This window comes from Streptomyces sp. NRRL F-525, from assembly GCF_000716605.1.
GTDB lineage: Bacteria > Actinomycetota > Actinomycetes > Streptomycetales > Streptomycetaceae > Streptomyces.
The window spans coordinates 1-57671 of sequence record NZ_JNXE01000011.1 but is presented as its reverse complement, the minus strand read 5'-3'; the positions used below and the strand labels follow the sequence as shown (position 1 = coordinate 57671).

Here is a 57671-nt window from a genome sequence, read left to right as displayed (position 1 = left end):
TTGGCGGGGGCGGCGCCTGGACCTGTCGTACCGCCGTCGGCTCGACGGGACTCCGGGTGGCCGTCCGGGTCATCGGGTCAGCCCCGGGCCAGGATGCCGTCGATCTTTCCGGAGGCGTCCTTGAGGAGTTGGTCGATGTTCGCGTCCTTCTTGGTGAGGACGGCGGAGACGGCTCCGTCGAGGACGGAGTAGATCTGCTGGGCGTCCGGCGGCTCGATCTTCATCTGGAGCGACTGGTTGCCGTCGAGGAAGGCCTGGTAATTCGCCACCGGGACATTGGAGTTGGCCTTCTTGACCTGCTGGTCCTTGGCGTCGGCGGCGCCGCTGAACAGGCGCGGTTCGGGCAGTCCGACGGGTGCGTTGGCCTTCTTGGCGCGGGCGTAGTCGCCGAGGAAGCCGCTGCCCGGGGTGAGGAACATGCTGTCGAGCCACTTGAGGCCGGCGCGGATCTGGGCGGGCGTGTCGTGCTTGTTGAACATGTAGCCGTCGCCGCCGATGAGCGTGCCCTGGCCGCCGGGCATCGGGCCGAGGGCGAGGTCGTCGTAGTTGCCGCCCTTCTCCTTGACCAGGATCGGGATGTTGTCCGGCGCGGAGAGGTACATGCCGAGCTTGCCCGAACCCATCAGCTGCTGCACGTCGTTGATGACCAGGAGCTGCTTGCTGCCCATCGAGTTGTCGGTCCAGCGCATGTCGTGCAGGTTCTGCAGCACGGCGTGGCCCTGGGGCGTGTCGATGGTCGCCTTCTTGCCGTCGGCGCTGACTACGTCGCCGCCCTGCGAGTACATCTCGGCGGTGAAGTGCCAACCCCCTTGGTTCTGGGCGCTGTAGTCGGCGTAGCCGACGGTGCCGTTGCCGAGCGCGGCTATCTTCTTGGCGTCGGCCCGGACCTCGGCCCAGGTCGTCGGCGCCTTGTCGGGGTCGAGGCCGGCCTGCTGGAAGAGCTTGCGGTTGTAGATCAGGCCCATCGAGTAGCCGGTGCGCGGGATGCCGTAGATCTTGCCGTCGACGGTGTAGATGTCACGCAGCTGCTTCTGCAGCGTGTCGTAACTCTTCAACTCCTTGATGTACGGCGTGAGATCGGCGGCCTGGTTGATGTCGACGACGTGCTTGGCGTCGGTGAAGTACGTGTAGAACACGTCCTCCATCTGGCCGCCGGCGAGTTTGGCGTCGAAGGTCTTCGGGTCCTGGCAGGGGAACGCGTCGTGGGTGACGACGTCGATGTCCGGGTTCTTCTTCTCGAAGGCCGCGACATCGGAGTCGAAGAACTTGCGGTCGACCTTGGCGCTCTTGGGCGGCTCGCAGTTGACCGTGATGCGTGTCTTGCCACTCGCCGAGTCGTCGCCGGACCCGCAGGCGGAGGCAGTGAGCGCGAGAGAACAGACGCCGATCGCGGCGAAGGTGCGGCGGAACCCGGTGCTTCTCATCGGTGGACCCCTCTGGGCAGGAGCGGTGGGCGCCGCACACTCAAGCACCGCCGACACCTGTCCGCAAGATGTCGCGCAGAATCTGTAATTATTCGACAGCGCGCTGACGCTCAGCCGCGCGGGGCTTGCGCGGTGGAACCACGCACTACCAGTTCCGGTTCGAAGAGCAGCTCCTCGGCCGGTACGGCGGTGCCGCCGACCTGTGAGTTGAGCAGCTCCACGGCGGCCCGGCCCATGGCCTCGATGGGCTGGCGGACGGTGGTCAGCGGGGGCTCGGTGCAGTTCATGAAGGCGGAGTCGTCGTAACCCACGACAGAAATCTGTGACGGGACGTCAAGTCCCTTGCGGCGGGCGGCCCTTATCGCACCCAGGGCGAGGGGGTCGCTGGCGCAGATGATGCCGGTGACGCCCCGGTCGATCAGCCGGGAGGCCGCGGCGTGGCCGCCCTCGATGGAGAAGATGGCGCGGGCGACGAACTCGTCGGGCAGGTCGGCCGCCAGGGCCCGCGCGGCGGCCAACTTCCTTGCGGACGGCATGTGGTCGGCGGGGCCGAGGACGAGCCCGATGCGCTCGTGGCCGAGGGAGGCGAGGTGCCGCCAGGCCTGCTCGACGGCGACCGCGTCGTCGCAGGACACGGCCGGGAAACCGAGGTGGTCGATGGCCGCGTTGACCAGGACGACCGGGATGTTGCGCTCGGCGAGCAGCCGGTAGTGGTCGTGCGGCGCGTCCGCCTGCGCGTAGAGCCCGCCGGCGAACACGACGCCGGAGACCTGCTGTTGGAGCAGCAGGGTCACGTAGTCGGCCTCGGAGACGCCGCCCTTGGTCTGGGTGCAGAGCACCGGGGTCAGACCGAGTTGGGCGAGCGCGCCGCCGATCACCTCGGCGAAGGCGGGGAAGATGGGGTTCTGCAGCTCGGGCAGCACCAGACCCACGAGCCGCGCGCGCTCCCCGCGCAACTGCGTGGGCCGCTCGTAGCCCAGAACGTCCAGGGCGGAGAGCACCGCCTGCCGGGTGGGCTCGGAGACTCCGGGTTTGCCGTTGAGCACCCGGCTGACCGTGGCCTCGCTGACCCCGACCTTCTTCGCCACCTCAGCAAGTCGTCGCGTCATGTGCGCAAGAATAGCGCAAGATACGCAAGTGGTTTGCGTTATGAGGCGTTCGGATCAAGCCGTTCCCGGCTCCCGGCCCCGGTCAGTCGTGGGCGGCCCACAGTCCGCGGACGTGCCCCAGGTGCCGGGTCATGATGTCACGCACGGCCGCCTTGTCACGGTCCAACAGCGCGTCCAGCAGCTCCAGATGCTCCTGCGCGGAGGCCAGCAACCGCCCTGCCTTGACGAGGGCGGTCAGCCCGTAGAGGCGGGACCGCCCCCGCAGATCACCGACGACCTCGACGAGGTGGGCGTTGCCCGCGAGCGCGAGCAACCCGAGATGGAAGCGGGTGTCCGCCTCGACGTACGCGATGAGGTCACCGGCCACGGCCGCGTGGACGATCTCCCGGGCGGCCGGGCGCAGCGCCTCCAGCGAGACGGGGTCGGCGGTCCCGGCCAGCCCCACCACCGTGGGGATCTCGATCAGGGCGCGGATGTGCGTGTACTCGTCGAGCTGCTTCTCGGAGACGGCGGTGACCCGGAACCCCTTGTTCGGGACGGTGTCCACCAGCCCCTCCTTGGCCAGGTCCAGCATGGCCTCGCGCACCGGGGTCGCCGAGACACCGAAGCGGGCGGCGAGTGTCGGCGCGGAGTACACCTCGCCGGGCCGCAGCTCCCCCGCGATCATCGCGGCCCGCAGGGCGTCGACGACCCGCTCGCGATAACTGCTCTTCTTGCCGCCCAGCGTGGGCAGGTCCGGAGCGGTGGCGGGCGGGGCGCTGGCTCGCTGGACGGCCATCGGAAGTCTCCTAGTGGTGCAAGGTCACCCACGGTGCAATGTCACGCGTGACCGGCCATTATCCCCGGTCTAGAGGATGAATCCGCCCGGGAACGGATCGGCGGGATCGAGCAGGTACTGGGCGGTCCCGGTGATCCAGGCCCGGCCGGTGAAGCTGGGCACGACGGCGGGGACTCCGGCGACCTCGGTGGTGTCGAGGAGCCGCCCGGTGAACTGCGTACCGATGAAGGACTCGTTCACGAACTCGGTGTGCAAAGGGAGTTCACCGCGCGCGTGGAGCTGCGCCATGCGGGCGCTGGTGCCCGTTCCGCAGGGTGAGCGGTCGAACCAGCCCGGGTGGATCGCCATCGCGTGTCGGGAGTACCGGGCGGTGGCGCCGGGCGCGTACAGGTGGACGTGATGGCAGCCGCGAATGGAGTCGTCCTCGGGGTGGACCGGCTCGTCCCGGTCGTTGATCGCCTCCATGAGGGACAGGCCCGCCTTGATGATGTCGTCCTTGCGGGACCGGTCCAACGGCAGCTCGAACTGGTCCAGCGGCAGGATGGCGTAGAAATTGCCGCCGTACGCCATGTCGTATGTCACCGTCCGCCCGTCGGCGAGGGTGATCTTGCGGTCGAGGCCGACGGAGAACGACGGGACGTTCTTGAGGGTGACGTTCTTCGCCGCGCCGTTCTCTACTGCGACTTCGGCGACGACGAGTCCGGCCGGGGTGTCGAGCCGGATCGTGGTGACCGGCTCGACGACCTCGACCATGCCCGTCTCGACGAGCACGGTGGCCACGCCGATCGTGCCGTGCCCGCACATCGGCAGATAGCCGGAGACCTCGATGTAGACGACGCCCCAGTCACAGTCGGGGCGGGTGGGCGGCTGGAGGATCGCGCCGCTCATCGCGGAGTGGCCGCGCGGCTCGTTCATCAGGAACTGCCGGATCTGGTCGCGGTGTTCGCGGAAGTACAGCCGCCGCTCGTTCATGGTCGCACCGGGGATCGTGCCGATGCCGCCGGCGATCACGCGGGTGGGCATGCCCTCGGTGTGCGAGTCGACGGCGTGCAGGACGAGTTTGCTGCGCATGACGCTCCTGATGAATGCCGGTGAACCACTGTGCCGTTGACTACGCGAGCCCCGCCGCGACCGCCTTCTCGGTGGCCGCCCGCACGGTCGCCTCCTGCTCGGGCAGCAGCGGGACGCGCGGCGGACGGACCGGTCCGCCGTGCCGACCCACGATGTCCATGGACAGCTTGATGGCCTGCACGAACTCGACCTTGGAGTCCCAGCGCAACAGCGGGTGCAGCTGCTCGTACAGCTTCTTCGCCGTGGCCAGGTCGCCGTCGACCGCCGCGTGGTACAGCTCGACGGACGCGGCGGGCAGCGCGTTCGGGTAACCCGCGACCCAACCCTTCGCACCCGCGAGCGCGAGCTCCAGCAGGACGTCGTCGGCACCGATCAACAGATCGAGTTCCGGGGCGAGTTCGGCGAGCTGGTAGGCGCGGCGGACATCGCCGGAGAACTCCTTGACGGCCTGGATGTACCCCTCGCCGTGCAGCTTCGCGAGCAGCTCCGGCACCAGGTCGACCTTGGTGTCGATGGGGTTGTTGTACGCCACGATCGGCACGCCCGCCTTCGCGACCTCGGCGTAGTGCGCGAGGACCGAACGCTCGTCGGCGCGATAGGCGTTGGGCGGCAGCAGCATCACGGAGGCACAGCCGGCGTCGCGCGCCTGCTCGGCCCAGCGGCGGGACTCGGCGGAGCCGTAGGCGGCGACACCGGGCATCACGCGAGCGCCGCCGATCGCGGCGACGGCCGTCTCGACGACCTTGGCGCGCTCCTCGGGCGTGAGTACCTGGTACTCGCCGAGCGAGCCGTTCGGCACGACACCGTCGCAGCCGTTCTCGACCAGCCAGGCGCAGTGCTCGGCGAACTTGTCGTAGTCGACGGCGAGTTCGGAGGTCAGCGGGAGGGCGGTGGCGACGAGGACGCCGCGCCAGGGGCGGTTCGGGGTGGTGGTCATAGGGAGTCCCATCTCGATAGCTCGTGGCATTTCACTGGTGAACAGGGCGTACGGTCAGTCCGGCGCAGGTTCGGACTCCCCGGCACGGGCCAGCACCCCGAGCGGTACGGGCCGCGCGAACGGCCGCCGGGACGGGGCGAGTTCACATCCGGCCAGCCCCGCGACGGCGGGCCCGCACATCCGCCCTTGGCACCAGCCCATCCCGGCCCGCGTCAGCAGCTTCACGGTCCGTACGTCACCGGCGCCGAGCCCGTCCACGGCCTCGCGGATCGCTCCCCCGGTGACCTCCTCGCAGCGGCAGACCACGGTGTCGTCGGTGACGAGATCGGTCCAACGGGCGGGCGGTGCGTACACGGTGTCGAGGGCGGCGAAGAACTCCCGCAGTTTCGTACGGGACTTGGCGGCCGACGCCCACGAACTCGGGTCGGGTTCGGTGCCGTTCAGGCGCGCGGCGGCGGAGCGTCCCGCGATGTGCCCCTCGGCGAGGGAGAGCGCCGCGCCGCCGATGCCGGTGGCCTCACCGGCCGCCCAGACACCGGGGACATCGGTGCGCTGCTCGTCGTCGACCTGGACGTCGACTCCGTCGAGCCCGCAGCCCAGCGTCTCCGCGAGGTCGGTGTGCGGGAGCATGCCGTGCCCGACGGCGAGCGTGTCGCACGCGATCCGGCGTTCGGTACCGGGCCGGACACGCCCGTCGGGGTCGAGTGCGGCGACGGTCACCGCCTCCAGCCGCTCGTCGCCATGGGCCTCGACGACAACGCTCCGGGTGAGCAACTTGATTCGGTGGCGCAGGAGTTGGGCCGCGTACCGGGCGCCCTCGGCGACCTTGCCGGGCTGTGCGGCGAGTGCTCGAGTTCGTCGTACGAACGCCTTGGGGTCGGCGGACTCGACGAGGGCGGCCACCTCGACTCCGGCTGCCGCGAGGCCGGTCGCCACGGGGAGGAGGAGCGGGCCGGTACCGGCGACCACGGCGGTGCGTCCGGAGACGGCGAGGGTGCCCTTCAGCATGGCCTGGGCGCCGCCCGCGGTGAGGACCCCGGGAACGGTCCAACCGGGGAACGGGAGGACCTTCTCGTAGCCGCCGGTGGCGAGGAGGACGGCGTCGGCGTGTACCTCGACCGGGGCATCCTGGGTGGGGCCGAGGAGGGCGTGCACGGTGAAGGCGTCTCGGGCAGCACCGCCGGACCGTTGCTTCAACCGCCGTTCCACGAGCCACACATGATGGTCCGTCAAATGCCGCACGCGGCCCGCCTCCACGTGTCGCGCGAGGGCGTCCCTCAGTCGCTCCCAGGTCCGCCACTGGTGGTGCAGGGCCTGCGGGCGTCCGGCGTTCAGTTCGGTGGCGGGCTGTCGGTAGAACTGGCCGCCCGCCTGCGCCGCCGAGTCGATCAGGGTGACGCGGACGCCGTGGGCCGCGGCGGCGACGGTGGCGGCGAGTCCCGCCGGGCCCGCGCCGATCACGGCGAGGTGCGGTCGGTCGTCAGCCATCGTGGCCCGTCCCCTCCTGCGTACGGATGGTGTCGCCCGGACGCAGGGGCACCAGGCAAGCCCGTTGGTTCGGGCGGGAGTTGACGGTGACGAGGCAGTCGTAGCAGACGCCGATCCCGCAGAAGACGCCGCGTGGGCGGCCCTCGCCCCGGGTGGTGCGCCAGGACGTCACGCCCGCCGTCCACAGTGCGGCGGCGACGGTCTGGCCGGGGAGGGCCTCGATCGCGCGGCCGTCGAGGGTGACCGTGAAGGCCTGGCCCGGGTGGGCGTCGGCGAGGTCCAGTGGGGAGTTCACGCGGACGCCTCCTCGGGGAACTCTGGGAAACGGTCGGGCCGGAAGGGCGTCATGTCGAGGTCCGGGGTCTTGTCGCCCAGCAGTTGGGCGATCAAGTGCCCTGTCCCGGTGGCGAGTCCGATGCCCGCGCCCTCGTGCCCGCAGGCGTGGACGAGGCCGGGGACGCGGGGATCGGGGCCGATGGCGGGGAGATGGTCCGGCATGTACGGGCGGAAGCCGAGGTAGGAGCGCATCGCGTGGACGTCGGACAGGAATGGGAACAGCTTCGTCGCGCCCGCCGCCAGCGCCCGGACGACCGGCAGTGAGAACTCCCGGTCGAAGCCCACGCGTTCGCGGCTCGCGCCGATCAGGACCGGTCCAGCGGCCGTGCCCTCCACCACCGGTGAGGTCTGGAGCGCGGCCGAGTCGCTGGCCACGTCGGCCACGTAGTCGGCGGCGTACACCTTGTGCCGGACCAGGCGGGGCAGCGGTTCGGTGACGAGGACGAAGCCGCGGCGCGGGAGGACGGGGAGGGTGACTCCGGCGAGGGCGGCGACTTCGCCGCCCCAGGTACCGGCCGCGTTGACGACCGTGGGGGCGAGGATGTCGCCCCGGTCCGTGCGGACGCCGTCGACCGTGCCGTCCGCCCTGAGGAGTACGTCCGTCACCGTACGGCCGGTGAGCAGGCGGGCGCCCGAGGCCCGAACGAGGTGGGCGGCGGCCAGGGCGGGCATCACCTGGCAGTCTTGGGGGTAGTACACGCCGCCCGGGAGGCCGGGGGCGAGGTGGGGTTCGAGGTCGTACAGGGCGTCGCCTTGGACCGGTCCAGCGACGACTCCGGCGGTGCGCTGCGCGTCGGCGAAGCGCTCCAGTGCGGTGAGCCCGTCGGGCGTGGAGGCCACGACGAGGCCGCCCTTCGCCTCGTACTCGACGAACTCCCCCAGCTCCTCGGCGAGTTGTGCCCACAGGCGGCCGGAGAGGAGGGCGAGGTCGAGTTCCGGGCCCGGCTCCTTGTCGGAGACGAGCAGGTTGCCCTCGCCGGCGCCGGTCGTGCCGCCGGAGACCGGGCCGCGGTCCACGATGACGACGTCGAGGCCCGCCCGGGCCGCGTAGAGGGCGCAGGCCGCGCCCACCATTCCGGCTCCGACGACCACGACATCGCAGGTCAGTCGCTTGCTCACAGCAGTACTATGTCACATGACTCTCTAGCTGGGTATGTTTCCACGCGGATCTCCGCACCCGCATGTCACCACACACGGAAGAGGTGCCCGACGTGGTCAAGGGCCGAAAGAACGGTCTGTACCAAGGAATCTCCGACGAGCTGTCCGCCCTGATGCGGACCGGTTGGGCCGACACCGAGCGCACGGATCTGGAGCCGACCGAACAGGCACCGCACGCGGCGCGCCGCCGGGCCGCGCTGTCCGCGCTCTTCCCGGGCGAGCGCCTCGTCGTGCCGTCCGGGAAGCTCCTGATCCGCTCGAACGACGACCACCACCCGTTCCGCCCGTACTCCGGCTATGTGCACCTCACCGGCGACCAGGCACGCGACGGTGCCCTGGTCCTGGAGCCCCGCGCCGACGGCGGCCACGACGCGCACTGCTACCAGCTCCCTCGCGACAGCCGGGACACCGACGAGTTCTGGACCGGCTACACCGCCGAGCTGTGGATGGGCCGCCGCCGCTCGCTCGCCGAGTCGGCGCAGGTGCTCGGGCTGCCCTGCCGTGACATCCGCACGATCGCCGAGGACCTGGCGAAGACCTCCGGGACACCCACCCGCATCGTCCGCGGCGTCGACCCGGCCCTGGACGCGGCGCTCGACACCGACGAGGATCACGACGACGACTTCGAGTCGGCCGTCTCCGGACTGCGGCTGGTCAAGGACGCGTGGGAGATCGGCGAGATGCGCCGGGCCGTCGACTCCACGGTGCGCGGATTCACCGATGTCGTAAGGGAGTTGTCGCAGGCGGTCGCCACCTCGGAGCGCTGGATCGAGGGCACCTTCTTCCGCCGGGCACGCGTCGAGGGCAACCACGTCGGCTACGGCTCGATCTGCGCCGCCGGCGAGCACGCCACGATCATGCACTGGACCGACAACGACGGCCCGGTCCGCCCCGGCGAACTCCTCCTGCTGGACGCGGGAGTCGAGACGCACAGCCTCTACACCGCCGACGTCACCCGCACCCTCCCGATCAACGGCACGTTCTCCCCGGTCCAACGCCAGGTCTACGACGCGGTGTTCGAGGCCCAGGAGGCCGGCATGGCGGCGGTGAAGCCGGGTGCGCACTACCGGGACTTCCACGAGGCGGCCCAACGGTCCCTGGCCGAACGGCTGGTGGAGTGGGGCTTCATCGAGGGGCCGGCCGAGCGTGCGTACGAGCTGGCGCTCCAGCGGCGGTTCACGATGGCCGGCACCGGGCACATGCTCGGGCTCGACGTCCACGACTGCGCCCGGGCGCGCAACGAGGAGTACGTGGACGGGGTTCTCGAACCCGGCATGGTGCTCACCGTCGAGCCGGGCCTGTACTTCCAGCCCGACGATCTGACGGTGCCGGAGGAGTGGCGGGGCATCGGCGTGCGGATCGAGGACGATCTGCTGGTGACGGCGGACGGTTACGAGAACCTGTCGGCGGGGTTGCCGCGCTCGGCCGACGAAGTCGAGGCGTGGATGCGGGAGTTCGCGGGCTGAGCGGGTCGACTGGTCGCCCCGGCGGTCGGGGTGACCAGTCGTCAGACGCGGCTGGCGGTGGCCGTGTCGGCGGACAGTCGCTGGGCAACGTAGATCGGGAGGACGGAGAGCAGGACGAGCACCGCGGCCACCACGTTGACCACGGGGGCCTGTTGGGGCCGGGTCATGTTGTTGAAGATCCAGATCGGGAGGGTCTCGATGCCGGGCCCGGCGGTGAACGTGGTGACCACGATCTCGTCGAAGGACAGCGCGAACGCGAGCAGTCCGCCCGCGAGGAGCGCCGAGCGCACCAGCGGGAAGGTGACGTCGACGAAGGCGCGGAAGGTGTCGGCGCCCAGGTCCATCGCGGCTTCCTCGTACGACCCGGAGGTGCGGCGGAGGCGGGCGACGACGTTGTTGAAGACGACGACGATGCAGAAGGTGGCGTGCCCGACGATCACCGTGAACAGGCCGAGGCCCACGCCGAGCGGCTCAAGTACCGTGCTGAACGCCGAGTTGAGGGCGATGCCCGTGACGATGCCGGGCAGCGCGATCGGCAGGACGACCACGAAGGAGATGGCGTCGCGGCCGAAGAAGCGGTACCGGGCGACCGCGAAGGCGATCAGCGTGCCGAGCACCAGGGCGATCGCGGTGGCGCCGAGACCGGCCTTCACGGAGACCCAAAGGGCCGCGCGGGCACCGGAGTTCTGCCAGGCGACCGACCACCAGTGCACGGTCAGGCTGGACGGCGGCCAGCTCGCGCTGCGGTCCGGGTTGAGGGAGTTGACCAGGACGAGCAGGAGCGGGACGTAGATCACCGCGAAGCCGAACCCGGCGGCCACGCGCAGGGCGATACGCGCGGAACGGGAGAGCTGCATGACATGTCACCCCCTTCGGAGGCGGTCGAGAAATTCTGAAGGGTTCCTAGAGGCTTCTACAGGCTGCTGAGCGCGCCCGTGCGGCGCATCGCGAGCAGGTACACCACGATGACGACGACGGGGACGGTGCCGAGGGCGGCGGCCATGGGCAGGTTGAGTTCGATGTTGGAGTAGACGAGGTTGCCGATGAGCTGGGTCTTGCCGCCGACGATCTGCACGGTGATGTAGTCGCCGAGGCTGAGCGAGAAGGTGAAGATGGAGCCGGCGGCGACGGACGGCAGCACCATCGGCAGCACGACCGACCGGAACGTCCGCCCGGCCCGCGCGCCCAAGTCGGCCGACGCGTCAAGGAGGTTGGCGGGCAGCTGCTCCAGCGCGGTGTGGATCGGCAGGACCATGTACGGCAGCCAGAGGTACGTGAGGGTGAGGACGGTCGCCGGTAGTCCGAACCCGGGTCCGCTGAGGCCGAACGGCTTCAACATCCAGTCGGCCAGGCCGCCTTGGGACAGGATGAGCCGCCACGCGTACACCTTGACGAGGTAACTGGCCCACAGCGGGGTGAGGATGGCGACCACCAGCAGCGGACGCCACTTCGCCTTGGCGACCCGGGCCGTGTAGAAGGCGAGCGGGAACGCGATCACGGCGCACAGGACGGTGACGGCGAGCGCGACGCCGATGCTGCGCAGGATGACCTGCCGGTACACGGGCACCGTGAACAGCTCGTGGAAGTTGTCGGTCGACCAGACCTTCACCACCTCGGAGGTGAAGGAGTCCGTCGTCCAGAACGCGGAGACGAACAGCACGCTGAGGGAGCCGAGATAGAGCACGGCGAGCCACAGCAGCGGTGCGGTGAGCAGCAGGGAGAGCCGTAGCCGGGGGCGCCGGTACAGCGCCCCCGCGGTCCGGTTCAGCAAGGACATGGCTCAGCCCTTGATCTCGGTCCAGGCCTGTACCCACTTGGCGTACGGCACGCACTTCACGTCCGTACGGCCGTCGAGGCACTGCTCGATGGGCGTGTTCCAGAAGGCGATGTTCTTCCAGTACGCGGTGTCGGCGGCGTGGTAGGTGGTGCAGAAGTTCTTGTCGCTGGTCTCGGCGCACGCCTTGGAGTTGGCGGGGGCCTCGCCGAAGTACTCGGCGACCTGGGCGTTGACCTTCGGGGAGACGATCCAATTGAGCCACTGGTAGGCGCAGTTGGGGTGCTTGGCCTTGGCCGAGATCATCCAGGTGTCGGACCAGCCGGTCGAACCCTCCTTGGGTACGAAGGCCTTGATCTTGGTGCCCTCGTCGGCGGTGAGGTTGGCGATGACCTGCCAGGTGGTGCCGACGACGGAGTCACCGCTCTTGAAGGCGGAGATCTCCTTGAGGTAGTCGCTCCAGTACTCGCCGATGTCCGCGTTCTGCTTCTTCAGCAGGGCGACGGCCGCGTCGAACTGCTTCTGGTCGAGCGCGTAGGGGTCCTTGATCTTCAACTCGGGCTTGGCGGCCTTGAGATAGAGGGCCGCGTCGGCGATGTAGATCGGTGAGTCGTACGCGGTGACGTGCCCCTTGTACTTCGAGGCGTCGTCGAAGACCGCGGCCCAGGAGGTCGGGGCGGGGGTGACCTTCTGGGTGTTGTACATCAGCAGGTTGGCGCCGCGGCCGTGCGGGATGCCGTAGGCCTTGCCCTTGACCGAGTTCCAGGCCTGGAGCTTCAAGTCCGGGAAGATGTCCTTGTAGTTGGGGACCAGGCTGGTGTTGACGGGGGCCGCGTCGCCGGAGGCTATGAGGCGCAGGGAGGCGTCGCCGGAGGCGGAGACGGCGTCGTACTCGCCGGTCTTCATCAGCTTGACCATCTCGTCGGAGCTGGCGGCGACCTTGGAGTTGACCTTGCAGCCCGTCTGCTTCTCGAAGTCGCTGACCCAGTTGACCTTGGGGTCGTTGGAGCCGTCCTCGACATAGCCGGCCCAGGCGATCAGGTTGACCTCGCCCTCGCTCTTGCCGAGCTTCGACTGGGCTTTGAGATCAGGGGGGTTGAGGCCGCTGCCCGACGATCCGCTGTCGGAGGAGCCGCAGGCGGTGGCGGCGAGCAGGACGGCGGCACAGGCCGCCACCTGGAGGGTTCGGGTGAGACGCACGGCGTTCTCCATGGGTGAAGGAGATGGGTGAAGGAGCCAGCGGGGTCAGCGGTCAGCGGGGGTCGGGAACGTGCACCGTGTGGCGCCGGTGCCATTGCAGTCGCACCCGGCTGCCGCGGTAGGCGGCGACGTCCTCGGCGGAGGTCTCCAGGTTCTGCTGGAGTGCGGTGAGGCGGCCGCCGGCGTCGAGGTCGACGAGGAAGCGGGTGGAGTCCCCGAGGTAGACGACCTCGGCGACGGTGCCGGCGGCGCTCTCGTGGTCCGGGGCGTCGCTCTCGGCGGAGTCCTTGAGGACGCGGATCTTCTCGGGCCGGATGCTGTAGGTGCCCGGGGTGCCGACGACGCGTTGGGCGGACTCGCCCTCCAGCAGGTTGGAGGTGCCGACGAAGGACGCGACGAAGGGGGTCGCGGGGCGCTCGTAGACCTCGGCGGGGGTGCCGGTCTGTTCGACGCGGCCCTGGTTGAAGACGGCGATGCGGTCGCTCATCGTCAGGGCCTCCTCCTGGTCGTGGGTGACGAAGACGAAGGTGATGCCCACCTCCCGCTGGAGCGCCTTGAGTTCGACCTGCATCTGCTCGCGCAGCTTGAGGTCGAGGGCGCCGAGCGGTTCGTCGAGCAGGAGCACCCGGGGGCGGCCGACGAGGGCGCGGGCGAGGGCGACGCGCTGCCGCTGGCCGCCGGAGAGCTGGGCGGGGCGGCGGGTGCCGTAGCCCTCAAGTCGTACCTCTGTGAGGGCCTTTCGGGCGCGGACGAGGCGTTCGGACTTGGGGACCCTGCGGACCTTGAGGCCGTAGGCGACGTTCTCCTCGACCGTCATGTGCGGGAAGAGGGCGTAGTCCTGGAAGACGGTGTGGACGTCCCGCTCGAAGGGGGCGAGGCCGGTGACGTCCTGGCCGGCGAGTTCGATGGTGCCCCCGGTGGGGCTCTCGAAGCCGGCGATCATGCGGAGCACGGTCGTCTTGCCCGAGCCGGACGGGCCGAGCATCGAGAAGAACTCGCCGTCCCTGATCTCCAGGTCGACCCCGGCCACCGCGGTCGTCTCCCCGAACGATTTCCGCAGATCCCGCAGCCGGATCGCAATCCCCTCCATGGGCGGGAACCTTTCTGGTGCTCTGTAACGTTGCACGGAAACATATGAAGTCATAGTTCAAATCTCAAGACCCCCTTAAGGTAAAGCTTGAGTCAACGTGCAAGGTGGTGGCCGTGAACCAGCAGCAGCACAGGAACGGCGGCGCCCGGAAAGCCGTCTTCGCCCCGGTCGACAACCGGGCGCGGGTCGACGCCGTCGTCAGCCGGCTCGGGGACGCCATCGAACTCGGACTGCTCTCCGAGGGCGAGCAGCTCCCGGGCGAGAGCGAGCTCGCCGGGCAGCTCGGGGTGTCCACGGTGACCCTGCGGGAGGCGCTGATGGCGCTGCGCCAGCAGGGGCTCGTCACCACCCGCCGGGGGCGCGGCGGCGGCAGCTTCGTGTCGCTGCCCGAGGTCCCGGGCGAGGAACGGCTCAAGGTCCGGCTGCGCGGCTGGAGCACCGAGGAGCTGCGCGACCTCGGCGACCACTGGGCGGCCCTGTCCGGCACCGCGGCCCGGCTCGCCGCACAGCGCACCGAGCCGGAGGATCTGGTCCAACTCCGGCGTACGGCGGATGAGTTGACGCATGCCGCGGATGCGGCGGCGCGCGGCCGGGTGTACGGCCGCTTCCACGTCGAGCTCGCCGCCGCCGCGCAGTCGGCCCGGCTCACCCGCGAACAGGTCGCGTTGCAGACCGAGGTGGGCGCACTGCTCTGTCTCGTGCTCGGGAACGACGAATATCGTGAAGAAGCCGCAGCCCGTCACCGCTCCGTAATCTCGGCCGTGCAAGATGGTGCCCACGATTCGGCCAGGGAGCTGGCCGAGCGGTGCGTGCAGGAATCGACGGCGCGGCTCATCGCCGAGCGGCTGGCCCTGTAGCCCGTCACCGCGTCCGCTCCCCGTCTGCTGGAGGGCACGCATGAGCCTCGCGACGGCAACACCGGCCACGGCACCCGAGCAGTCCGTCGCGGCCGGGGTCCGCTCGGCCCTGGAGTCCGTGTTCGACGCCGTGGCCGCCACCCGCGCCGACACGACGGCGCTGCTCGCCGAGGTGGCCGCACAGGGCCGCCGCCCGGCGACCGTCGACCTCGCCGCCCTGCGCCCGGGGCTCCATCTCCGGCTCGCCCGCCAGGAGTTGGTGTCCGGCGTCGGCTTCGTCGCGGCGCCGGGTCTGCTGAGCGACGTACCGGCATGGCTGGAGTGGTGGCAGTCCACCTCCGACGGCGGCATCCGTCCGCTGCTGCTCGACCTCGACCCCGAGCACTCGGCGTACGCCGACTACACGCACTGGGACTGGTTCGCGCTGCCCCGCGACACCGGGGAGCGGGCGGTCGCCGGGCCGTACGTCGACTACCTCTGCTCGGACGAGTACAGCCTCACCCTGTCCGCGCCGGTCCTGATGGAGGGGCGGTTCGCCGGGGTGGCCGCGGCGGACGTGTACCTACGGCACTTCGAGGCGGCCGTGATGCCGATGCTGCACCGGCTGCCGGGACCGGCCCGGCTGGTCAACGCCCGTGGCAGGGTGGCCGCTTCGACCGATCCCCGGCACCTGGTCGGCTCGCTCAGCAAGGGGCCGGACTTCGCGGAGGCCCTCGCGGCGGGCCGGGCCGGACATGCGCGGGGGGCGCGGCTGGTGCCGTGCGACGGGGTGCCGTTGGTGCTGGTGGTCGCGGAGCGGTGACCGAACTCAGCGGCGCGGGCGCCGAATTGGGGCCGACCCGCACAGAACTCACCCGCCGGGGTGCCGAGTTGGGGCGGGCCGTACGGAGCCCGCGCTCACTCGGCCGCGGAGACCACCCTCAGGTGTCCGGCGCCGCGGCCCGCCCTGCGGATCCTGGGCGGTGGCACGCGGCGGGCCTCGCGCAGGACCAGCGTCAGACGCGTATAGCCCATGTTCTCAAGGGTCTTGGGGGTCTCGCCGACGACACGGCAGTCGGTGGCGCCCCAGCGCGGGTCGGGGTGCAGCAGCGGGCGGACCGCGCCGTCGTGCTCCACGGCCGCCTGCTCGCCGACCGCGCGGATCCAGTGCGGCAGGCCCTGCCGGTAGGCGGCCTCCATGATCGGGTCCTGGGCGATGTCACGGCGGATCGCCTGCAGCCCGTGGTCGTGTCCGTGGCTCTCCACGGCGGCGGCGAAGTGGGCCAGCATCGGCAGGCACCAACTCGACTCGTGCTCACCGAGAACGGTGCCCGCGTCGGGGTGGAAGAGCACGAAGCGAAGGAAGTTGTCGCCCGGCATCGCCGTCGGATGCGGGCCGACCGCCCGGAAAAGTGACTTGAACGCACCGTTGGTCAACACCACGTCCCAGCGGTGGTCCATGACGACGGAGGGGAAAGTGACGGCCTCCAACAGCGTGGCGTAGTCCAGCAGATACGCCTGGGCCTCGGGACTCTCGGGGACGGGCCGCGGCGCGGACCGCTGCCCACCTGCCTGATATGCCATCGGGAGGTCACCCCTCTTGCCTATGCGGCCTTCTCGCGGCGCCTTGATCCTGGTGCTTCGACGCGAGCCGTGTCAACTATCGTGGCATTTCATGCTTGTTGACGGCTGAAATAGGCCACAGTTGTGGCGAGACCTGGATGCGAGTTCGAACCAACCGCTACTCTCCGGGATGTTCACAGCCACCGTTTGTGAGAAGCCTGTGAGAGACGTATAGGAGATCTGTCGGTGTCGGATGGCTTCGAGGTACCGGGCACGACGCCGACCGCTCTGCTGCCCGCCGTCGTCGACCGCGTCACCGCGCTCGCCGAACGGCTCGGTGTGCCCCAGGCCGAGGTCGTCCACCTCGGCCGGCTGTCCGTCGCCTGCGGTGTCCCGGAGCCCGTGGTCAGAGCCCTGCTGAGCGGCCGTCCCGCGGGCGAACCCGATGTGCAGGCCCGGTTCCTGCAACGCCTCGACCTGCTGCGCCGCACCAGACTCAAGCCCAACGGACGCAAGTACACCCAGCAGGAGATCGCCGACGGCGCGGGCATGTCCCGCCAGCAGGCGGGCGCGCTCATCAACGGCGACCGGCGTCCCACCATGGAGCACTGCGACGCCCTCCAGCGCTTCTTCCGCGTGCACGCCGGGTTCCTCACCGCCGAGGACTCCGAAGCCCTCTCGGGGGCCCTCCAGCGCACCGAGCAGGAGCTGTTGCAGAAGCTCGCGGACCGTGAGCGGGCGGCGGCCGAGGCCGCGGAGGACCCGCTGGAGCGGCTGCTCCAGGACCACGGAGTGCGCGGAATCGCCTGGCGGGCCGCGCAGTTGCCCACCGACCAGCACCGCGACAAGGTCGCCGAGTGGCTGGACATGCTCCTGGAGAGCGTGAAGCGGCCCGAGTCGTGATCCGGGGGAGAACGGTGGGCATCGGACGGCAGATGCGCCGCCTGTGCGGCGAGTTGGTGGCCGAGCTGAGCCTCGGCGCACCCGCACGCCCCCACGACCTGTACGCCGCGCTGTGCGACGCGATGAGCCGCCGCCGCGGCCGCCCGGTCCAGTTCCGTACGGCCGCCTTCCCGGCCTGCACCGCGAGCGGGTTGTGGCTCGACATGGCCGACCAGGATCTCGTCGTGATCGAGGAACGCACCGCGCCCGACCACCAGTTGGTGATCCTGGGCCACGAGCTGTGGCACATGAAGGCCGGTCACTGCGGCCCGCATCTGGAGGGCACCGCGGTGGCCGCCCGGCTGCTCGGCGAGACCGTCGACGAGGCGGCGCTGCGCGCGACCGTCCTCAAGGTGGCGGCCCGCAGCCGGTTCGAGCGCGCCGACGAGCGGGAGGCCGAGAGCTTCGGTCTGCTGCTCGCCAGCAAGTGCCGTACGTGGCTGGCCGGTTCGCCCCTGCGGGAGCCCTCGCAGCACGACCATCTGGCGGGGCGTATCGAGGCGGCGCTGGGATATCCGGGGCCGCGCGGCTAGGAATTGACGGTCCGTCATACGGCCGCCCCGCCTAGGTCGCGCTGCGTTCGCTCGCCTCCCGCAGGTCCCGTTCCTTCGCGCCGCTCTGGGCCGTGACGCCGGGGCGGCCCTCGCACAGGAGGTCGCGCCAGTGCTCGCGGCTCCAGTGCGCGGGGGCGGTGGTGCCGGTGAACTCCTCGACCAGCGTGAGGAATCGAGCCGGGTCGGTGTGGAACGGGAAGTGCCCCGCGCCCTCGAAGATCTCCAGCCGGCTGCCGGGCATGGCCTCGTGGGCGCCGTACGCGTGCCGGACCGGCACCACACTGTCCCGGTCGCCCCACAGCAGCATGGTCGGCATGCCCTCGGTGAGGTAGCAGCGGTCGAGCATGGTCACCACCTGGCCGCGCCAGTCGACGACCGCGCGCAGGGTGCGGATGAAGGCGTTGCGGGCGGTCTCGTCGGGCAACGCGTCGACGAGGGTGAGGAGTTCGGGGGCATCCCGGCCGAGATCGGTGTCGAGGAGCCGCAACAGCCCGACGGTGAGACCGACTTGGAGGCGCATGCCGGGCAACCGGAGCGCGGACAGGGCGAGATGGGACCCCGGGAGCGAGACGAGCCGTAGCACCGGATTGACCTCGCGGCCCACGCCGCCCGCGCTGACGAGGACGAGGCGTTCGGTGCGCTCGGGGAACTGGTAGGCGAACTGCATCGCCACTCCCCCGCCCAGCGAGTGCCCGAGCAGGGTCGCGGACTCGATGCCGAGGGTGGTGAGCAGATCGCGGACGCCGTTCGCGTAGGCGGCGACCGAGTAGTCGGCGCGCGGTTTGTCGGAGGCGCCGTGGCCGAGGAGGTCGGGGGCGATCACGGTGTGGGTGCGGGCGAGGTCGGGGATCAGGTCGGTCCAGGTGGCCGAGGAGTCGCCGATGCCGTGGATGAGGACCAGCGCCGGGCCCTGGCCGGCCATGCGGAAGGCACGGCGGTATCCGTGCACGACGCGGTACTGCAGCTCGAGTTCTCCGGCACCCACCGAGCGCAGCCGTGCGGCGCGCGCCGGGCGCCGTGCCGGGACGTCCTCCACGCACTCGCCTCCCGTTCACCTGGCCGCCCACGAGCGGCCGAAAGCCCTTCCCTCCAGCGTAGGGCCGCTGTCCCACCGGGGATTTCGGGGACGTTTCGCCTCCGCTAAGCGGGCGAACCGGAGCCCGCCGCAACGGCATTGTCAGTGGCACCCGGCAAGCTGGAGTCGTGCCACCGCCGTGCGGGGGCGCATGACGCCGACCAGGGGAGAGCCGTCCTATGCAGACCGCAGTGATGACCGACCGCGAGCGCGCCGCCGTTCAGGCCTATCTACGGCTGCTGCACACGGTCCGAGCAGCCTTCGACGGCCCGCCGGGCGCCCCTCGACCGGTCCTGGTCCCGCCCTCGGTACTGGCCGAGGCGGACCAGGCGTTGACGGACGCCGGGCTCGCGGGCAACGAGGAGGCGTTCTTCAGGCTGCTGGAGAGCTGGTGCCCGGAGGGGTGAAGGGAGTTGAGGGATGCGGGACCGTGACCGCCGTGGCGACCAGCCCTCGCCCGACGGTCCAGCGGCCCTCGAAGACGTCGAGACGTTCGCCGTCGACGACCGGGCCGGGCACGAGGAGGCGGGCGCGCAGACCGCCGCGCGCTTCCTCGCCCGGGTCCGTGAAGACCTCGATGTCGGCCTCGGAGAAGTCCAGCCACTTGCCGGTGAGGGGGAACCACGCCTTGTAGACGGACTCCTTGGCGCTGAACAGGAGCCGGTCCCAGTGCACGCCGGGCCGCTCCGCCGACAGGCGCGCCAGGCGTTCCTGTTCCGCGGGCAGGGCGACGGCGGCGAGGACGCCGTCCGGGAGCGGGGCGTGGGGTTCGGCGTCGATGCCGAGCGAGGCGAGGTCGCCGGCGCGGGCCAGCGCGGCGGCGCAGTAGCCGTCGCAGTGGGTCATGCTGCCGATGACGCCGACGGGCCAGGCCGGCGCGCCGTGGGCGCCGGGCAGGATCGGCTGCGGGGGCACGCCGAGCTTCTCCATGGCGCGCCGGGCGCAGGCCCGTACGGCGGCGAACTCGCGGCGTCTCTTGGGCACCGCGCGCGCCACGCGGGCCTCTTCCTCGGGGTACAGCGGGGCGTCCTGGAGCCCCTCGTCACCGTGTGTCTCCACGGTCACCACGGAGTCCGGAAGCAGTTCCTCGATCACCGGTTCCGACCTCCATCGGCAGGATGCGGCGCAGTCGGCCCGGGGGTTCCGGGCGCTTCTGCCACTCGCGGGGGTATCCCACGGACACCTCTTCGAAGCGGACACCCTCGTGATGGGTGGTCCGCGGGATGTGGAGATGGCCGTAGACCATGGTGTCCACGCGGAATCTGCGGTGCCAGTCGGCGGTCAGGGTGGTGCCGCACCACATGGCGAACTCGGGGTACCAGAGGACCTCGGTGGGGTGCCGGTCCAGGGGGTAGTGGTTGATCAGGACCGTGGGCAGGGTGTCGGGGATCTCGGTGAGCCGGCGTTCGGTCTCGGCGACCCGGGCCCGGCACCAGGCCTCGCGGCTGGGGTAGGGGTCGGGGTGCAGCAGGAACTCGTCGTTGCAGACGATGCCGGTGCCGTGCGCGTACGTCAGTCCCTCGGCCTTGGTGGTGCAGCCCGCCGGGAGGAACGAGTAGTCGTACAGCAGGAAGAGCGGTGCTACGACTACCGGGCCGCCCGCGCCCTCCCAGACGGGGTAGGGGTCCTCGGGCGTGACGACGCCCAACTCCCGGCACAGGGCGACGAGATGGTCGTAGCGGGCGACGCCGCGCAGGGTGACGGGGTCCTTGGGGTGGGTCCACAGTTCGTGGTTTCCGGGGGACCAGAGGACCTTGCGGAAGCGGCCGGCGAGGAGTTCGAGGACCCAGCGGATGTCGGCCACGGTCTCGGCGATGTCACCGGCCACGATCAGCCAGTCGTCGTCCGTGACGGGCCGCATGTTCTCGACCAGGGCGCGGTTCTCGGCGTACCCGATGTGCAGGTCGCTGATGGCCAGCAGCTGTCCGGCACCGCCGGCCGTCGACTCCACCCTCGCCCCCTCCGCCCACCCGAATGGGTCCACGAGATCACACGCCGCCGTGCCGCGACAAGACGGCCGGGGCATACGCGGCGGTCAGGGCGGCGCTTCGACGGGCGTTCATGTGCCCGGTGGGCACCATCGGGAAATCCGTAACACGGGCGTTGCACGCGGCACCCTTCGAAAGCCGTATGATCGCCCCAACACCACCGCCACGAACGCCTCTTCGCCGAGGGCGGTTTGGTGTACCTCCAACCACCTTGGCCGGGCACGGCCTTGCTCCGCCGTGCCCGCGAACCCGAAAGGACGGCCCTGCATGGTCTCTCGCGTACGCGTCTGGCTCAACCGCACGTACGCGGAGAACGTGTTCTTCATGGATCAGCTGCGGAGAAATCCCAGCGACCGGGCCGTCGAGATCCATGCCACGCACGGCGACGCCGACTCCCCCGTACTGGCCGCCGCCGACACCGCCGACCTCGAGCCCGAGGGCCTGTCCCCGGCCGCGTACGTCGAGTTCGCGCTCGACCAGTGCGCCCGCCGCGGCATCGACGTGTTCGTGCCCCGGCTGCACCAGTCGGAGATCGTGGCGCACCGCGCGGACTTCGAGGCGGTGGGCACGGCGCTGCTGGCGCCGACCCCCGAGGCCGTCGCCGTCTTCCACGACAAGGTGATCGCGTACGAGGCCGTCCAGGCGATCGGCGTGCCCGTACCGCCGTGGTGGCGGGTCCGCACCGCGCCCGAACTCGTCGCCGCCGTCGAGGAGTTGGAGGCCGCCGGGCACAAGGCGTGCTTCAAGCCGGCGTCCGGCGCGGGCGGGGTGGGCTTCCGCGTGATCACGCGCACCCCCTTCTCGCTCATGCACCTCAACGGCTTCCCGAGCCCCTACGTCCCGCTCGACACGGTCGTCGAGGCGCTGGAGCGGGCCGACGAGCAGGTCGACTGGCTGGTCATGCCGCGCCTGGAGGAGCCGGAGGTGTCGGTGGACTGCCTGACCGGTCCCGACAACCTCGTCCGGCTCGCCGTGGGCCGCACGAAGAACGGCCGCCGTCGCGGCTTCACCCTGCACGAGCAGTGGCTGGAGCCGGCCCGCCGGATCGCCGAGGGCTTCGGGCTGCACTACCTGTCCAACATCCAGTTCCGCATGTTCGGCGACCAGCCCGTGCTGATGGACGTCAACACCCGTCCCGCGGGCGGCCTGCACCAGCTGTCGCTGTGCGGGGTCAACGCCCCTTGGGCGGCAGTGCAGTTGGCGCTCGGCGAGGACCCGGGCACGATGGAGCCGCCGTTCCTGGGCGCCGACTACGCGGTCGTCTCGGGCCCGCGTCAGCTGCGTCCGGTGTCGCTCCCGCACCAGCGCGCGGAGGAGTCGGAGCCGCTGCTCCCGGCGACGCCCGCACCGGCGCAGGACGAGCTGGAGACGGCGACGGAGCCCTCCGAGACGGGCAGCCGGGCCGCGGCTCGCGCTTAACTCCCGGTCCCGCCATACAACTTCATACCGGTATGGACCAATCATGACGTCGCATCTTGACAGCGCGATTGGTCCATACCAACTTGGTTGCGCACCCTCTTGCACTCCCGAACACCCCCATTCCTTCAGGGAGATCGCGTGCGCAACAGACTCAGACGTTCCAGACACCGGCTCCTCGCCCTGCTCGGTACCGCCGCCCTGGCCATGGCCGGGGCGATCGCGCTGCCCGGTACGGCGGAGGCTGCCAACGTCCTGACCAACCCCGGCTTCGAGTCGGGCAGTCTCTCCCCCTGGTCCTGCACCGGAAACCTCGGTTCGGTCGTCTCCTCGCCCGTGCACGGCGGCTCCAAGGCCCTTGCGGGCGCGGTGAGTTCGAGCGACACCGCACAGTGCTCCCAGACGGTCGCCGTGCAGCCGAGCACGACGTACTCGCTCAGCGGCTGGGTGCGCGGCAGTTATGTCTACCTCGGTGTCAACGGCGGTTCCTCGACGTGGACTTCGTCCCCGTCGGCGTACAGCCAGCTGACGACGTCCTTCACCACCACCGCCTCGCAGACCAGCGCCACCATCTACGTCCACGGCTGGTACGCGCAGGGCACCTACTACGCGGACGACATCAGCCTCGACGGTCCGGGCGGTGGCGGCGGTGGCGACACCCAGGCCCCGACCGCGCCGACCGGCCTGACGTCCACCGGCAAGACCTCCTCCAGCGTGTCGCTGTCGTGGGGCGCCTCGACGGACAACGTGGGCGTGACGGCGTACGACATCTACAGCGGCGCGAACCAGGTCCTCAGCGTCTCCGGCACGAGCGGCACGGTCACCGGGCTCGCGGCCAGCACCGCCTACACGTTCACCGTGAAGGCGCGCGACGCGGCCGGGAACAGTTCGGCGGCCTCCAACGCGGTGAGCGTCACGACGAGTGCCGGCACCGGCGGTGGCACCGGGTTCACCCAGGCCGCGCCGTATCTCTACGAGGGCTGGGGCGATCCGCCGGCCCCGAGCACGGTGATGAGCGCGACCGGCATCAAGTGGTTCACGATGGCGTTCGTGCTCGACTCCGGTGGCTGCAACCCCGCCTGGGACGGCAGCCGGGCCCTGACCGGTGGCGTCGACCAGACCGCCATCAACCAGATCCGCGCGGCCGGCGGTGACATCGTGCCGTCCTTCGGCGGCTGGCAGGGCAGCAAGCTCGGCGCCAACTGCTCCTCCGCGAGCGCGCTCGCCGGGGCCCTGCAGAAGGTGATCAGCGCCTACGGCCTCAAGGCCATCGACATGGACATCGAGAACACGGACGAGTTCGAGAACGAGGCCGTCCAGGCGAAGATCCTGACCGCGCTGAAGACCGTCAAGGCCAACAACCCGGGCCTCAAGACGATCGTCACCTTCGGCACCTCGACGACCGGCCCGACGTACTACGGCAACCGGCTCATCGAGCAGGCGCAGTCGCTCAACGCCAGCATCGACGTCTTCACCATCATGCCGTTCGACTTCGGCGGCGGCTCCGACATGTACGGCAACACGGTCGCCGCGGCCGAGGGTCTGAAGACCAAGCTGAAGTCCACGTTCGGGTGGGACGACGCGACGGCCTACTCGCACATCGGCATCTCGGGCATGAACGGTCTGTCGGACCAGTCGGAGACGACAACTCCGGCCATCTGGACGCAGATTCGCGACTGGTCCAACTCGCACCACATCGCCCGGCTCGCCTTCTGGTCGGTCAACCGTGACCGCGGGTGCGCCGGTGGCGGAGTGGTGAGCAACTGCTCCGGCATCAGCCAGAACACCTGGCAGTTCACCTCGATCACGGCCGGTTTCACCGGCTGACAGCCCCCCACCCCTGGCGGCCGGTCCCCCGTGTGGGCCGGCCGCCTCGGTGTGCGCCCCGGCCGTCGTCTCCGCCGGTCAGAAACGGCCCGAACCCCGGTACAGCTCCAACTCCCCGTCCAGCTCCACGGCGAGGACCGTGGCCAGCGGATCGAGGTCGGCCAATGGCGGCGCATCGATCCACAACTGCCCTACGGCCTCGTGCAGTCCGCCGATGACCCGGTGGGCGAGTTCGGTGCCGGTGCCGAGCACGGTGACCCGGCGGACCGGGGTGACCAGACCGCGGACGCCGATCTCGGCGCGCGGGATGTCGTACAGCGTGAGATAGAGGGTGCGCCGGTCGGCGGAGAGGGTGCTCGGCCCGTAGTGGTGACCGGCGGGCAGCCCGCGCACCGTGCCGTACACGGCGTCGGCGTGCTTGCGGATCCACTCCCCCAGGCCTTCGAGGCGCTCGACCTGCGGCTGCGGGATGGTGCCGTCCTCCATCGGGCCGACGTCGAGGAGGAGGTTGCCGCCCCCGCCGATCGCCTCCGTGAAGTAACGCACCAGCTGGCTAAGCGACTTGTGGTTGTCGTCGTGGTGCTGGAATCCCCACGAGTCGTTGATGGTGAGGCACAACTCCCAGGGCCCGTCCGGGGGTTCGACGGGGGCGCCCTGCTCCGGTGTCGCGTAGTCGCCCTCGCTGAGCATGCGGGCGTTGAAGACGACGTCCGGCGAGTACGAGCGGATGAGCGCGGCGAGTTCCTTGATGCGCCACTGTTCCTCGCTGCGGTCCCACTCGCCGTCGAACCACATCAGGTCGGGCCGGTAGCGGGAGGCCAACTCCCTTATCTGGCCGTCCCGGTAGGCGATGAACCGCTCCCAGGCTTCGAGGTCCTCGTCCTCCGCCGAGCACTCGGAGTAGCGGTTGTCCTCCTGCTCGGGCGGGCGGCCCGGCTTGCGGGTGGTGGCGTAGTCGGGGTGGTTCCAGTCGGAGTGCGAGTAGTAGAGGCCGACCTTGAGGCCCTGCTCGCGGAGGGCGTCGGCGTACCCGGTGATGTAGTCCTTGCCGAGGTTGAGATCGCCGAACTCGGTGTCCCACAGGGCGACTCCGTCATGGTGACGGCTCGTCAGGACGGCGTACTTGGCGCCGGCGCGGGCGAACAGGTCGGCCCAGGCGCGCGGTTCGTACTTGGCGCCGGTGAAGCGGCCGAGCTGGGACATGTACCGGTCGTGGGGCACGATGTCGTCGTAGAACGACCAGGACTCCTGGACGCCGTCGACGGCGTAGATCCCCCAGTGGACGAAGATCCCCAACTTGGCGTCGGTGAACCACGGTTGCATGGGCACGGCTGGACTCCCGTCACGTACAAGGTCACTTGGGGGCGGGGCTGGCCCTGGCGTCTGCAGGGACCGTTGGTGGTTTCCGGGTGCTGAGCGGGTCGGCCGCCGGGCGGGTGGTGCGCGAAAGTGTGACGGTTTCCGGAGAACCGTCACACTTTCGCGCGAGGGTGCTGCGTCACCGGCGGATGCGCCGACAGCGCTACGACCGTCGGCGCCCGCCCATGGGCTCTACTGGCCCGCGTCCGCCCGCTGCAGACGGAGCGTCAGGATCTGGAAGGGCCGCAGGGCGACGGCCACCGAGTCGCCGTCGACGGAGACCTCGTCCGCCAGCGGGCGCTCCAGCAGATCGGTGATCTGCGCGCCGGCGAGGGGGAAGCCGGTGCGCAGTGCGCCCTGGGCGCGGCCGCCGCTCGACTCGTAGAGGCGGACCACGACGTCGCCCGACTCGTCGTCGGCGAGCTTGACCGCCTCGACGGTGATGCCGTCGCCGTCGACGGAGACGACCGGTTCCGGGGCGCCGCCCGAATCGGCCACGCGCAGCGGGAGGTTGAGGGCGTAGCCCTCGGCGACCGCGTCGTCGATGCTCGCGCCGGGCAGCAGCGAGTAGGTGATGCGGTGCTTGCCCTGGTCGGCGCCCGGGTCCGGGATGCGCGGGGCGCGCACCAGGCTCAGCCGGACCGTGGTCGTCGTCCCGCCGTCCTCGCGGACCGTGCGGGAGACGTCGTGGCCGTACGTCGAGTCGTTGATGACGGCGACGCCGTAGCCGGGCTCTCCGAGGTGCACCCAGCGGTGGCCGGAGACCTCGAAACGGGCCGCCTCCCAGCTGGTGTTGGTGTGCGTGGGCCGCTGGATGTGGCCGAACTGGATCTCGGCGGAGGAGTGGGCGGCCCGGATGTCCACGGGGAAGCCGGCCTTGAGGAACTTCTCGGCCTCGTGCCAGTCGATGTCGGTCTCGAAGTCGATGCGGGGGCTGCCCGCGCGGACGGTGATCGTCTGGACGATCTTCGAGCCCTTGCCGAAGGACCGTTCCACGCGGATCGCGCCGAGCAGCGGGTCCTCGTCGACGACGGTGATGGAGTCGGCGTCGAGGAGGTCGGTGAAGCGGTTCTTGTAGTGCTTGTCGACGTCCCAGGCGTCCCAGTAGTTCGGGAGGTCGGTGTGCAGACGCAGCAAGTTGCCCTGGTCGGCGAGGACTTCACGGCCGCCGTGGCGCAGGTCGCGCACGGAGGCGAGGGTGCCGTCGTCGGCGAGTTCGACGCGGACGATGCCGTTGTCGAGGACGCGGTCGGTGACGGTGACCGCCTGCGGAATGTATTCGGCGGCCAGCGGGGCGCTGCCGTTCGCGGGGACCGTCGCGTACATCGGGACGCCGGTCGCGGTGCGGATGACCTCGGCGCGGTCGTAGGGGCTGGTGTTGAAGACGCGGGTGCCGCCGCCGCCCAGCGCGGCCACGGCCGCCGCCGTCAGCTCCTCCAACTCCGTTGCCACACGGGCGTATTCGGCCTCGGCCTCGCGGTGCACCCAGGCGATCGAGGAGCCCGGCAGGATGTCGTGGAACTGGTGGAGGAGGACCGTCTTCCACAGCTTGTCGAGCTTCTCGTACGGGTACGCGTAACCCGGTGCGTGCAGCGCGGCCGTCGTCGCCCACAACTCGGCCTCGCGGAGCTTGTGTTCGCTGCGCCGGTTGCCCTGCTTGGTGCGGGCCTGGGAGGTGTAGGTGGCGCGGTGGAGTTCGAGGTACAGCTCGCCGACCCAGACGGGGGCGTCCGGGTACTCGGCGCGGGCCTTGGCGAAGAACTCGTCCGGGTGCTCTACGACGACCTTCGGCGAGCCCTCCAAGTCGGCGAGCCTGCGCGCCCGTTCCATGATCTCGCGGGTGGGGCCGCCGCCGCCGTCGCCCCAGCCGAAGGGGGCCAGGGAGCGGGTGGCGTTGCCCTTCTCCTGGTAGTTGCGGACCGCGCGGGACATCTCCTCGCCGCTGAAGCGGGCGTTGTAGGTGTCGACCGGCGGGAAGTGCGTGAAGATGCGGGTGCCGTCGATGCCCTCCCACCAGAAGGTGTGGTGGGGGAACTTGTTGGTCTGGTTCCAGGAGATCTTCTGGGTGAGGAACCACTCGTTGCCGGCGAGCTTGGCGAGCTGCGGGTAGGCCGCGTTGTAGCCGAAGGAGTCGGGGAGCCAGACGCCCTTGGTCTCGACGCCGAAGTGCTCGATGAAGAACCGCTTGCCGTGCACGAGTTGGCGGGCGATGGCCTCGCCGCCGGGCAGGTTGCCGTCGGACTCGACCCACATACCGCCGACCGGCGCCCACTGGCCGCGCTTGACGGACTCCTGGATCCGGGCCCACACCTGCGGGTAGTTGTCGCGCACCCACTCGTACTGCTGGGCCTGCGAGCAGGCGAAGATGAAGTCCTCGTACTCGTCCGCGAGCGAGGTCACGTTCGAGAAGGTGCGGGACGTCTTGCGCTTGGTCTCGCGGATCGGCCACAGCCACGCCGAGTCGATGTGCGCGTGCCCGACACCGGAGACGATGTGCGCGCTGGCGTTGGCGGGCTTGGACAGCACGGGCTTGAGCGCGGCCCGTACGTCGGCGGCCGTACCGGCGACGTCGTCCAGGTCGAGGAGGTCGAGGGCACGGTCGAGGGCGTGCATGATCTCGTGCCGGCGGGGGTCGTGCTCGCCCAGTTCCAGCATCAGTTCGCGCAGCACCTGGACGTCGAGGTCGAGGTGGAAGACCTCCTCGTCGAGGACGGCGAGGTCGGCGCGGCGGAATGTATACAGTGGACGGTCGCCCGCAGTCAGTACATCACCGAGCGGCGTGGGCTCGGAGAAGTCGTTGGCGAGGATGTCCGGGTTGGAGGCCGCCTCGACCAGGTAGTCGATGACCTCGCCGCCCGTCGCCGGGTTCGCGATGGCCACGTACTGGTTGAGCGGGTTGACCGCCTTCAGCGGCGTCCCGTCCGTCAGGTGGACCAGGGCCTCGGCCTGGTTGCCGGGCCAGTCGCCTACGAAGCCGAGGTCGATGACGGCCTCGACGCGCTTCCCGGCCCACTCCTCGGGCACCTGCCCGTGCATCCGGAACCACGTGGTGCCCCAGGGCGGACCCCACGGGGTGTCCATGGCGAACGGCGCGTACGGCGCCGCCGCGGCCTCGTCGAAGGAGACCGGCTCACCGGGGGCCTGCCAGGCCTCGACCGTGAAGGGCGCGGTGGCCGCGTAGATCGCGGGCTTGATGCGCTGGTTGTGGGCGCGCTCGACGCGCTCCTCGATCCGGCGGCGTTCGTCGTGCATGGGAGGTCTCCAGGGAACCAGGGAGCTGCTGAGAACTGGGGGAGCTGTCGCGAACAGGGGAAAGCGCTTACTGAACGGATGCCTACTTAAGGTACGCCAGGCCCGGGTGGACCTCGGTGTAGCCCTCGACCAACCGCCGCGCGACGTTCACCGAGTCGACCAGCGGGTGCAGCGCGAAGGCCTTCACCGCCGTCGTACGGGAGCCGTTCTCGGCCGCCGCGAGGACCTCGCGCTCGACGCCCTTGACCGCGCAGACCAGGCCGGTGGCGTGGTCGGGCAGCGGGTCGACGGCGACGGGGTGGGCGCCGTTGGCGTCGACCAGGCACGGCACCTCGATCACGGCGTCCGTGTCGAGGACAGACAGGGCGCCCTGGTTGCGGACGTTGAGGATGAGGGTGGTGCGTTCGTCGCGGGCGATGGCCCGCATCAGGGCGAGGGCGACCTTCTCGTAGCCGCCGGAGAGGTCGTCGGCGTCGCGCTCACCGGCGCCCGCGGTCTCGCGGTTCTCCGCCATGTAGGTCGCCTCGCGCTCGGCGCGGGTGCGGTCCCAGGCGGTGAGCGCGGCGGTGTCGGGGCGCTTCATCTCGTCGTAGAACTGGGCCTGTTGGTCGCGGAGGAAGGCGCCGCGGGTCTTCTCGACCTCACTGTAGGCGCGGACGGTCTCGCGGTTGAAGTAGTAGTAGTGCAGGTACTCGTTCGGGATGGCGCCGAGCGACTGGAGCCAGTCGGTGCCGAAGAGCTTGCCCTCCTCGAAGGAGCCGAGCAGGTCCGGGTCGGCGAGCAGGCGCGGGAGTTCGTCGCGGCCGGCGACGCGCAGGCCGCGGACCCAGCCGAGGTGGTTGAGGCCGACGTAGTCGATGAAGGCCTCGCGCGGATTGGCGCCGAGCACCGTGGCGATACGGCGGCCGAGGCCGACCGGGGAGTCGCAGATGCCGATGACGCGGTCGCCGAGGTGGCGGGACATGGCCTCGGTGACCAGGCCCGCCGGGTTGGTGAAGTTGATGACCCAGGCGTCGGGGGCGAGGCGGGCCACGCGCTGGGCGATGTCGACGGCGACCGGGACGGTTCGTAGACCATAGGCAATACCGCCGGCGCCGACCGTCTCCTGTCCGAGGACGCCTTGCGCGAGGGCCACCCGCTCGTCGTTCGCGCGACCCTCCAGCCCGCCGACGCGGATCGCGGAGAAGATGAAGTCGGCGCCGCGCAGGGCCTCGTCGAGGTCCGTGGTGGCGGTGACGGTGGGGGCGTCGGGCACGGTGGCGGCCTGTTCGGCCAGTACACGGGCGACCGCATACAGTCGACTGTCGTCGAGATCGTGCAGCACCACCTCGGTGACCCGGCCCTCGCCGCGGTCGGTGAGGAGTGCCCCGTACACGAGCGGCACCCGGAACCCGCCGCCGCCCAGAATCGTCAGCTTCACGCTTTCACCTTTCCTGCCACGACGACCTCGACGCCCGCTTCCTCCAGGGAGGAACGGGTCACCGGGTCGACCGGGGCGTTCGTCACCACCGCGTCCAGGTCCTCGGGACCGCACACCTTCGCCATTCCCGTACCCGGGAACTTCTGCGCGTCCGCGAGCAGCACGACCTTGTCGGCGGCCTTGATCATGGCCCGTTTCACCGGCACCTCGACGACCGTCGTGTCCATCACCTGCCCGCCGGGGCGCACTCCACTGGTGCCGAGGAAGAGCCAGTCGGCGTGCAGCTGGCGCAGGTTGTCCTCGGTGAGGAAGCCCACCAGGGAGCGGTACTCGCGCCGGACCATGCCGCCGAGCAGCACCAGTTCGATGCCCTCGTCGTCGGCCAGCTCCTCGTAGACCACGAGGTTGCTGGTGATCACGGTGAGCCGGCGGCCGTGCAGCTGGCGGGCCAGCCGGTAGGCGGTGGTGCCGATGTCGAGGAGGACCGACTGGCCGTCCGCGACCATCGCGGCGGCGCGCGCGGCTATCGCGTCCTTCTCGGCCACCCGCACCTCGGCGACCTCGGCGAAGGGCTGGTCGCCCTCGTCGGCCACGGCACCGCCGTGGACACGCGTGAGCAGTCCGTCCTCCTCCAGCTTGAGCAGATCACGCCTGATGGTGGCGGGGCTCACACCCAGTTGCTCGGAGAGATCGGTCACGGCCGCGGGGCCCCCGGAGCGCAGGGCCCGCAGGATGAGTTGATGTCGTCGTTCTGCCAGCACGCCGCGAACACTACTCGTCATCTTCAATCATTTCTATGCTCAGTTCTGCTTGGGTATTGACCAATCTCGTCGAGCAGCGCACGATTCCGGTCACCGAAATGAAGAGTTTTGACGAACTCTCCAGACGCCGTGCCGACGAGAGGATGCGCGCGTGGACGACCCCCGGCCCGATGTGCTGCTGACCGGGCTGCTCTTCTACGACCTCGTCCTCACGGGTCTGCCGCAGCCGCCGACGCCGGGCGAGGAGATCTGGACCGGCGGCATGGGCTGCGGCCCGGGCGGCATCGCGAACCTCGCGGTCGCCGCGTCCCGCTTCGGCCTGCGGACGTCCCTGGCCACGGTCTTCGGCGACGACTTCTACGGCGCGTACTGCCATGAGATCCTCGCCGGCCAGGAGGGCGTCGACCTCTCCCTGTCCCGCACCGCGAACGGCTGGCACACCCCCGTCACCGTCTCGCTCGCCCACGGCGACGACCGGGCGCTGGTCACCCACGGCCAGGAACCGCCGTACTCGCAGGACGTGCTGATGGGCGACCCGCCCGAGGCGCGCACCGCGCTGGTGCACCTGGAGGCCGAGCCGCGCGCGTGGCTCGCCAAGGCCTCCGCGAACGACACGCAGATCTACGCCGACGTCGGCTGGGACCCCACCGAGCAGTGGTCCCGCGACCTGCTCGACCAGCTCGCCCTGTGCCACGCCTTCCTCCCCAACGAGGCCGAGGCGATGGCCTACACCCGCACCGACAGCGCGGTCGCGGCGCTCGGCACCCTCACCGAACTGGTGCCGGTCGCGGTGATCACGCGCGGCGGCGACGGGGCGATCGCCGTCGACCAGACGACCGGCGAGTACGCGGAGGTCCCGGCCCTGGCCGTCGACGTCCTGGACGCGACGGGTGCCGGTGACGTGTTCGGCGCGAGCTTCGTCGCGGCCTCGCTCGGCGGCTGGCCGCTGGAGGAACGGCTGCGGTTCGCGGTGCTCGCGGCCGGGCTGTCCGTCCAGCACCACGGCGGTGCGCTGGCGGCACCGGGCTGGTACGGCGTCGACCGTTGGCTGCATACAGTCCGCGATCCCGAACTGCGGCGTGCATACGGTTTTCTGGCCGACCGGATCCCGGCGGATCCCGGCCCGCCCGTCGCGTACGCACCTGTCACTCCCCCCGCACGGGAGTAACTCCCCCCACCTCGCAAGTCCCCTGCAAGTCCCCCCACTTGCCCCTCGTATGCACGACCCGAACAGATCGAACAGATCCGAAAGGCGGTGGGAGCTGTGCGGCTCTCACGAAGAGGCCTGCTCCGTGCGGGCCTGGCCGGTACGGCGGCCACGGCGCTAGGCGGCCTGGCGTCCGGCTGTGCCGTTCCGACCGGTTCCACCGGCCGGAACATGGTCCTGTGGTACTGGGACGGCGGCCTCGGCGACACGGTCGTCAAGAACGCCAAGGCGCGTTACGACAGTACGGTCGACCTCCAGGCGATCAAGATCGGCGGCTACTACCGGTCCAAGCTGATCACCACGATGGCCGGCAAGGCCCACATCCCCGACATCGCCGGCCTCAAGGGCGAGGACATGGCGTCCTATCTGCCCAACGCCGACCAGTTCGTGGACCTCAGGACGCTCGGCGCGGACAAGTACAAGAGCCAGTACCTGGACTGGAAGTGGCAGCAGGGCATCGCCGACGACGGCACGATGGTCGGCTTCCCCATCGACTGCGGTCCGGTGGCGCACTTCTACCAGTACGCCGTGTTCCGCAAGGCCGGGCTGCCGTACGAACCCGCCGATGTCTCAGGGGAGTTGAACACCTGGGAGAAGTTCTTCGCGGCGGGCGAACAGCTCAGGAAGCGGATTCCCGGGGCGTCCCTGGTCACCGACGTCAACAGCATCTTCGAGAACGTGGTGAACCAGGGCTCCAAGCGGTACGTCGACAAGGACCGCCACTTCATCGGGGACCAGCAACACGTGCGCCAGGCCTGGGCGTTGGCGGTCGAGGCCAAGCGGCGCAAGATCGTCTCGGATCTGGTCAGCGGCACCCCGGACCAGCTCTCGGCCGTGCAGGACGGCAAGCTGCCCAGTCAGCTGGGCGCCTCCTGGGCGACCAGCGACATCAAGACCGGTGTGCCAAAGACCAAGGGGCGCTGGCGAGTTGCCCAGATGCCGGTGCGGCCGGCCAACAACGGCGGTTCGTTCCTGTCGATCACCAAGGCGTGCCGGGAGCCCGAGCAGGCCTTCCGGATCATCACCTGGATGATGAACGCGGCCAACCAGGCTCAAGGCTTCGTCGACGCGGGCCTGTTCCCCTCCACCCCCGCCTCGTACGACCTGAAGTCCGTGCGTGTGCCGGACCCGTTCTTCGGCGGGCAGGACACGATGGACATCTTCGGGCCGGCCGCGCAGAAGATCACGGTCGCCTACAACAGCCCGTTCGACATCGCGCTCGGGCAGCCCCTCAAGGACGAGATCAAGAACGTCGGTGTCCTCGGCAAGGACCCCAAGAAGGCCTGGAGTGACGCCATGAGCAAGTGCCGGCGCATCGCGGACCACCTGGGGGTGAGCTACTGATGGCCACCGCACTGGACAAGCCCCCTGCCGCCGTGGACAGTTCGTCCGCCACCACGCGGCCCAAGAGCGGCTTCCGGAAGTACTGGCATCTGTACGCCGCGATCTCCCCGTTCTATCTGCTGTTCCTCTGCTTCGGGCTGATCCCCGTCGGGTTCTCGTTCTACCTCTCCCTGCACCGCTGGGACGGCCTCGGCTCGATGGAGTGGGCGGGGCTCTCGCAGTACAAGTACCTGCTGAGCGACACCGACTTCTGGAACTCGATCGGCAACACCCTGATCATCTGGGCGCTGGCGACGTTCCCCATGATCTTCCTCGCGATGATCACAGCCGTGATGCTCAACTCCGCGGTCCGCTTCAAGAACGTGTACCGCTTCGCCTACTTCCTCCCGAACGTCACCTCGGTGGTGGCGATCGCGATCGTCTTCGGCTCGGTGTTCTCCACCAACTTCGGCCTGGTGAACGCCCTGTTGCAGGCGGTGGGCATCGACCAGATCGCCTGGCTGAACACCCCGTGGGGCATCAAGATCGCGATCGCGACACTGATGACCTGGCAGTGGACCGGCTACAACGCGATCATCTTCCTCGCCGGTCTGCAGACCATCCCGAGCGAGGTGTACGAGGCCGCCCGGATGGACGGCGCGGGACCGGTCCAAACCTTCTTCCGGATCACGCTCCCGATGATGCGGCCGGTGCTGCTGTTCGTGCTCGTCATCTCGACGGTCACCGGTCTGCAGAGCTTCTCCGAACCACAGGTGCTGCTCCAGAACACCTCGAACGACTCGACGTTCGCGGGCGGTCCGGGCCACTCCGGCCAGACGATGGTCCTGTACTTCTTCCAGCAGACCTTCGACAACAACGACTTCGGTTACGGCGCCGCCGTGGCCTGGGGCATCTTCCTCGTCGTCATCATCTTCTCCATCGTCAACTGGCGCCTGGTGCAGCGCCGGGGCGAAGACTAGGGAGCCGGTCACCATGGCATTCTTCCAAGGCACACGGCGACCGAAGGGCATCCGGGGCGACCGGAGCCGCGGCATCGCCCTCCATGTCTCCCTGATCCTGGGCGTGTTGCTCTCGGCCTTCCCGTTCTACTGGGCCGTGATCATGTCGACGCACACCTCGTCGGAGATCTTCTCCTACCCGCCGAAGCTGCTGCCGGGCACGCACTTCCTGGAGAACGTGCGCAGCCTCTTCGACAACATCGACTTCTTCGGCTCGATGTTCAACTCGGTACTGGTGGCGGGGTCGGTGACCTTCCTGGTCCTGCTCTTCGACTCGCTGGCCGCGTTCGTCTTCGCCAAGTTCCAGTTCCCGGGCAAGAACGTGCTGTTCGCACTGCTGATGGTCATCTTCATGGTGCCGGCGCAGCTCGCGGCCATCCCGCAGTTCGTCATCATGGCGAAGCTCGGCTGGATCGGCTCGATGACCGCGCTGATCGTGCCGGCGGCGGCCAACGCGTTCGGCATCTTCTGGATGCGCCAGTACATGAAGAGCGCGATCCACGACGAACTCCTCGACGCCTCCCGCATCGACGGCGCGCACTTCCTGCGCCAGTACTGGCACGTGGCCCTCCCGGTGGTCCGGCCGGGCCTCGCGTTCCTCGGCATCTTCACCTTCATGGGCCAGTGGAACGACTACGCCTGGCCCCTGATCGCCCTCACCAACCCGAACAACGTCACCCTCCAGGTGGCCCTGTCCCAGCTCAACGGCACCCACGGCACCACCGACTACGGAATGGTCATGACCGGCGCGCTTCTGGCCCTCATCCCCCTGCTGATCGTGTTCGCGGTCGGCGCCAAGCAGATCATCGGCGACCTCGGCAAGGGAGCCATCCGCTGATGACCGACCCGCTGCTCGCGCTCCGCCCCTGGGAGTCACCCGAGGTGACCTCCTGGGGGCGGTTGCCCATGTCCGCCGTCGACCGCCGCGCGGGTGCGCGCTCCCTCGACGGCGACTGGCGCTTCCAGCTGCTGCCGGCGCCGGACGCGCCTCTGGCGGAGGTCTGGTCGTCCGCATACGTGCCGGGCGTATGGACCATGCAGGATACGGACGACCTTCCGCAGTACACGAACGTCCGTATGTCGTATACAGAATTCCCTCCGCTGTCGCCGGTCGACAATCCGACAGGTGTCTACGAGCGTGAGATCGACGTCCCGGCCGACTGGGCCGGGCGGCGGATCGTGCTCCAGGTCGGGGCCGCCGAGAGCGTGCTGCTCGTGCACGTGGACGGGCGGCCCGTCGGCATCTCCAAGGACTCCCACCTGGCCGCCGACTTCGACCTCTCGGACGTCGTACGTCCCGGCGCGCGGGCCACCGTACGGCTGACCGTGGTCAAGTGGTCGGACTCCTCGCACATCGAGGACCAGGACCAGTGGTGGCACGGGGGCATCACGCGCTCGGTGCTGCTGTACGCGACCGATCCGCTGCATCTCGCGGACGTGACCGTGCGGGCGTCCTACGACGGCGCCCTGCGGGTCGACTGCCAGGTGCGGAACGCGGCCGGCGCGCTGCCCGCCGGGTGGTACGTCAGCGGTGATCTCGACGGTCAACTCCTCACCCAGGACGAGGAGTTCGACCGGTTCAACACCGAGGACGACCGCGTCTCCGACTTCCTCGGCGAGGCCCGCCTGCGCGCCACCGTGCCCGAGGTCCGCACCTGGAACGCCGAGACGCCCGAGCTGTACGGCCTCACCGTCCGGCTGCACCGCGCCGACGGGACGGTCGCCGACACGTCGTACCGGCGCATCGGTTTCCGGGACGTGGAGATCGTCGGGCGGGACCTGCTCGTCAACGGCGAGCGCGTGTACATCCGGGGCGTCAACCGGCACGACTTCCATCCGCTGACCGGCCGCACGGTGTCGTACGACGACATGCGCGCGGACCTGGTGCTGCTCAAGCGGTTCGGCTTCAACGCGGTCCGCACCTCGCACTACCCCAACGACCCGGCGCTCTACGACCTCGCCGACGAGCTGGGCTTCTACGTCGTCGACGAGGCGGACATCGAGTCGCACGACCACGCGCACGAGATCGCGGACGACCCGCGCTATCTGAACGCGTTCGTGGACCGCACGGCGCGGATGGTGCTGCGCGACAAGAACCACCCCTCGGTCATCATCTGGTCGCTCGGCAACGAGTCCGACTACGGCGCCAATCACGACGCGGCGGCCGGCTGGGTCCGCCGCCACGACCCGACCAGACCGGTCCAATACGAGGGCGCGGCCAAGCGCGGCTGGGCCGACCCGGGCCTCGCCTCCGACATCGCGTGTCCGATGTACGCGCCGATCGAGGACTGTGTCGCCCACGCGCTGTCCGGTGAGCAGACCAAGCCGCTGATCCAGTGCGAGTACTCCCACGCGATGGGCAACAGCAACGGAACCCTCGCGGACACCTGGGCCGCCATCGAGTCAACCTCGGGTCTTCAGGGCGGCTTCATCTGGGAGTTCTGGGACCACGGAATCCTGCAACGTGTGAGCGACGGAAGACCCACCGGCCGCGCGGGCGCCGGACTGTATGACAACGGTGTCGCCGCGCCCGGTCAACGCTGGGCGTACGGCGGTGACTTCGGCGAGTCGATCCACGACGGCGCGTTCATCGCGGACGGCGTGGTGTTTCCCGACCGCACGCCCAAGCCGGTCATGTTCGAGCACCGGGAGATCGCGGCGCCGGTGCGCATCGAGTGTTTCCGGCACGAGGGCATCGTCCTCGGCAACCACCAGCACTTCCGCGGCTTCGAATGGCTCGCCGCCACTTGGGAGTTGGCCCTCGCGGACGGCCGTACGCTGACCGCTCCGGCCGAACTGCCCACCCTGTGCCCGGGTGAGACGGTGGCCGTACCGCTGCCGTTCGAGCTGCCGGAGGACGGCGGCGAGGCCTGGCTGACGCTGCGCGTGACGACGGCCGAGGACCAGCCGTGGGCGCCGCGCGGCACGGACGTGTGCGCGCCCCAGGTACGGCTGCGGGCGGCAACGCCCATGACACCGCCGGTGGTTGGCGGTGGCCGGGTCGAGGTCGACGGCGAAGGCCTGCTGCGCCACCCGCTGTTGACTCTCGCCCCGACCCTGTCCCTGTGGCGGGCGCCCACCGACAACGACGAGTTGGGCGGCATGGCGGCGCGCTGGCGGACCTGGGGTCTCGACTCGCTGGTCCGCAAGGTTGTTTCCGTACGGCGTGACGGCGAGCGGGTGACGACGGTCGCCGAGTACGCCGGGGCAGCCGGTGTGGTCCGGCACTGTCAGGTGTTCACGCCGGTGGAGGGCGGGGTCCTGGTCGAGGAATCGGCCCAGCTGCCCGAGGAGTTCGTCGATGTGGCCCGGGTGGGCACCGTGTTCGAGACGGTGCCGGGGCTCGATCTGCTGGAGTGGTTCGGCCGGGGTCCCTGGGAGTCGTACCCCGACCGCAGCACGGGCGCGCCCGTGGGCCACCACTCGGTCCCCGTCGACGCGTTGTTCACCCCGTATCTGCGGCCGCAGGAGAGCGGTGGGCGGCACGGGGTACGGCGGTTCACGCTGTCGGCACCGGACGCCACCGGTCTCGCGGTCGACCTCGACGAGCCCCGCCAGGTCTCGGTGACCCGCCATCGCGCCACGGACCTGACCGCCGTACGGCACCACGACGAACTGGTGCCGCGCGCGTCCTGCGTGGTGCAACTCGACGCGGCGCACCGGGGGTTGGGCACGGCGTCGTGCGGCCCCGACACGTCACCCCAGTATCTCGTCGCACCGGGTGTCCATCGCTGGAGCTGGACCCTGCGCGTTCTCTGAACTCCCCAGTTCTCAGCAGCTTTCACGAGCACTCACCCTGTACGGAGCACACGTGTGTACTTCGCATGAGCACGATCAGTGCGAGACGGCCCAGGCCGGCGCCGGACGGCGCAGTTTCCTCCGCGCGACGGCCCTGCTCGGTGCCGCCGCAACGGCCGGTGTCGCACTGCCGACCACCGCCGAAGCAGCCCCGGCGACGGCGAGTTGGCGCCCCGACACCGACAGCCGGCGCTTCACCCTCGCGGTGATGCCGGACACCCAGTACCTCTTCGACGGGCCGAGCATCGACAAGGCGCCGATCGAGGCCTCGCTGCGCTATCTCCTGGAGCACGGCAAGGACGAGAACATCGTGTTCCTGTCCCACCTGGGCGACCTGACGCAGAACGGCGCGAAGCCCGAATTCGCCGCGATCGGCGAGGCGTTCAGGCTGCTGGACCGGCGGGGCGTCGGCTACAGCGTGCTGGCGGGCAACCACGACGTGAACTCGTCGACCGACGACCAGCGCGGCACCTCGGCGTACCTGGACACGTTCGGGCCGCAGCGCTTCAAGGGCGCGCGCACGTTCGGCGGCGCGTCGGCCGACGGCTACAACACGTACCACCTCTTCGAGGCGGCGGGCCGTGAGTGGATGGTGCTCGCGCTGGACTGGCGGCTGTCGGCGAAGGGGTACGCGTGGGCGAAGAGCGTCCTGGCCCAGCACCCGCACACGCCGGTGATCCTGACGACGCACGAGCTGGTCGTCGAGGACGACCAACTGTCGGACTACGGACAGCAGTTGTGGGACCAGCTGATCGAGGACCACGACCAGATCTTCCTCACGCTCAACGGGCACTACTGGCCCGCGGGCCGGGCGACCCGCAAGAACGCGGCAGGCAATGACGTCCACCTGCACCTGACGAACTATCAGAACCGTTACTTCGGTGGTGCGGCGATGATCCGCCTCTACCGCTTCGACCTGGACCGCGGGGTCATCGACGTCGAGACGGTCTCGCCGTGGATCCTGGGCCGGGCGGCGAAGGGCCTCAACGAGCTGGAGCGCCAGGAGATCGAACTCAGCGGCGACGCCGACCGGTTCACCGTCGGCATCGACTTCGCGGACCGCTTCGCCGGCTTCGCCCCGGTCGCCGCCCGCCCGTCGCGTCCCGCCTCGAAGCTCCTCGTCCCCGGCACGGTGGCGTACTGGCGCTTCGACGGACACGCCGACGCCACGGCCGTGAGCGGAACGGTCCGCGACCAGTCGGGACGCGGCAACGACCTCACCCTCGTCACGGTCGGCGGCGGCGCCCTGAACTGGTCCTCGGACCACCACCCCGACCAACCCGGCCACGGCAGCCTGGAGTTCACCGGCTACAAGTCGCCGCTGAAGGGCGCGTATCTGCGCACGGTCGACGGGGCACCGCTCAACTCGGCGACGTTCAAACGGGGTTACACCGTCGAGGCGTTCTACCGGCTGCCCGCCGACTGGGACCCCGACCACAACGCCTGGTCGGGACTGGTGAGTCGGACCGGTACGGGCGGCGCCGCGGGCAAGACCGGGGACGACCCGGACGAGCCCCTCGCCACGCTCTCGCTCTCCAACGACCGTGAACCCCAGTGGGCGGTACGGCCGTTGAACCAGGAGGGCATCGCCAGCAACTGGGGTCAGGAGACCCCGCTGGAGACCTGGTGGCACCTCGCCGTCGTCAACGACGGCAAGCACACGACGCTGTACGTCGAGGGCTGCCCCGTCGTGCGCAATCCGACGGCGACCGCCGTGGGCCTCACCTCGGTCGGGCTGCCCTGGCTGCTCGGCGGCTACGAGTACGCCGGGAAGATCGACCAGATCCTGCACGGCCGGCTCGGCGACGTCCGGATCGTCGAACGGGCGCTGCCCGTCACCTCGTTCATGAACCACTGACAGCCGTGACAAGGACTCCTGAATCCTCATGACCGAGCAGCAGCTGCCCTCCTGGGCCGATCCGTCCGTCTCCCCCGCCGACCTCGACGCGCAGGGCGTCTCCCGACGCCAACTCCTGCGCCGCGCGGGCCTGTTCGGCGCCGCGTTCACCCTCGGCGCGGGCCCGCTCGCCACCTCCGCGTCGGCGGCGGGCCGGGGCTATGGCGGCAACGACCCGCGCCTCGCCTACCTCGTCGGCGACCACCACGTGCACTCCGTGTACAGCCACGACGCGAAGTACACGTTCTCCCAGCAGGCGAGAGCCGCCGCGCGGTACGGCCTCGACTGGATGGTGTTCAACGAGCACTCAAACTTCGGACACGCCTCCTACGGCGCCGAGTTGGAGCACGCCGAGATCCTCAAGGCGCGTGCCGCGAACCCCCGCCAGCTGATCTTCCAGGGCCTGGAGTGGTACATCCCGGCCGCCGAGCACTGCACGATCTTCGCCGCGCCCGGCCGCCACGAGGTGGATCTGCTCACGCAGTTCGAACTCGCCTACGACGGCAAGCTGTTGGGCTATACCGAGGGCTCAGCCGGCGCCACGGACACCGCCCGCAACGAGGCGCACGCCGTGAAGGCCATCAAGTGGCTGGCCGCGCAACGGCGTTCGGGCTACGTCGACGACGTCCTCGTCCTGGCCAACCACCCGCTGCGCCTGGGCATCGACTCCCCGCACGAGATGCGGGCCTGGCGGGACGCGGCCTCCGAGATCATGATCGGCATGGAGGGCGCGCCCGGCGCCCAGGGCGCGGCCCTGCCCGGCTGGCGCGGCGCCACGTCGATCCGCGGCGAGTACGAGAACAAGCCCTCGGCGCAGTCCTGGTCGGGCTATCCGGCGGACGCGTATGTGACGTACGGCGGTTTCGACTGGGCGACGGCGACCGTCGGCGGGCTGTGGGACTCGATGCTGGCCGAGGGCCGGCTGTTCTCGATCACCACCAACTCCGACAACCACCGTACGGTCTACGACACTTGGGCCAACGGCGCCTGGCCCGACGGGCAGAACTTCGACAACACCGGCAAGCTGCCCGACCCGGTGCAGACCGACTCCCCGCAGCCGGGCAGCGACTTCTGGCCCGGCGAGTTCAGCCGCACCCATGTGGGCGTGACCCGCTACGGCTACCGCGAGGTGATGGCGGGGATGCGCGCGGGTCGGGTCTGGGTCGACCACGGGCATCTGCTGGACGGTCTCGACGTCCGCCTGAAGCGGGACTGCGACCACGGCCAGGGTGTCACCCTGGGCGGCCGACTGCGCGTCCGCAAGGGCGACCGGCTCACGCTGAGCATCACCGTGACGACCGCCTCGCGGCCCAACGCCCAGGGAATCCTGCCCGAGTTGGCGCACGTGGACGTGATCCGGGGCGCGGTGCGCGGCGCCGTGTCCGACCGGGACGCGTGGCGGGCGCCGGACACGAAGGTCGTCCGTACGGCGGACGTCGGCGGCCGCAAGGGAACGTACACCCTGCGCATTCCGGTGACCGCCGGGGACGAGTCCTTCTACCTGCGGCTGCGCGGCAGCGACGGCAAGCGACACGGCGCGGGCTACCTCGGTGCCTCGGTGGACCCGCACGGCCCGATCCCCCACGAGCCCGGAAACGGTGACCCGTGGGCCGACACATGGTTCTATTCCAACCCCATCTTCGTCGACCTGGCAGGTATCTGATGAAGCGTCAACTCACTCTCCTCGCTGGCTTATTGGGTGCTCTCACACTCGGCGTGAGCACCTCCTCGGCCGCCGCCTCCACCACCTGGACGGAGACCGGCACCGCGTACACCGGCAGTCTCGGCGGCGGTGAGGGCGTCGCCAGCCAGGCGGACGGCTCGCTGCTGTACCGCGGGCTGGCGTCCATCCCGCTGGATCTGCGTATCCAGGGCTGGAACCACATCGGCGACCCGGACATCGCCAACGGCTACGTCTTCGACGCCTACCAGGGCGCCGACACGGCCACGTCCAAGATGTTCGCGGTCACCACGCCGTCCGGGACGCGCTACACGTACGTCCACACGCTCGACTCGGGCGAGAAGATCAACAACTCGTTCGACGCGATCTCGCCCGACACGCAGTGGATGGTGTCGGGCGAGTGGGGCGACCAGTCCAGACTCCAGGTCTTCCCCACGCCCCTGCTCAACCCGTCCACTCCGGCGACGGGCGGGGCGCTGCCGCAGGCCGGGCAGATCACCCTGGACAAGACGGTGAACGACATCCAGGGCTGCGACTTCGTGACGGACACCCGCCTGGTGTGCGTCTCGGACGACGCGTCGGGGACCAAGTTCCCCGAGATCCGCCCGCTCCTCCAGGTCGACCTGCCCCACAAGCTGGACGGCCAGCCGATCACCGGCACGGTCACCAGCCTGTTCGCACTGCCCCAACGCAGCATCTGCACGGGCACGTTCGAGGCCGAGGGCATCGACTACGACGTGAACAGCGGCACACTGCGGGCCGAGGTCGTCCAGCCGGGTGTGTGCCAGGTGTCGACGAGCGTGTACTCGTACAAGCAGCAGTAGACGAACGACGGTCGATGGTCGGCAGTCGGTCGTAGACAGTCTGCAAGTAGACAGTCAGCAGTAGCCGCCGGTCAGGCGTAGAACCGCGAGAGACTCTGCAGGACGGCGGCGGGCTTCGGCCCGCCGTCGATCTCTATCGTCCCCTCGACGGCGACCTGCACCCCGCCCGGTACGTCCTCGACCGAGGCGAGCTTCGCGACGAGCCGGATCCGCGACCCCACCTTGACCGGCGCGGGGAAACGCACCTTGTTCAGGCCGTAGTTGACCTTCGTCGACACGCCCTCGACGTCCAGCAGCTCGGTGAAGAGCGGGATGAAGAGGGAGAGGGTCAGATAGCCGTGCGCGATGGGCGCGCCGAAGGGGCCCGCCGCCGCCTTCTCCGGGTCGACGTGGATCCACTGGTGGTCACCCGTCGCGTCGGCGAAGGTGTTGACGCGCTCCTGGGTGATCTCGATCCACTCGCTGGTGCCGAGGTCGCTGCCCGCGAGCTTCTTGAGTTCGTCGAGGCCGTTGACGGTGATGCTCATAAGTAGCCTGTTCCTTAAGGGAGTTACCGGTCGCCGAAGCGCTTGCGCACCCGGGACTTGAGGAGCTTTCCGGAGGCGGTGCGCGGGAGTTCGTCCGCGACCACCATCGACTTGGGGATCTTGTACTTGGCGAGCCGGCCGGCCAGCGACGCGAGCACCTCGTCCGGATCCGGGGAGGCACCTTCGCGGGGCACGACGACCGCGCGCGGCACCTCGCCCCACTTGTCGTCCGCGACCCCGATGACCGCGCACTCCACGATGTCGGGGTGGGCCAGGAGGAGGTCCTCGATCTCGGCGGGGTAGATGTTCTCCCCACCGGAGATGATCATGTCCTTCATACGGTCGACGATGTACACGTACCCGTCCTCGTCGGTCCGCGCCGCGTCCCCGCTGCGGAACCAGCCGTCGGCGAAGACCGCGGCCGTCTCCTCGGGCAACCCCCAATAACCGGGCATGACATGGGGCCCGCGCACCACGACCTCGCCGGTCTCGCCCACGTCGGCGGGGGTGAGGTCGGGCCGTACGACCCGTACGTCGCTGAAGAAGTGCGGTACGCCCGCGGAACCCGCCTTGCTGACCGCGTGTTCGGCGTCCAGGAACAGGGTTCCGGGCGCGGCCTCCGTCATGCCGTAGCCCTGGAGGAAGGTGAGTCCGCGTTTCTGGTAGGCGGCGATCAGCGGGGACGGTACCGGGGAGCCGCCGCAGGTGAGGATGCGCAGCGAGGAGAGGTCGGCGTCGGCCCAGCGAGGGTGCCGGGCCAGTTGGTCGAACATCGTCGGCACCCCGAACATGAAGGTGATCCGGTGCTGTTCGATCAGGTCGAAGGTGGCCGCCGGGTCGAAGGCCTCGACCAGGACGCAGGTACCGCCCTTGAGCAGCACCGGCAGGGTGAGCATGTTGAGGCCGGCCGTGTGGAACAACGGGGCGGAGACCAGGGCGCGTTCGTCCGCGATCAGGTCGGTGTCGACGAGGACGTTGATCGCGTTCCAGGCCAGGTTGCCGTGGGTGAGCATGGCGCCCTTGGGACGGCCGGTCGTGCCCGAGGTGTACATGATGATGCAGGTGTCGTCTGCCGAGACGGGCTCGTCGATCGGCTCGTCGGCGGCGGCGCCGAGCAACTCCTCGTATTCCGGGCCGACTTCGACGTACGTACGGACGTCGGTGCTGCCCGGGAGTCCGGCGACGAGGCCGGCGTGCGTCGGGCCGTAGACGAGGATCTTGGCGCCGGAGTCGGTGAGTTGGTGGGCGATCTCCGGGCCGACGAGGCGGGTGTTGAGGGGGACGAAGACCGCGCCGAGGATGCCGGCCGCGAACAGGGTCTCCAGGTAAGAGGGGTGGTTGGGGCCGAGGTAGGCGATGCGGTCGCCGCGGCGGACGCCCCGGGTGCGGAGGGCGTGGGCGAGGCGGGTGGTTCGGGTATGCAATGTGCCGTAGTCCATCGACGAACTACTGCGGCCTGTCGACGATCCACCGTCGCCTGCCGACGATCCGCCGCCGCCTGTAGACAGTCCACCGTCGCCCGTCGACGAACCACCGTGTACCAGAGCCGTGCGGTGCGGGGTCTTCCGGGCCCGGCGTGCGGGCCAGGAGCCCAGTCCCTCGTTGCGCATCCGGTGCCCCTTACGTCAGTCCGAGCAGGCGGGCGGCGTTCTCCTTGAGGATCTTCGGCTTGACCTCGTCCTTGATCGGCAGCTTCTCGAAGTCGGCGAGCCAGCGGTCCGGGGTGAGGACGGGGTAGTCGGAGCCGAAGAGGACCTTGTCCTTCAGCAGGGTGTTGGCGTACTGCACCAGCTGCGGCGGGAAGTACTTCGGGGACCAGCCGGACAGGTCGATGTGGACGCCCGGCTTGTGCGTGGCGACGGCGAGGGCCTCGTCCTGCCAGGGGAAGGACGGGTGCGCCAGGATGATCTTGAGGTGCGGGAAGTCGGCGGCGACGTCGTCCACATGCAGGGGGTTGGAGTACTTGAGGCGGATCCCGCCGCCTCCCGGTACGCCCGCGCCGATGCCCGTCTGGCCCGTGTGGAAGAGGGCGATGGTGCCCGTCTCCTCGATGACCTCGTAGAGGGCGTAGGCCACGGACCGGTCGTTCGGGAAGAAGCCCTGGATGTTGGGGTGGAACTTGAAGCCCTTGACCCCGTACTCCTCGACCAGTCGGCGGGCCTGCTTCACGCCCGCTCGGCCCCGGAACGGGTCGATGGACGCGAAGGGGATGAGCACGTCCGCGTTGGCGGCGGCGGCCTCGGCGACCTCCTCGTTCGGGACGGGCTCGGTGCCCGTCGCGGACTCGGCGTCGACCGTGAAGATCACGGCGGCCATCTTCCGCTCGCGGTAGTACGCGGCGGTCTCCTCCAGCGTCGGTTTCCGCTTGCCCTCGACCTTGAAGTAGGCGGAGGAGGCGTCGTGCAGGTCGTCGTCCAGGGAGGAGTGGCCCTTGGAGGACACCTCCGCGTGGGTGTGGACGTCGATCGCGACGAGTTCACCGACGTCCATACCCGTACCCGTGTCCGTACCGATGTCCATCACGCCTCCGGCAGCTTCGGTGCGGGGATGCCGACCGACTGGAGTTCGGCGCCGACCGAGGTGGGGAAGGCGTCGGCCAGGGTGTCAGGGGTCCAGCCGCCGTCGGCGTAGGCCGCGCTGATCTCCTGCGGGTGGGACCAGAGTGCCACCTTGTCGCCGCCGATGCCGATGGCCTGGCCGGTGATCCCGCGCGCGGCCTCGGAGGCGAGGTAGGGCACGAGGGCCGCGCAGTCCTCGGGGGTGCCGAAGCCCTCGCCCTTGCGGAGGAAGTCGGGCAGCGGGTCGCCGTTCCTCATGGCCTCGATGTACGGGGCGAACGCGGGGATCGTCTCGGTCATCGCGGTCGCGGCGACCGGCACGATCGCGTTGACGGTGATGCCCGCCCGGCCGAGTTCCATCGACCAGGTGCGGGCGAAGGCGGCGATGCCCGCCTTGGCGGCCGAGTAGTTGGTCTGGCCGAAGTTGCCGCGCTGGCCGGCCGGCGAGCCGACCAGGATCAGGCTGCCGCCCTCACCCTGCTCGCGCATCCGTACGGCGGCGGCGCGGGCGCAGGTGAAGGTGCCCTTGAGGTGGGTGGTGATCACCGCGTCGAAGTCCTCGTCGGTCATCTTCCACAGCACCTTGTCGCGCAGGATGCCCGCGTTGGTGACCAGGATGTCGAGCCGCCCGAACTCCTCGACGGCACGATTCACCAGCCGTTCGGCGGCCTCCGTCGTGCCGACCGGGACGACCTCGGCGACGGCGGTGCCGCCCGCCTCGGCGATCGACTTCACGGCCTGCTCGGCCACCGCCTCGTCGATGTCGTTGACGACCACGGACGCGCCGTGGGCGGCCAGGGCGTGCGCGTAGGCGAGGCCGAGGCCCCGGCCACTGCCGGTGACGACGGCGACCTTGCCGGTCAGATCGATGCTGGGCACGAGCGGATCCCTTCACACGGCGATACGGCTGCGAGCCGCGCCGGGGTCTGAACCCACCGGGGTGCGGCTACGAGATCGAAGCTAAGAGCAATAATTGTTGACGTCAATAGTTGTTGCCGATGGACCATGTGCGTCACACTGGCTCCGAACCACCGCACGCCCCGCCCGGGGCCTCGACCCAGGGAGCCCGCCATCGCCGGTCAGCCGCACGCCGCGAACCCCCCGATCGACGCGCACGAGCCGTGGATGCGCGGGCTGCACGCGGACACGGGCTACCTCATGTACCGGCTGGGCCTGCGCTCCGGCCAGCTCTTCAACACGTTCCTCCAGGAGTCGGGCCTGCGCCTGCGCCACTACGCGCTGCTCCGCTTCCTGGCCACGTCCGAGGGCGCCCTCCAGCGCGAACTGAGCACCCGCCTCGGCTACGACCCGAGCGCGATCGTCGGCCTGGTCGACGACCTGGAGAAGCTGGGATTCGCCGAGCGCCGCCCTTCCCCCGACGACCGGCGCAGCCGCATCGTGGTCCTGACAGCGGACGGCCGCGGCTTCCTGCGCGACACGGACGAGGCTGGCCTGCGCGTCACGAACGAACTGCTGGACCCACTCGACGCGGCCGAGCGCGAGACCCTGCACACCCTGCTGCAACGGGTCGCCGAGGACGGACTGACCTGACACCGGACGGAGGCCCGGCCATGACCACCACCCGGTCCGCTACGAGCACCGGTTCCGCTACGACCACCGGGTCCGCGGCCACCGCACAGTCGGCGCCGATCACCGGGTCGGCAGCCACCACCCGGCCCTCGAGGATCCCCCGGTCGACGGCGCCCGCCACGCGCTCCGCGCCGGACCGGCTGCTCGCCGTGCTCGCCGCCTTCGACCACGCGCACACGGCCCTGTCCCTGTCCGACATCAGCCGCCGCGCCGGCCTCACCCTCACCACCGCCCACCGCCTAGCGGGCGCCCTCACCGAGTGGGGCGCCCTGGAACGGGACGCGTCGGGTACGTACCACGTAGGTCTACGACTGTGGGAGATCGCGGCACTGGCACCCCGCGGGCTCGCCCTGCGCCAACTGGCCCTCCCCTACCTGGAGGACTTGTACGAATCGACGCACGAGAACGTGCAGCTGGCGGTGCGGGACGGCGCGGAGGTCGTCTACACCGAGTGGATCTCGGGCCGTTCCGCGGTCGGCGTGCACATCCGGGTGGGCGCCCGCTGGCCGCTCCACGCCACCGGAGTGGGCCTGGCCCTGCTGGCCCACGACGACCCGGACTCCCAAGAGGCCTACTGCGCCGGTCCGTTGGCGCCGTTCACGCCGTACACGATCACCGATCCGGTACGGCTGCGCCGGGTGCTGGCCGAAGTCCGGCGCACCGGCGTGGCGGTGAGTACCCGTCAGATCACGGACGACGCGCTGTCGGTGGCGGCTCCGGTGCGCGGGCCGGGCGGTGCGGTGGTCGCCGCGGTGTCGGTGGTCGTGCCTCAAGTGGACGCGCAGGTACCGGCGTTGGTACCGGCGGTGCGGCTCGCTGCGCGTGGGATATCGCGGGCGTTGGGGTGGCGGCCGGAGGTGTGACGGGGGCGCACGGCTGCCGACGTGCGGTGCGTGAAGAGGAGTCCGTGGAGCCGGAGTTGGCGCGCCCGTGAGGCAACTACTTGTCCTCGCCCGGCTTTCCGACGTGGTCGCCGTAGCCGGCGCTGTCGTCCCCGGGCTTGGCCGAGGCGTTGGACGTCGAGGCGGAGGTGGAGGCGGGCGGCATGTGGTCGCCGCCGTCTCCGGACTTGCCGGTCGCGCCGGAGGCGTTGAGTTGGAAGGCGAAGAGGAGGACGGCCACGGAGACGGTGGCGGTGAACCAGAGGGTGATGCGTCGCATGTGTGCTCCTGTTGTTGACGGGGTGTGGTACCGCTCCGCTTGTTGACGGGGTGGGGCGCCGCTACCAGGCGAACTCTTCGGTGTGGATGCTGTCGCGGTGGGCGCCGGCGCCGCGGGCGGCCTTCCGGACGGCGGTGATCCAGGTGGGCGGGCCGCAGACGTAGATGTCCCGGTGGGCGATGTCGGGGACGAGGTTCTTGAGGACCTGGGCGTCGTCGTCGAGGTGAGCGGGGGCGGTGGCGTGCCCGGGAGTGCCGGCGAGGTGGGCGGGACCTGCGATCTGCCGGGAAGTGCCGACGCGGTGCGCGGAAGCGGCCGCCTGCAGGGAGGCATCGGTGCGGTGGGCCGGGTCCGCGGTCTGCCAGGTTGTGTCGGCGCGGCGCGCGGGACCGGTGGCCGGCCTGGAGATGTCCGTGAGGTGGGCCGGACCCGCGGCCGACCAGGACGTGACGTCGCGGTGCGCGGGACCCGCCGCCTGCCAGGACATGTCGGCGCGGCGCGGTCCCGGGAGGAGGATCAGCTCGACGCCTCGGTCGGCGGCGATGGCGCGGAGTTCGTCGGCGAACACGGCGTGCTCGTCCTCGCCGTGGCGATAGATGAGGGTGGCCTCGCCGGGGGCGTAGGGGGCGTCCTCGAGCAGGGCGCGCATGGGGGTGATGCCGATTCCGGCGGCCATGAGGAGCATGCCGGGGTGGGTACGGCGACGGGCGGTGAGGGTGCCGTAGGGGCCCTCGATCAGGGCGCGGGTGCCGGGGGTGAGGCGGGCGGCGCGCTCGCTGCCGTCGCCCACGGACTTGATCGTGATGCGCAACCGGTCCGGGGTGGGGGCGGCGGAGAGCGTGTAGGGGTTGCCGCGGGACCAGCCGGGGCCGTCGAGGAAGCGCCAGACGAAGAACTGGCCGGAGGCCGTCCGCATCCGGTCCAGGCGGTGGCCCTTGAGGGTGACCGAGACCGTGCCGGGCACCTCGGTGACCACGGACTCGACCCGCAGGCGGTGGTACAGGGAGCGCCAGGCGGGCAGGGCGACGCGGTAGAGGAGGGTGGCGGCGAACGCGAAGCCGTAGAGGCACCACCAGTAGACGCGGGTCCATGTCTCGTGGAAGTCGGCGCCGTCGGTGAAGGTGTGCGGGAAGGTGGCCGCGATGCCGGCGTAGGAGTAGATGTGCAGCAGGTGCCAGGACTCGTAGCGGAGTCGGCGGCGGGCCGCGCGGATCGAGGTGACCACGACCATGATCAGCAGGGCGGTCCCCACGGTGGCGAACAGCATCCATGAGTCGGTGACGAACAGGCGCAGGAGTGCGTCCGGGATCGCCGTGGGTTCGCGGGTGGACCGTTCCAAGGCGAACAGGGTGACGTGGGCCGTCATCAGCCAGAACGACGCGAAGCCGACCAGGCGGTGCCGGCGGGTGAGCAGGTCGTGGCCCCAGGACCGTTCCACCCAGGGGATCCGGGCGAGCAGGACGACCTGGAGGATCATCAGGTCGGAGGCCAGCAGTCCGGCGAGCAGGCCGAGGGAGCCGGTCGCGCGGTCGGAGGCCGTCAGGCTGAGTGGACCGCCCTGGTTCCTCACCCACAGCGCTACGACCGCGACCACGGACAGGATCGCCAGCGCGCCGAGCGGGTCGGCGAGCGTGAATCGCCCCCTGCGGGGTGGAGCGGGCGGGGTGCGTTGCCCGCGGGGCAGCTCGGTGGACAGGGTCATCGGCGGGCTTCCTTCGTCGCGAGGGCCAGGGATGCCCCGGCGGCCAGGGCGTGTCCTCACCCTTGCCTCGCTCTTTGTGGCCGCTCTAAGAAACCCGGCGGCCGGGAGGGGCGGTCGGGCCTCTGACCTGTGTCGACAACGGCTCGGTGGGAGGACGGGCCCGCGTGGTTCTTAGACTTCCTTGTTGTTCGCCGCCGATCCTGAGGGCAGGCGACGGTGCCCGTTCCCGCGGGTGCCGGTGAGGAAGTCGAGGTGCTGCATGGCGGCGGTGGGCCGGAAGCCGGAGGTGCTGGTGGTCGACGACGACCCCGGCGTGCGCGCGGCCCTGGACCTGGGGCTCGGTCTTGAGGGCTTCACGGTACGGCTGGCCGAGGACGGCGAAACGGCACTCGACGAGGTCGTCGGCCGACCGCCGTCGGTGATCGTCCTGGACGTGACGATGCCGGGTCTGTCCGGGGTCGAGGTGGTCCGCGCGCTGCGCGCCCAGGGCAGGACGCTTCCGGTGTGCATGCTCTCGGCGCGCGACGAAGTCGACGACCGGGTCGCGGGGCTCGCGGCGGGCGCGGACGACTACGTCGTAAAACCGTTCTCCATCGGGGAGTTGGCCGCTCGGCTGCACGCGATGGTGCGGCTGCACGAGTCGACGACCGAGCGGTCCCTGGTCGTCGGCGACGTCGCGATCGAGCCCGCGCGCCGCGTGGCCTCCCGGGCGGGACGCGAACTCCGCCTGACCACCCGCGAGTTCGACCTCCTCCTCGCCCTCGCCCACCGGCCCGGCCAAGTCCTGTCCCGCGCCCAGCTGTTGGAGCGGGTCTGGGGTTACACCTGGGACGTGGACACCAACGTGGTCGACGTGTTCATCGGGTACCTCCGCAAAAAACTGGAGGCCGACGGCGGTCCCCGGGTGCTCCGAACCGTCCGCGGAATCGGCTTCGTCCTGCGGACCGGGCCGTGACGGGGGTGTCGCGCGGCGTGCGCTCCGATCCCGGCTGCGGGCGTCCTGTGGAACGGTCCATGACGCGGCTGCCAGCCGGCCCGAGACCCTGGAACATCGCCGGGGGCAGTCCCGCGTACCCGCCCATGACGTGGGAGCCACGCAAGCCGCACCCCCAGATCACCTCCTCCGCCGTCGCCCCATGGACCGGTCCATGACCTGGGTCCCGCGCAGTCTCCGCTCCCGGATCACCGCTGCTGTCGTGTTGCTGGTGACCGTCGTGGTTGCGCTCGCCGGGTTGGTCATCGTGGCTCGGATCGATCACCGCGACCGTACCGATGTCGACCGGCAACTCGCCGCCCGTGCCGAGAAGGGCGACCAGGATGCCGACAAGTTGCGCGACCAGGGGGACCATCCGGGCAGTGGCGGTGAGGACAGCGACGACTACGGCGGTCTGCTGGCCGGAAGTCAGAGCCTGGTCCGGCTCGTCTCCGGTGGGAAGGTGATCGCGCAGCACGGCGAGACGCCGAGCGCCCCACTCCCGGTGCCCACCCGTGACGGATACCGCACGATCGACACCGACGGGCAGACCTGGCGCTCACTGACCCGCTCCCTGAGCACCACCGGCGAGCGCCTCGAAGTGCTTCAGGACATCGACCCGATCGAACGGCGGCTGGCGGACAACACCGTGATCGTCGCCGCCGTCACGCTCCTCGCCGCCCTCGCCACGGCCGGCGGCGTCTGGCTGCTCACCCGGATCATCCTCCAGCCACTGGAACGCCTGCGGACCGGCGCCCTCGCGATCAGCGCGGACACGGCCGGGCCCCAACTCCCCGCCGTCACACACCCGCAGGAGGTCGCGGATCTCTCCCACGCGCTGAACAGCATGCTGGACCAGTTGCGCGTCAGCATGGACTCCACCCGCCGTTTCACCGCCGACGCGGGCCACGAACTCCGCACCCCGCTCACCAGCCTCGGGGTCACCCTGGAGACCCTCCAGCGCAACCCCGACCTCCCCGCACCCCAACGGGCCCGCGCCCTGGAGGCGATGAGCGCGGAGCACCGTCGAATCACCGCGCTCCTCACCGGACTTCAGACCCTGGCCCGCGGCGACGCCCACGCCCTCCCCGAACGCACCCCGGTCGTCCTGAGCGAGCTCCTCACCGAGGCCGTCGCCCACGCGGCGCACCGCCACCCCACGACCACCTACCGGCTGACGGCCAACTCCCCTGCCACCGTGGATGGTTGGCCCGTCGGCCTACGCCTGGCCGTCGACAATCTCCTCGACAACGCGGCCCTCCACGGCCGCTTCGAGGGCACGGTGGACGTCCGGCTCGGCGAGGACGCGGGAACGGTCCACATCACGGTCGCCGACGACGGCCCCGGCATCCCCGCCGCCCAACGGCAGTCCATGAAGGCCCGGTTCACCCGCGGCACCCGCGCCCGCTCGCCCGGCTCCGGCCTCGGCCTGGCCCTCGTCGACCAACAGGCGCACCTCCACCACGGCACACTCCACCTCGACACCGGCCCCGCGGGAGGCCTGGAGGCGACCCTCAGCCTCCCCCCGGCACCGGAGGACGAGCCCCGCGAACGGCCCACTCCCGACTGACCACGAGATCGGATCCAGAGGTAGGCCTACGACGGGACGCGCCTCCAACTCCCGCTCGTCCCACCCGTTTTCCACAAGCCACCCCGATCAGCATCCCCCCTACCCGCCTCACCCGGGCAACCCCGCCAGCATCCGCCGGTCCCGAGGCGCCGCCTTCCGGTCCAGCCGCGCGTCCAGCAACCGTCGTGCCGCGTCGCACCGCCCCGCCGACACCAGCGCGTACAGCAACGTCTCCTCGACGACCTCGCGTTGGGCCGCGCTGCCACCCACCTTCCGCAGGACCGGCAGCAACGCGTCGAGCCCGTGGGCGGCTTCGTGGAAGCGGTGTTCGACGAGGGCGGCGAAGGCGTCGCAGAGCGGGGCGATGACCTCGCGCTGCACCGGGTCGGCGCCCGCCGCGTGGTCGCGCAGGCGGCGGAGGGCGGGGAGGTCTCCGGCCGCCGTCAGAGCCACTGCCGCGTGCAGGGCCGTGAACGCCGTCGCAGGTCGCTCCAGCACCTCGCAGGCCACGGTGCCCAGGACGTCCGAAGTGGGCAGCTCCCCCTGCCAGTTGCCGCTGAGCCGGGCCCGCCACAGCAGCGACCCCGAGTCGACCAGAGCGCGCACCCCGGTCACCCGCCCGGGCGCCAACTGCGCGAACCAGCGCCTGCGTACGGCGGCGGGGTCGTCCAACGCCAGTTCGTGCAGGGCGATGTGCCAGGAGAAGTGGGCCCGGTGGACGGCACCCCGGCCCTGCCCGGACACCCAGCCGTCCAGCCAGTCCCGGCCCGCCTCGTGGGCGCCGGACTCGTAGTGGACGTGGGCCAGCGCGTGCACGGCGTGACCGGACGCGGGCTCGACTCCCAGGGCGCGGTGGGCGAGTTCGCCCGCCTCGTACAGCCGGCCCTGCTCCTGGCGCAGGAACGCGAGCAGCGAGGTGTGGAACCAGTGCCCGTCGTAGGCGGGGGACGTCTGCTCGACGAGCCGTAGGGCGTAGTCGTCGTCCAGGTCGGTGACGCCGGAGAACGCGATGGTGGGGACGGCGGTGGCGAGGGCCAGCGCGTCGGCGGGGTGGGCGTCGAGGTGTCGTATCAACGCGCCGTCCCCGTCGGCGGATTGGACCCGGCGGGTGATCACGTCGACGAAGGACCGCTCGCGTTCGTCGGCGCGTTCGTGTGCGCAGCGCTGGGCGTCCGCGAGCGCCCGGGGTACGTCGACCGCGGCCCCGCACTCGTGGCCGAGCAACGCCAACGCCGCGTGGCCCAGGGCGAATCCGGGGTCCAGGGCGACCGCGCGGGCGAAGGCGTCCTCGGCTCCGGCGCGTACTTTGAGGACCCGGTCGAGTCCGTTGCGGTAGGCGGTGGCGGCCTCGGCGTGGGTGGAGAGCGGGAGGCCGAGTCCGTCGACGGGCCTGCGGCGGGCGGCGCGGCGGGCCGGTGGCGCCAGCAACTGCTGGGCCAGAGTGGCCGCCTGCACGCGGATCTCGGGGATCGCCGTGGTCTCCCACAGCTCACCGCGCCTGGGGGCGCCGAGCGTGAACAGCGGTCGCGGGGAACGGCCTCGGGCGTCGAGGAGACGTCCGTCGCGGGTGGCGACACCCATGCCGAGCGGGCCGGGAACGGCCGCCCCTGTCTCGAACAGCCCACGCCACAGCGGGTCTTCGAGCCGCTGCCCGGGTCCCGTGCAGTCGATCACCCAACCCACGCGCACCGTACGGCCGTTGGACAGCGTGACCGCCAACTGCCCGCCGGACTCCACCACATCGGCGATCGTGCCCGCGTGGACCTGGAGGCGGCGGGCGGTGCGGGCCCGGGTGACCGACTCGGCGGTGGTGGGGGCCATGCGGTGGCGGTGGGTGTTCCAGAGGGCGCCCTCGTGGGCGAGGAACTCCCCGCGTTCTTCGGGGGTGAGGCTGCGCCAGAGTCGCGCGGTGTGCGGGCGCAGGCTGTCCAGGGCGGGGCGCCAGTCGCCGTGGGTGCGGACGGAGCGGCTGACGTGCCGGTAGACGGTTCGGCGCAGGCCGCTCAGGGTGAGGTCGCGGGGCCAGCTCGGCGCGTCCATCGCGCCGGCCGGTCCCAACGCGTGGGGCTGCGGCAGGAGTCCGCGGCGGGAGACGGCGTGGACCGTGCGCTTGGAACGGTCCAGGGTGAGGGCGAGGTCCACGGCGGTGAGGCCGGTGCCGACGAGGAGGACGTCGGCGGTGTCATCGCGCACGGCGTCCAACGCGCCTGGTTTCCAGGGCGAGTTGATGAAGCGGGGCGAGGTGCGCAGCGCGGGCGGGGCCCAGGCGGCCGTAGGAGCGGCGGGGCCGGTGGCCAGGACGGCGCTGTCGGCGGTGAGGAGTCCCCCGTCGGCGAGGTGGAGTTCCACCGGGCCTTCGGGGGTGCCGGTACAGCTCTCGGCGCGGGTGCGCAGCCGGCGTACGGAGACCGTGCCGTGAGAGCGGACGACGGCCTGGGCGAGTGTGTCGGCGAGGTAGGCGCCGTAGCGGTAGCGGGTGGCGAAATCGGCGCCGCTGACAGTGGGTTCACCGTGGCGGCACAGCCAGCGGGTGAAGTGGCCGGGGTCGTCGGGGTAGCAACTCATGCCGCCCGCCGGGACGTTGAGCCGATGGCGCGGATCGGGTGTGGCGTAGGCCGTGCCGCGGCCGGCTTCCGGGGCCGGGTCGACCAGCACCAGGTCGAGCGGGGTCCGGCGGCGGGTGGCGGTCTCGCAGAGCTGGACGGCGGTCAGGGTGCCTGCCGCGCCCCCTCCGACGATCGCCACGGTGGGCCGCTTGCGGACTTCGGTCACGAATACCTCCGGCGTGGTCTGCCGCGGAGCCGCCGAAACGGAACTCCGCCTTCAGTTCCTTCCTCACTATTCCGACCGGGTAGGTGGGGAAGCCATGGCGGGACGGGGATCTCACCGGATACTCAGGGCACCGGTCGGCGCCTTCATACTCTGTTCACACTCGGGAAGCGTCCGGCAACCGTGGTTTCAGGCCTTCTTTCATGCTCTCTTCACAGGAATCTCAGGTGGAGCCCCTGGGATTCAAAGACTCACCCCATGGAAGTGGCGCAGGATGCAACGGCACTGGTGATCTCGTCGCGTACGGCCAGGGGGTGTGCGCGACATGCGGAGGAAGGCCTGCCGTGGGCGTGTCGCACATATCCAACCGGTCCGAGAAGCAGTCGGAGAGGTGGTCCCGTCGTGGGGTCCTCACCGTGCTCGGGGTGGTGCCGGCCGCCGTCCTGACCGGTTGCAGCGGTTCGGCGGGGGCCGCGGAGAGCTCGTCGTCGGGTGGTTCGTCGGCGACGGCGACGGTGAAGGCCGCGAAGGCGCCGACCGTCACGGTCTCGCCCGCCGACGGCACCAAGAAGGCCGACTTCACGGCCCCGGTCACGGTGACCGTGGCCGACGGCACGCTCGCCACGGTGAAGGTGACCGGCAACGACGGCTCCACGCTGGCCGGCACCTTCAACGACGCCAAGACGAAGTGGACGTCCACGAAGAACCCGTACTCGGGCACGAAGTACACGGTCTCGGCGCAGGCGCAGGACGCCGCCGCGAAGACCCTGACCTTCACCACGAAGTCGCCCGGCGAGACCTTCGTCGGCTACTTCACCCCCGAGGCGAACTCCACCTCCGGCGTCGGCATGCCTGTCTCGATCAACTTCACGCACGCGGTCAAGGACCGGTCCAACGTCCAGAAGGCGATCACCGTCACCGCCGAGCCCGCCGTCGAGATCGTCGGCCACTGGTTCAGCGACACGCGGCTGGACTTCCGCCCCGAGACGTACTGGGCGGCCGGCACGAAGATCACCCTCAGCCTGCGTCTGAAGGACGTCGAGGGCCAGGACGGGATCTACGGCGTCCAGTCCAAGGACGTCACCTTCGACATCGGGCGCGAGCAGATCAGCACGGTCGACCTGTCCAGCAAGGAGATGACCGTCAAGCGGGACGGCAAGACCCTCGCGACCTACCCGGTCAGCGGCGGCAACGCCCAGCACACCACCTGGTCCGGGATCATGGTGATCAGCGAGCGGTTCAAGCAGACCCGCATGGAGTCCTCGACGGTCGGCCTCGGCGACGAGTACGACATCTCCGACGTCCCGCACGCCCAGCGCCTCACCACCTCCGGCACCTTCGTGCACGGCAACTACTGGGCGTCCACGTCGGTGTTCGGCAGCGAGAACACCAGCCACGGCTGCGTCGGCCTGCACGACGCGAAGGGCGCGAACGACACGTCGGTGGCTGGCTACAAGTTCTACGACAGCTCGATGCTCGGCGACGTCGTCATCGTGAAGAACTCCGGCGAGAAGACCGTGGCGGCGGACAACGGCCTCAACGGCTGGAACCTGTCTTGGGCGGAGTGGAAGGCGGGGAGCGCGGTCTAGCCGCCGACGCCCTCCGCCTCTTGGAACGGTCCAGCCCGGCACCCACTACCTCCCGGAACGGTCCAGCCCCGGCACCCACCACCTCCCGAGAGGGTCCAGCCCCGGCGCGCTCCAGCCCGGGCCACCGCTGGCCCGGGGCGCGGTCCGGACCGGACGCGTGCCGGCCCCTGGCCCGGTCCAAACCCGGCGGGCCCTTCCGACCCCGGCTGCTCCGAGCAGCGCGTCCCGGTCCCGACAGCGCCTTGCAATCCGGGCGACGCCCTCGGGTTCCAGCATCCTCTGGTCCGCGCGGCACCCTCTGGTCCGCGCGGCACCGTCTGATCCCGGCGGCACACTCCTGCCCCCACGGCGCCTCTGCTCCCGCAGCGCCATCCAGCCCCCGGCCCGGTGCGCGCCGATCCCGGCTGCGCTCTCTGGTCCCGGCGGCCCGCGCCGGTTCCGGCTGCCCGCGCCGGTTCCGGCGGCGCCCTCTGGTCCCGGCGGCGCGCACCGGCCCCCACAGCATCCTCTGATCCCGGCTGCACCCTCCGGCCCCTGCGACGCCCCCTGGTCCCAACGACGCGCACCGGCCCCCGCAGCACCCTTCGACCCCGACCACACCCTCCGCCACCCACACCGCCCCCCACCCCCCACCACCACCGAAGACACCTCTCGGAAAC

The 57671-nt window shown here is 70.4% G+C and carries 49 protein-coding genes (1 of these 49 running past the window's edge); 21 read left to right on the top strand and 28 right to left on the bottom strand.

Annotated elements, in window-relative coordinates:
- The 9 genes from OO69_RS17775 to OO69_RS17735 all read right to left on the bottom strand — a co-directional run.
- A protein-coding gene (locus tag OO69_RS17775; protein WP_033281651.1) for a carbohydrate ABC transporter permease crosses the window boundary here: on the bottom strand, positions 1 to 73 show its beginning. Its footprint begins 884 nt before the window's first position; only the first 73 of its 957 coding nucleotides appear in the window; it begins with the start codon at positions 71 to 73; the stop codon falls past the left edge of the window.
- 4 nt (positions 74 to 77) lie between these two features.
- Positions 78 to 1424 carry an ABC transporter substrate-binding protein gene (locus OO69_RS17770; protein ID WP_033281650.1) on the bottom strand — a complete coding sequence of 449 codons (1347 nt, stop codon included), beginning with the start codon at positions 1422 to 1424 and terminating at the stop codon, positions 78 to 80.
- 110 nt (positions 1425 to 1534) lie between these two features.
- Positions 1535 to 2533, bottom strand: coding sequence for a LacI family DNA-binding transcriptional regulator (locus OO69_RS17765; RefSeq protein WP_199810970.1), 999 nt, complete (start codon positions 2531 to 2533; stop codon positions 1535 to 1537).
- A gap of 82 nt (positions 2534 to 2615) precedes the next feature.
- Complete coding sequence (locus OO69_RS17760) at positions 2616 to 3311, bottom strand: GntR family transcriptional regulator (protein WP_033281648.1); 696 nt, start codon at positions 3309 to 3311, stop codon at positions 2616 to 2618.
- A gap of 69 nt (positions 3312 to 3380) precedes the next feature.
- On the bottom strand, positions 3381 to 4382 hold the full coding sequence (locus OO69_RS17755; protein WP_033281647.1) for a proline racemase family protein: 1002 nt from the start codon (positions 4380 to 4382) through the stop codon (positions 3381 to 3383).
- Positions 4383 to 4422: 40 nt separating this feature from the next.
- On the bottom strand, positions 4423 to 5319 hold the full coding sequence (locus tag OO69_RS17750) for a dihydrodipicolinate synthase family protein (protein ID WP_033281646.1): 897 nt from the start codon (positions 5317 to 5319) through the stop codon (positions 4423 to 4425).
- 54 nt (positions 5320 to 5373) lie between these two features.
- Positions 5374 to 6807, bottom strand: a complete 1434-nt coding sequence (locus OO69_RS17745) for an NAD(P)/FAD-dependent oxidoreductase (RefSeq protein WP_033281645.1) — start codon at positions 6805 to 6807, stop codon at positions 5374 to 5376.
- The gene (locus tag OO69_RS17740; RefSeq protein ID WP_033281644.1) at positions 6800 to 7102 is read right to left on the bottom strand and encodes a (2Fe-2S)-binding protein; all 303 of its coding nucleotides are present in this window, start codon (positions 7100 to 7102) and stop codon (positions 6800 to 6802) included. Before OO69_RS17740 ends, OO69_RS17745 begins: the two co-directional genes overlap by 8 nt.
- Positions 7099 to 8262 (bottom strand): NAD(P)/FAD-dependent oxidoreductase, encoded by a 1164-nt coding sequence (locus OO69_RS17735; RefSeq protein ID WP_033281643.1) that lies wholly within the window; start codon positions 8260 to 8262, stop codon positions 7099 to 7101. The genes OO69_RS17740 and OO69_RS17735 overlap by 4 nt, the downstream gene beginning before the upstream one ends.
- 62 nt (positions 8263 to 8324) lie before the next feature.
- On the opposite strand from OO69_RS17735, the gene OO69_RS17730 reads away from it, so the two are divergent.
- Entirely contained in the window at positions 8325 to 9767 is a 1443-nt protein-coding gene (locus tag OO69_RS17730; protein WP_199810969.1) for an aminopeptidase P family protein, read from the top strand.
- Between the two features lie 41 nt (positions 9768 to 9808).
- Here OO69_RS17730 and OO69_RS17725 read toward each other — a convergent pair whose 3' ends face one another.
- The 4 genes from OO69_RS17725 to OO69_RS17710 are packed head-to-tail and all read right to left on the bottom strand — an operon-like array spanning position 9809 to position 13831.
- Positions 9809 to 10624, bottom strand: coding sequence for an ABC transporter permease (locus tag OO69_RS17725; protein ID WP_033281642.1), 816 nt, complete (start codon positions 10622 to 10624; stop codon positions 9809 to 9811).
- Positions 10625 to 10680: 56 nt separating this feature from the next.
- Positions 10681 to 11544, bottom strand: coding sequence for an ABC transporter permease (locus OO69_RS17720; RefSeq protein ID WP_033281641.1), 864 nt, complete (start codon positions 11542 to 11544; stop codon positions 10681 to 10683).
- A gap of 3 nt (positions 11545 to 11547) precedes the next feature.
- Positions 11548 to 12741 carry an ABC transporter substrate-binding protein gene (locus tag OO69_RS17715; protein WP_033281780.1) on the bottom strand — a complete coding sequence of 398 codons (1194 nt, stop codon included), beginning with the start codon at positions 12739 to 12741 and terminating at the stop codon, positions 11548 to 11550.
- A gap of 52 nt (positions 12742 to 12793) precedes the next feature.
- Positions 12794 to 13831: an ABC transporter ATP-binding protein gene (locus OO69_RS17710; RefSeq protein WP_033281640.1), complete on the bottom strand. Its 1038-nt coding sequence runs from the start codon at positions 13829 to 13831 to the stop codon at positions 12794 to 12796.
- 113 nt (positions 13832 to 13944) lie between these two features.
- Between OO69_RS17710 and OO69_RS17705 the strand changes: the two genes are divergently transcribed.
- On the top strand, positions 13945 to 14688 hold the full coding sequence (locus tag OO69_RS17705) for a FadR/GntR family transcriptional regulator (protein WP_033281779.1): 744 nt from the start codon (positions 13945 to 13947) through the stop codon (positions 14686 to 14688).
- Positions 14689 to 14728: 40 nt separating this feature from the next.
- On the top strand, positions 14729 to 15490 hold the full coding sequence (locus OO69_RS17700; protein ID WP_033281639.1) for a cache domain-containing protein: 762 nt from the start codon (positions 14729 to 14731) through the stop codon (positions 15488 to 15490).
- Positions 15491 to 15585: 95 nt separating this feature from the next.
- Here OO69_RS17700 and OO69_RS17695 read toward each other — a convergent pair whose 3' ends face one another.
- The gene (locus tag OO69_RS17695) at positions 15586 to 16251 is read right to left on the bottom strand and encodes a hypothetical protein (protein ID WP_033281638.1); all 666 of its coding nucleotides are present in this window, start codon (positions 16249 to 16251) and stop codon (positions 15586 to 15588) included.
- A 225-nt stretch (positions 16252 to 16476) separates the two neighbouring features.
- On the opposite strand from OO69_RS17695, the gene OO69_RS17690 reads away from it, so the two are divergent.
- Positions 16477 to 17133, top strand: a complete 657-nt coding sequence (locus OO69_RS17690) for a helix-turn-helix domain-containing protein (RefSeq protein WP_033281637.1) — start codon at positions 16477 to 16479, stop codon at positions 17131 to 17133.
- 32 nt (positions 17134 to 17165) lie between these two features.
- The gene (locus tag OO69_RS17685) at positions 17166 to 17705 is read left to right on the top strand and encodes a hypothetical protein (RefSeq protein WP_033281778.1); all 540 of its coding nucleotides are present in this window, start codon (positions 17166 to 17168) and stop codon (positions 17703 to 17705) included.
- A 31-nt stretch (positions 17706 to 17736) separates the two neighbouring features.
- On the opposite strand, the gene OO69_RS17680 is transcribed toward OO69_RS17685, so the two are convergent.
- Positions 17737 to 18762, bottom strand: a complete 1026-nt coding sequence (locus tag OO69_RS17680; protein ID WP_033281636.1) for an alpha/beta fold hydrolase — start codon at positions 18760 to 18762, stop codon at positions 17737 to 17739.
- 218 nt (positions 18763 to 18980) lie between these two features.
- Between OO69_RS17680 and OO69_RS17675 the strand changes: the two genes are divergently transcribed.
- A complete protein-coding gene (locus tag OO69_RS17675) occupies positions 18981 to 19208 on the top strand; it encodes a hypothetical protein (RefSeq protein ID WP_033281635.1) in 228 nt (75 codons plus the stop codon).
- On the opposite strand, the gene OO69_RS17670 is transcribed toward OO69_RS17675, so the two are convergent.
- The gene (locus OO69_RS17670; protein ID WP_033281634.1) at positions 19174 to 19896 is read right to left on the bottom strand and encodes a 4'-phosphopantetheinyl transferase family protein; all 723 of its coding nucleotides are present in this window, start codon (positions 19894 to 19896) and stop codon (positions 19174 to 19176) included. The two genes, OO69_RS17675 and OO69_RS17670, sit on opposite strands and share 35 nt — an antisense overlap.
- The gene (locus tag OO69_RS17665; protein WP_033281633.1) at positions 19844 to 20752 is read right to left on the bottom strand and encodes a metallophosphoesterase family protein; all 909 of its coding nucleotides are present in this window, start codon (positions 20750 to 20752) and stop codon (positions 19844 to 19846) included. The genes OO69_RS17670 and OO69_RS17665 overlap by 53 nt, the downstream gene beginning before the upstream one ends.
- Positions 20753 to 21056: 304 nt before the next feature.
- On the opposite strand from OO69_RS17665, the gene OO69_RS17660 reads away from it, so the two are divergent.
- Together OO69_RS17660 and OO69_RS17655 are read left to right on the top strand one after the other, a co-directional pair.
- A complete protein-coding gene (locus OO69_RS17660; protein WP_033281632.1) occupies positions 21057 to 22208 on the top strand; it encodes an ATP-grasp domain-containing protein in 1152 nt (383 codons plus the stop codon).
- A gap of 138 nt (positions 22209 to 22346) precedes the next feature.
- The gene (locus OO69_RS17655; protein ID WP_033281631.1) at positions 22347 to 24032 is read left to right on the top strand and encodes a carbohydrate binding domain-containing protein; all 1686 of its coding nucleotides are present in this window, start codon (positions 22347 to 22349) and stop codon (positions 24030 to 24032) included.
- A gap of 78 nt (positions 24033 to 24110) precedes the next feature.
- On the opposite strand, the gene OO69_RS17650 is transcribed toward OO69_RS17655, so the two are convergent.
- From OO69_RS17650 to OO69_RS17635, 4 genes are all read right to left on the bottom strand, one after another.
- The gene (locus OO69_RS17650) at positions 24111 to 25361 is read right to left on the bottom strand and encodes an alpha-L-fucosidase (RefSeq protein WP_199810967.1); all 1251 of its coding nucleotides are present in this window, start codon (positions 25359 to 25361) and stop codon (positions 24111 to 24113) included.
- Positions 25362 to 25583: 222 nt separating this feature from the next.
- Positions 25584 to 28643, bottom strand: a complete 3060-nt coding sequence (locus OO69_RS17645) for an alpha-mannosidase (RefSeq protein ID WP_033281629.1) — start codon at positions 28641 to 28643, stop codon at positions 25584 to 25586.
- Positions 28644 to 28725: 82 nt separating this feature from the next.
- Complete coding sequence (locus tag OO69_RS17640; RefSeq protein ID WP_033281628.1) at positions 28726 to 30063, bottom strand: 6-phospho-beta-glucosidase; 1338 nt, start codon at positions 30061 to 30063, stop codon at positions 28726 to 28728.
- Positions 30060 to 30824 (bottom strand): DeoR/GlpR family DNA-binding transcription regulator, encoded by a 765-nt coding sequence (locus OO69_RS17635; protein WP_019058991.1) that lies wholly within the window; start codon positions 30822 to 30824, stop codon positions 30060 to 30062. The genes OO69_RS17640 and OO69_RS17635 overlap by 4 nt, the downstream gene beginning before the upstream one ends.
- Positions 30825 to 30975: 151 nt before the next feature.
- Between OO69_RS17635 and OO69_RS17630 the strand changes: the two genes are divergently transcribed.
- The 8 genes from OO69_RS17630 (at position 30976) to OO69_RS17595 (ending at position 42573) form a co-directional block, all read left to right on the top strand.
- On the top strand, positions 30976 to 31992 hold the full coding sequence (locus OO69_RS17630; RefSeq protein ID WP_033281627.1) for a carbohydrate kinase family protein: 1017 nt from the start codon (positions 30976 to 30978) through the stop codon (positions 31990 to 31992).
- Between the two features lie 96 nt (positions 31993 to 32088).
- Positions 32089 to 33375 (top strand): ABC transporter substrate-binding protein, encoded by a 1287-nt coding sequence (locus tag OO69_RS17625; protein ID WP_033281626.1) that lies wholly within the window; start codon positions 32089 to 32091, stop codon positions 33373 to 33375.
- Positions 33375 to 34334: a carbohydrate ABC transporter permease gene (locus OO69_RS17620; protein ID WP_033281625.1), complete on the top strand. Its 960-nt coding sequence runs from the start codon at positions 33375 to 33377 to the stop codon at positions 34332 to 34334. The genes OO69_RS17625 and OO69_RS17620 overlap by 1 nt, the downstream gene beginning before the upstream one ends.
- Positions 34335 to 34347: 13 nt before the next feature.
- Positions 34348 to 35211, top strand: a complete 864-nt coding sequence (locus OO69_RS17615) for a carbohydrate ABC transporter permease (protein WP_033281624.1) — start codon at positions 34348 to 34350, stop codon at positions 35209 to 35211.
- Positions 35211 to 38132 (top strand): glycoside hydrolase family 2 TIM barrel-domain containing protein, encoded by a 2922-nt coding sequence (locus OO69_RS17610; RefSeq protein ID WP_033281623.1) that lies wholly within the window; start codon positions 35211 to 35213, stop codon positions 38130 to 38132. The genes OO69_RS17615 and OO69_RS17610 overlap by 1 nt, the downstream gene beginning before the upstream one ends.
- Before the next feature lie 52 nt (positions 38133 to 38184).
- Positions 38185 to 40029: a LamG-like jellyroll fold domain-containing protein gene (locus OO69_RS17605; protein ID WP_033281622.1), complete on the top strand. Its 1845-nt coding sequence runs from the start codon at positions 38185 to 38187 to the stop codon at positions 40027 to 40029.
- A gap of 28 nt (positions 40030 to 40057) precedes the next feature.
- The gene (locus OO69_RS17600) at positions 40058 to 41731 is read left to right on the top strand and encodes a PHP domain-containing protein (protein WP_033281621.1); all 1674 of its coding nucleotides are present in this window, start codon (positions 40058 to 40060) and stop codon (positions 41729 to 41731) included.
- Positions 41731 to 42573 carry a hypothetical protein gene (locus OO69_RS17595; protein ID WP_033281620.1) on the top strand — a complete coding sequence of 281 codons (843 nt, stop codon included), beginning with the start codon at positions 41731 to 41733 and terminating at the stop codon, positions 42571 to 42573. The genes OO69_RS17600 and OO69_RS17595 overlap by 1 nt, the downstream gene beginning before the upstream one ends.
- Before the next feature lie 71 nt (positions 42574 to 42644).
- Here the strand turns inward: OO69_RS17595 and OO69_RS17590 are convergent, their stop codons facing one another.
- Genes OO69_RS17590 through OO69_RS17575 form a run of 4 tightly spaced genes read right to left on the bottom strand, consistent with a single transcriptional unit; the run spans position 42645 to position 46537 of the window.
- Entirely contained in the window at positions 42645 to 43100 is a 456-nt protein-coding gene (locus tag OO69_RS17590; RefSeq protein WP_033281619.1) for a MaoC family dehydratase, read from the bottom strand.
- A 23-nt stretch (positions 43101 to 43123) separates the two neighbouring features.
- The gene (locus OO69_RS17585; protein ID WP_033281618.1) at positions 43124 to 44710 is read right to left on the bottom strand and encodes an acyl-CoA synthetase; all 1587 of its coding nucleotides are present in this window, start codon (positions 44708 to 44710) and stop codon (positions 43124 to 43126) included.
- A gap of 10 nt (positions 44711 to 44720) precedes the next feature.
- Positions 44721 to 45590 (bottom strand): amidohydrolase family protein, encoded by an 870-nt coding sequence (locus OO69_RS17580; RefSeq protein WP_033281777.1) that lies wholly within the window; start codon positions 45588 to 45590, stop codon positions 44721 to 44723.
- Between the two features lie 29 nt (positions 45591 to 45619).
- Positions 45620 to 46537, bottom strand: a complete 918-nt coding sequence (locus OO69_RS17575; protein WP_033281617.1) for an SDR family NAD(P)-dependent oxidoreductase — start codon at positions 46535 to 46537, stop codon at positions 45620 to 45622.
- A gap of 246 nt (positions 46538 to 46783) precedes the next feature.
- On the opposite strand from OO69_RS17575, the gene OO69_RS17570 reads away from it, so the two are divergent.
- Both OO69_RS17570 and OO69_RS17565 read left to right on the top strand, forming a co-directional pair.
- Positions 46784 to 47209: a MarR family transcriptional regulator gene (locus OO69_RS17570; protein WP_033281616.1), complete on the top strand. Its 426-nt coding sequence runs from the start codon at positions 46784 to 46786 to the stop codon at positions 47207 to 47209.
- A gap of 20 nt (positions 47210 to 47229) precedes the next feature.
- The gene (locus OO69_RS17565; RefSeq protein ID WP_234444462.1) at positions 47230 to 48111 is read left to right on the top strand and encodes an IclR family transcriptional regulator; all 882 of its coding nucleotides are present in this window, start codon (positions 47230 to 47232) and stop codon (positions 48109 to 48111) included.
- A 76-nt stretch (positions 48112 to 48187) separates the two neighbouring features.
- Here OO69_RS17565 and OO69_RS17560 read toward each other — a convergent pair whose 3' ends face one another.
- Together OO69_RS17560 and OO69_RS17555 are read right to left on the bottom strand one after the other, a co-directional pair.
- Positions 48188 to 48409, bottom strand: a complete 222-nt coding sequence (locus tag OO69_RS17560) for a hypothetical protein (protein ID WP_033281615.1) — start codon at positions 48407 to 48409, stop codon at positions 48188 to 48190.
- 61 nt (positions 48410 to 48470) lie between these two features.
- Positions 48471 to 50111, bottom strand: coding sequence for a ferric reductase-like transmembrane domain-containing protein (locus OO69_RS17555; protein ID WP_033281614.1), 1641 nt, complete (start codon positions 50109 to 50111; stop codon positions 48471 to 48473).
- A 259-nt stretch (positions 50112 to 50370) separates the two neighbouring features.
- On the opposite strand from OO69_RS17555, the gene OO69_RS17550 reads away from it, so the two are divergent.
- Entirely contained in the window at positions 50371 to 51066 is a 696-nt protein-coding gene (locus OO69_RS17550; RefSeq protein ID WP_033281613.1) for a response regulator transcription factor, read from the top strand.
- Positions 51067 to 51259: 193 nt separating this feature from the next.
- On the top strand, positions 51260 to 52654 hold the full coding sequence (locus OO69_RS17545) for a HAMP domain-containing sensor histidine kinase (RefSeq protein ID WP_234444461.1): 1395 nt from the start codon (positions 51260 to 51262) through the stop codon (positions 52652 to 52654).
- A 108-nt stretch (positions 52655 to 52762) separates the two neighbouring features.
- On the opposite strand, the gene OO69_RS17540 is transcribed toward OO69_RS17545, so the two are convergent.
- Positions 52763 to 55426: an FAD/NAD(P)-binding protein gene (locus OO69_RS17540; RefSeq protein ID WP_199810966.1), complete on the bottom strand. Its 2664-nt coding sequence runs from the start codon at positions 55424 to 55426 to the stop codon at positions 52763 to 52765.
- 341 nt (positions 55427 to 55767) lie between these two features.
- Between OO69_RS17540 and OO69_RS17535 the strand changes: the two genes are divergently transcribed.
- Entirely contained in the window at positions 55768 to 57012 is a 1245-nt protein-coding gene (locus OO69_RS17535; RefSeq protein WP_033281611.1) for a L,D-transpeptidase, read from the top strand.
- The last annotated feature ends 659 nt before the right edge of the window (positions 57013 to 57671 follow it).

Excerpts from the sequence above, each read along its gene's own strand:
- OO69_RS17610 (WP_033281623.1), top strand. The coding sequence starts at position 35,211 with ATGACCGACCCGCTGCTCGCGCTCCGCCCCTGGGAGTCACCCGAGGTG.
- OO69_RS17710 (WP_033281640.1), bottom strand. The coding sequence starts at position 13,831 with ATGGAGGGGATTGCGATCCGGCTGCGGGATCTGCGGAAATCGTTCGGG.
- OO69_RS17545 (WP_234444461.1), top strand. The coding sequence starts at position 51,260 with ATGACCTGGGTCCCGCGCAGTCTCCGCTCCCGGATCACCGCTGCTGTC.
- OO69_RS17590 (WP_033281619.1), bottom strand. The coding sequence starts at position 43,100 with ATGAGCATCACCGTCAACGGCCTCGACGAACTCAAGAAGCTCGCGGGC.
- OO69_RS17750 (WP_033281646.1), bottom strand. The coding sequence starts at position 5,319 with ATGACCACCACCCCGAACCGCCCCTGGCGCGGCGTCCTCGTCGCCACC.
- OO69_RS17560 (WP_033281615.1), bottom strand. The coding sequence starts at position 48,409 with ATGCGACGCATCACCCTCTGGTTCACCGCCACCGTCTCCGTGGCCGTC.
- OO69_RS17730 (WP_199810969.1), top strand. The coding sequence starts at position 8,325 with ATGTCACCACACACGGAAGAGGTGCCCGACGTGGTCAAGGGCCGAAAG.
- OO69_RS17660 (WP_033281632.1), top strand. The coding sequence starts at position 21,057 with ATGGTCTCTCGCGTACGCGTCTGGCTCAACCGCACGTACGCGGAGAAC.
- OO69_RS17765 (WP_199810970.1), bottom strand. The coding sequence starts at position 2,533 with ATGACGCGACGACTTGCTGAGGTGGCGAAGAAGGTCGGGGTCAGCGAG.
- OO69_RS17570 (WP_033281616.1), top strand. The coding sequence starts at position 46,784 with ATGCGCGGGCTGCACGCGGACACGGGCTACCTCATGTACCGGCTGGGC.
- OO69_RS17685 (WP_033281778.1), top strand. The coding sequence starts at position 17,166 with ATGCGCCGCCTGTGCGGCGAGTTGGTGGCCGAGCTGAGCCTCGGCGCA.
- OO69_RS17585 (WP_033281618.1), bottom strand. The coding sequence starts at position 44,710 with ATGCGCAACGAGGGACTGGGCTCCTGGCCCGCACGCCGGGCCCGGAAG.
- OO69_RS17645 (WP_033281629.1), bottom strand. The coding sequence starts at position 28,643 with ATGCACGACGAACGCCGCCGGATCGAGGAGCGCGTCGAGCGCGCCCAC.
- OO69_RS17555 (WP_033281614.1), bottom strand. The coding sequence starts at position 50,111 with ATGACCCTGTCCACCGAGCTGCCCCGCGGGCAACGCACCCCGCCCGCT.
- OO69_RS17565 (WP_234444462.1), top strand. The coding sequence starts at position 47,230 with ATGACCACCACCCGGTCCGCTACGAGCACCGGTTCCGCTACGACCACC.
- OO69_RS17745 (WP_033281645.1), bottom strand. The coding sequence starts at position 6,807 with ATGGCTGACGACCGACCGCACCTCGCCGTGATCGGCGCGGGCCCGGCG.
- OO69_RS17700 (WP_033281639.1), top strand. The coding sequence starts at position 14,729 with ATGAGCCTCGCGACGGCAACACCGGCCACGGCACCCGAGCAGTCCGTC.
- OO69_RS17770 (WP_033281650.1), bottom strand. The coding sequence starts at position 1,424 with ATGAGAAGCACCGGGTTCCGCCGCACCTTCGCCGCGATCGGCGTCTGT.
- OO69_RS17615 (WP_033281624.1), top strand. The coding sequence starts at position 34,348 with ATGGCATTCTTCCAAGGCACACGGCGACCGAAGGGCATCCGGGGCGAC.
- OO69_RS17620 (WP_033281625.1), top strand. The coding sequence starts at position 33,375 with ATGGCCACCGCACTGGACAAGCCCCCTGCCGCCGTGGACAGTTCGTCC.
- OO69_RS17550 (WP_033281613.1), top strand. The coding sequence starts at position 50,371 with ATGGCGGCGGTGGGCCGGAAGCCGGAGGTGCTGGTGGTCGACGACGAC.
- OO69_RS17695 (WP_033281638.1), bottom strand. The coding sequence starts at position 16,251 with ATGGCATATCAGGCAGGTGGGCAGCGGTCCGCGCCGCGGCCCGTCCCC.
- OO69_RS17720 (WP_033281641.1), bottom strand. The coding sequence starts at position 11,544 with ATGTCCTTGCTGAACCGGACCGCGGGGGCGCTGTACCGGCGCCCCCGG.
- OO69_RS17595 (WP_033281620.1), top strand. The coding sequence starts at position 41,731 with ATGAAGCGTCAACTCACTCTCCTCGCTGGCTTATTGGGTGCTCTCACA.
- OO69_RS17755 (WP_033281647.1), bottom strand. The coding sequence starts at position 4,382 with ATGCGCAGCAAACTCGTCCTGCACGCCGTCGACTCGCACACCGAGGGC.
- OO69_RS17580 (WP_033281777.1), bottom strand. The coding sequence starts at position 45,590 with ATGGACGTCGGTGAACTCGTCGCGATCGACGTCCACACCCACGCGGAG.
- OO69_RS17760 (WP_033281648.1), bottom strand. The coding sequence starts at position 3,311 with ATGGCCGTCCAGCGAGCCAGCGCCCCGCCCGCCACCGCTCCGGACCTG.
- OO69_RS17675 (WP_033281635.1), top strand. The coding sequence starts at position 18,981 with ATGCAGACCGCAGTGATGACCGACCGCGAGCGCGCCGCCGTTCAGGCC.
- OO69_RS17725 (WP_033281642.1), bottom strand. The coding sequence starts at position 10,624 with ATGCAGCTCTCCCGTTCCGCGCGTATCGCCCTGCGCGTGGCCGCCGGG.
- OO69_RS17600 (WP_033281621.1), top strand. The coding sequence starts at position 40,058 with ATGACCGAGCAGCAGCTGCCCTCCTGGGCCGATCCGTCCGTCTCCCCC.